General features: G+C 71.4%; 50 protein-coding genes, 1 rRNA gene and 1 pseudogene (1 of these 52 only partly in view). 37 read left to right on the top strand and 15 right to left on the bottom strand.

Features of this window, described 5'->3' with window-relative positions; translation table 11 throughout:
- Nucleotides 1-71, top strand: a 5S ribosomal RNA gene (gene rrf / locus ACLQ23_RS27485); the annotation flags it as partial.
- A 193-nt stretch (nt 72-264) separates the two neighbouring features.
- Here rrf and ACLQ23_RS27480 read toward each other — a convergent pair.
- Nucleotides 265-951 (bottom strand): hypothetical protein, encoded by a 687-nt coding sequence (locus ACLQ23_RS27480; RefSeq protein ID WP_355598074.1) that lies wholly within the window; start codon nt 949-951, stop codon nt 265-267.
- A 69-nt stretch (nt 952-1020) separates the two neighbouring features.
- Here ACLQ23_RS27480 and ACLQ23_RS27475 point away from each other — a divergent pair, with 69 nt between their 5' ends.
- Genes ACLQ23_RS27475 through ACLQ23_RS27465 form a run of 3 tightly spaced genes read left to right on the top strand, consistent with a single transcriptional unit; the run spans nt 1021 to nt 5422 of the window.
- Nucleotides 1021-3639, top strand: coding sequence for a valine--tRNA ligase (locus ACLQ23_RS27475; protein ID WP_355598072.1), 2619 nt, complete (start codon nt 1021-1023; stop codon nt 3637-3639).
- Nucleotides 3636-4970, top strand: a complete 1335-nt coding sequence (locus ACLQ23_RS27470; RefSeq protein WP_355598070.1) for a bifunctional folylpolyglutamate synthase/dihydrofolate synthase — start codon at nt 3636-3638, stop codon at nt 4968-4970. Before ACLQ23_RS27475 ends, ACLQ23_RS27470 begins: the two co-directional genes overlap by 4 nt.
- On the top strand, nt 4967-5422 hold the full coding sequence (locus ACLQ23_RS27465; RefSeq protein ID WP_355598068.1) for a DUF4233 domain-containing protein: 456 nt from the start codon (nt 4967-4969) through the stop codon (nt 5420-5422). Before ACLQ23_RS27470 ends, ACLQ23_RS27465 begins: the two co-directional genes overlap by 4 nt.
- An 87-nt stretch (nt 5423-5509) precedes the next feature.
- Here the strand turns inward: ACLQ23_RS27465 and ACLQ23_RS27460 are convergent, their stop codons facing one another.
- Nucleotides 5510-6247, bottom strand: a complete 738-nt coding sequence (locus ACLQ23_RS27460) for a VOC family protein (protein WP_425735762.1) — start codon at nt 6245-6247, stop codon at nt 5510-5512.
- A 171-nt stretch (nt 6248-6418) separates the two neighbouring features.
- Nucleotides 6419-6988, bottom strand: a pseudogene (locus ACLQ23_RS27455) (glyoxalase/bleomycin resistance/dioxygenase family protein); the annotation flags it as partial.
- 142 nt (nt 6989-7130) lie between these two features.
- On the opposite strand from ACLQ23_RS27455, the gene ndk reads away from it, so the two are divergent.
- A complete protein-coding gene (ndk, locus tag ACLQ23_RS27450) occupies nt 7131-7556 on the top strand; it encodes a nucleoside-diphosphate kinase (RefSeq protein WP_355598064.1) in 426 nt (141 codons plus the stop codon).
- Nucleotides 7557-7635: 79 nt separating this feature from the next.
- On the opposite strand, the gene sigJ is transcribed toward ndk, so the two are convergent.
- The 3 genes from sigJ to ACLQ23_RS27435 all read right to left on the bottom strand — a co-directional run bounded on the left by sigJ (nt 7636) and on the right by ACLQ23_RS27435 (nt 9372).
- Nucleotides 7636-8511 carry an RNA polymerase sigma factor SigJ gene (gene sigJ, locus ACLQ23_RS27445; protein ID WP_355598062.1) on the bottom strand — a complete coding sequence of 292 codons (876 nt, stop codon included), beginning with the start codon at nt 8509-8511 and terminating at the stop codon, nt 7636-7638.
- Nucleotides 8508-8948, bottom strand: coding sequence for a carboxymuconolactone decarboxylase family protein (locus ACLQ23_RS27440; protein WP_355598060.1), 441 nt, complete (start codon nt 8946-8948; stop codon nt 8508-8510). The genes sigJ and ACLQ23_RS27440 overlap by 4 nt, the downstream gene beginning before the upstream one ends.
- 244 nt (nt 8949-9192) lie before the next feature.
- Nucleotides 9193-9372 carry a hypothetical protein gene (locus tag ACLQ23_RS27435; protein WP_425735759.1) on the bottom strand — a complete coding sequence of 60 codons (180 nt, stop codon included), beginning with the start codon at nt 9370-9372 and terminating at the stop codon, nt 9193-9195.
- A gap of 320 nt (nt 9373-9692) precedes the next feature.
- Here ACLQ23_RS27435 and ileS point away from each other — a divergent pair, with 320 nt between their 5' ends.
- Together ileS and ACLQ23_RS27425 are read left to right on the top strand one after the other, a co-directional pair.
- Nucleotides 9693-12839: an isoleucine--tRNA ligase gene (gene ileS, locus ACLQ23_RS27430; RefSeq protein WP_355631516.1), complete on the top strand. Its 3147-nt coding sequence runs from the start codon at nt 9693-9695 to the stop codon at nt 12837-12839.
- Between the two features lie 155 nt (nt 12840-12994).
- Nucleotides 12995-13684, top strand: coding sequence for a lysophospholipid acyltransferase family protein (locus ACLQ23_RS27425; RefSeq protein WP_355598054.1), 690 nt, complete (start codon nt 12995-12997; stop codon nt 13682-13684).
- A gap of 162 nt (nt 13685-13846) precedes the next feature.
- Here ACLQ23_RS27425 and ACLQ23_RS27420 read toward each other — a convergent pair whose 3' ends face one another.
- On the bottom strand, nt 13847-15169 hold the full coding sequence (locus ACLQ23_RS27420) for a hypothetical protein (RefSeq protein WP_355631519.1): 1323 nt from the start codon (nt 15167-15169) through the stop codon (nt 13847-13849).
- A 172-nt stretch (nt 15170-15341) separates the two neighbouring features.
- Between ACLQ23_RS27420 and ACLQ23_RS27415 the strand changes: the two genes are divergently transcribed.
- The 8 genes from ACLQ23_RS27415 (at nt 15342) to ACLQ23_RS27380 (ending at nt 24918) form a co-directional block, all read left to right on the top strand.
- Nucleotides 15342-17318: a TIGR03960 family B12-binding radical SAM protein gene (locus ACLQ23_RS27415; RefSeq protein ID WP_355598050.1), complete on the top strand. Its 1977-nt coding sequence runs from the start codon at nt 15342-15344 to the stop codon at nt 17316-17318.
- Nucleotides 17319-17490: 172 nt separating this feature from the next.
- Nucleotides 17491-18210 carry a TIGR03936 family radical SAM-associated protein gene (locus tag ACLQ23_RS27410; RefSeq protein WP_355598078.1) on the top strand — a complete coding sequence of 240 codons (720 nt, stop codon included), beginning with the start codon at nt 17491-17493 and terminating at the stop codon, nt 18208-18210.
- 131 nt (nt 18211-18341) lie between these two features.
- Nucleotides 18342-21512, top strand: coding sequence for an Rne/Rng family ribonuclease (locus tag ACLQ23_RS27405; RefSeq protein ID WP_355631522.1), 3171 nt, complete (start codon nt 18342-18344; stop codon nt 21510-21512).
- A 107-nt stretch (nt 21513-21619) separates the two neighbouring features.
- Nucleotides 21620-22099: a hypothetical protein gene (locus ACLQ23_RS27400; protein ID WP_425881349.1), complete on the top strand. Its 480-nt coding sequence runs from the start codon at nt 21620-21622 to the stop codon at nt 22097-22099.
- A 166-nt stretch (nt 22100-22265) separates the two neighbouring features.
- A complete protein-coding gene (gene rplU / locus ACLQ23_RS27395) occupies nt 22266-22580 on the top strand; it encodes a 50S ribosomal protein L21 (RefSeq protein ID WP_007464063.1) in 315 nt (104 codons plus the stop codon).
- An 11-nt stretch (nt 22581-22591) separates the two neighbouring features.
- Nucleotides 22592-22846 (top strand): 50S ribosomal protein L27, encoded by a 255-nt coding sequence (rpmA, locus tag ACLQ23_RS27390; protein ID WP_043966727.1) that lies wholly within the window; start codon nt 22592-22594, stop codon nt 22844-22846.
- 91 nt (nt 22847-22937) lie between these two features.
- Nucleotides 22938-24401, top strand: a complete 1464-nt coding sequence (gene obgE, locus ACLQ23_RS27385; RefSeq protein WP_355598044.1) for a GTPase ObgE — start codon at nt 22938-22940, stop codon at nt 24399-24401.
- A gap of 70 nt (nt 24402-24471) precedes the next feature.
- Nucleotides 24472-24918: a GNAT family N-acetyltransferase gene (locus ACLQ23_RS27380; protein WP_355598042.1), complete on the top strand. Its 447-nt coding sequence runs from the start codon at nt 24472-24474 to the stop codon at nt 24916-24918.
- 162 nt (nt 24919-25080) lie between these two features.
- On the opposite strand, the gene ACLQ23_RS27375 is transcribed toward ACLQ23_RS27380, so the two are convergent.
- Complete coding sequence (locus ACLQ23_RS27375; RefSeq protein WP_355598040.1) at nt 25081-25572, bottom strand: DUF4383 domain-containing protein; 492 nt, start codon at nt 25570-25572, stop codon at nt 25081-25083.
- A 227-nt stretch (nt 25573-25799) separates the two neighbouring features.
- Between ACLQ23_RS27375 and ACLQ23_RS27370 the strand changes: the two genes are divergently transcribed.
- The 3 genes from ACLQ23_RS27370 to ACLQ23_RS27360 are packed head-to-tail and all read left to right on the top strand — an operon-like array spanning nt 25800 to nt 27800.
- Nucleotides 25800-26654, top strand: coding sequence for a hypothetical protein (locus tag ACLQ23_RS27370; RefSeq protein WP_355598038.1), 855 nt, complete (start codon nt 25800-25802; stop codon nt 26652-26654).
- Between the two features lie 31 nt (nt 26655-26685).
- Complete coding sequence (locus ACLQ23_RS27365; protein ID WP_355598036.1) at nt 26686-27153, top strand: phage holin family protein; 468 nt, start codon at nt 26686-26688, stop codon at nt 27151-27153.
- Nucleotides 27150-27800 (top strand): DUF3618 domain-containing protein, encoded by a 651-nt coding sequence (locus tag ACLQ23_RS27360; protein ID WP_355598034.1) that lies wholly within the window; start codon nt 27150-27152, stop codon nt 27798-27800. Before ACLQ23_RS27365 ends, ACLQ23_RS27360 begins: the two co-directional genes overlap by 4 nt.
- A gap of 223 nt (nt 27801-28023) precedes the next feature.
- Here the strand turns inward: ACLQ23_RS27360 and ACLQ23_RS27355 are convergent, their stop codons facing one another.
- The gene (locus tag ACLQ23_RS27355; RefSeq protein WP_355598032.1) at nt 28024-29034 is read right to left on the bottom strand and encodes a glycosyltransferase; all 1011 of its coding nucleotides are present in this window, start codon (nt 29032-29034) and stop codon (nt 28024-28026) included.
- A 154-nt stretch (nt 29035-29188) separates the two neighbouring features.
- Here ACLQ23_RS27355 and ACLQ23_RS27350 point away from each other — a divergent pair, with 154 nt between their 5' ends.
- Both ACLQ23_RS27350 and ACLQ23_RS27345 read left to right on the top strand, forming a co-directional pair.
- Entirely contained in the window at nt 29189-29827 is a 639-nt protein-coding gene (locus ACLQ23_RS27350) for a cyclase (protein WP_355598030.1), read from the top strand.
- On the top strand, nt 29824-30993 hold the full coding sequence (locus ACLQ23_RS27345) for a zinc-dependent alcohol dehydrogenase (protein WP_355598028.1): 1170 nt from the start codon (nt 29824-29826) through the stop codon (nt 30991-30993). The genes ACLQ23_RS27350 and ACLQ23_RS27345 overlap by 4 nt, the downstream gene beginning before the upstream one ends.
- Before the next feature lie 51 nt (nt 30994-31044).
- Here the strand turns inward: ACLQ23_RS27345 and ACLQ23_RS27340 are convergent, their stop codons facing one another.
- Nucleotides 31045-32292 carry a cytochrome P450 gene (locus ACLQ23_RS27340; protein WP_355598026.1) on the bottom strand — a complete coding sequence of 416 codons (1248 nt, stop codon included), beginning with the start codon at nt 32290-32292 and terminating at the stop codon, nt 31045-31047.
- A gap of 196 nt (nt 32293-32488) precedes the next feature.
- On the opposite strand from ACLQ23_RS27340, the gene ACLQ23_RS27335 reads away from it, so the two are divergent.
- Nucleotides 32489-32902, top strand: a complete 414-nt coding sequence (locus ACLQ23_RS27335) for a hypothetical protein (RefSeq protein ID WP_355598024.1) — start codon at nt 32489-32491, stop codon at nt 32900-32902.
- 39 nt (nt 32903-32941) lie between these two features.
- On the opposite strand, the gene ACLQ23_RS27330 is transcribed toward ACLQ23_RS27335, so the two are convergent.
- A complete protein-coding gene (locus ACLQ23_RS27330) occupies nt 32942-33160 on the bottom strand; it encodes a DUF397 domain-containing protein (protein WP_053656052.1) in 219 nt (72 codons plus the stop codon).
- A gap of 69 nt (nt 33161-33229) precedes the next feature.
- Between ACLQ23_RS27330 and pepN the strand changes: the two genes are divergently transcribed.
- On the top strand, nt 33230-35911 hold the full coding sequence (gene pepN / locus ACLQ23_RS27325) for an aminopeptidase N (RefSeq protein WP_355598022.1): 2682 nt from the start codon (nt 33230-33232) through the stop codon (nt 35909-35911).
- Nucleotides 35912-35997: 86 nt separating this feature from the next.
- Here pepN and ACLQ23_RS27320 read toward each other — a convergent pair whose 3' ends face one another.
- Complete coding sequence (locus ACLQ23_RS27320) at nt 35998-37212, bottom strand: FAD-dependent monooxygenase (protein ID WP_355598020.1); 1215 nt, start codon at nt 37210-37212, stop codon at nt 35998-36000.
- Between the two features lie 161 nt (nt 37213-37373).
- Nucleotides 37374-38033 (bottom strand): PadR family transcriptional regulator, encoded by a 660-nt coding sequence (locus tag ACLQ23_RS27315; protein ID WP_355598018.1) that lies wholly within the window; start codon nt 38031-38033, stop codon nt 37374-37376.
- Between the two features lie 141 nt (nt 38034-38174).
- On the opposite strand from ACLQ23_RS27315, the gene nadD reads away from it, so the two are divergent.
- The 8 genes from nadD to ACLQ23_RS27275 all read left to right on the top strand — a co-directional run bounded on the left by nadD (nt 38175) and on the right by ACLQ23_RS27275 (nt 46104).
- Nucleotides 38175-38771: a nicotinate-nucleotide adenylyltransferase gene (gene nadD / locus ACLQ23_RS27310; RefSeq protein WP_053656060.1), complete on the top strand. Its 597-nt coding sequence runs from the start codon at nt 38175-38177 to the stop codon at nt 38769-38771.
- A gap of 110 nt (nt 38772-38881) precedes the next feature.
- On the top strand, nt 38882-39289 hold the full coding sequence (rsfS, locus tag ACLQ23_RS27305; protein ID WP_053656062.1) for a ribosome silencing factor: 408 nt from the start codon (nt 38882-38884) through the stop codon (nt 39287-39289).
- The gene (locus ACLQ23_RS27300) at nt 39286-39945 is read left to right on the top strand and encodes a histidine phosphatase family protein (protein WP_355598016.1); all 660 of its coding nucleotides are present in this window, start codon (nt 39286-39288) and stop codon (nt 39943-39945) included. The genes rsfS and ACLQ23_RS27300 overlap by 4 nt, the downstream gene beginning before the upstream one ends.
- A gap of 48 nt (nt 39946-39993) precedes the next feature.
- The gene (locus ACLQ23_RS27295) at nt 39994-40842 is read left to right on the top strand and encodes a DegV family protein (protein WP_355598014.1); all 849 of its coding nucleotides are present in this window, start codon (nt 39994-39996) and stop codon (nt 40840-40842) included.
- 161 nt (nt 40843-41003) lie between these two features.
- Nucleotides 41004-42011: a helix-hairpin-helix domain-containing protein gene (locus ACLQ23_RS27290; RefSeq protein ID WP_355598012.1), complete on the top strand. Its 1008-nt coding sequence runs from the start codon at nt 41004-41006 to the stop codon at nt 42009-42011.
- Nucleotides 42008-44389, top strand: coding sequence for a ComEC/Rec2 family competence protein (locus ACLQ23_RS27285; RefSeq protein ID WP_425881348.1), 2382 nt, complete (start codon nt 42008-42010; stop codon nt 44387-44389). The genes ACLQ23_RS27290 and ACLQ23_RS27285 overlap by 4 nt, the downstream gene beginning before the upstream one ends.
- 321 nt (nt 44390-44710) lie before the next feature.
- Nucleotides 44711-45691, top strand: coding sequence for a DNA polymerase III subunit delta (holA, locus tag ACLQ23_RS27280; protein ID WP_355631055.1), 981 nt, complete (start codon nt 44711-44713; stop codon nt 45689-45691).
- Entirely contained in the window at nt 45688-46104 is a 417-nt protein-coding gene (locus ACLQ23_RS27275) for a hypothetical protein (protein WP_355598008.1), read from the top strand. The genes holA and ACLQ23_RS27275 overlap by 4 nt, the downstream gene beginning before the upstream one ends.
- A 127-nt stretch (nt 46105-46231) precedes the next feature.
- Here the strand turns inward: ACLQ23_RS27275 and rpsT are convergent, their stop codons facing one another.
- Nucleotides 46232-46498 carry a 30S ribosomal protein S20 gene (gene rpsT / locus ACLQ23_RS27270; RefSeq protein WP_252417947.1) on the bottom strand — a complete coding sequence of 89 codons (267 nt, stop codon included), beginning with the start codon at nt 46496-46498 and terminating at the stop codon, nt 46232-46234.
- A 175-nt stretch (nt 46499-46673) separates the two neighbouring features.
- Complete coding sequence (locus tag ACLQ23_RS27265) at nt 46674-47651, bottom strand: phosphotransferase family protein (protein WP_355631049.1); 978 nt, start codon at nt 47649-47651, stop codon at nt 46674-46676.
- A gap of 61 nt (nt 47652-47712) precedes the next feature.
- Here ACLQ23_RS27265 and ACLQ23_RS27260 point away from each other — a divergent pair, with 61 nt between their 5' ends.
- The 7 genes from ACLQ23_RS27260 to ACLQ23_RS27230 form a co-directional block, all read left to right on the top strand.
- A complete protein-coding gene (locus tag ACLQ23_RS27260) occupies nt 47713-48249 on the top strand; it encodes a DUF4240 domain-containing protein (protein WP_355598003.1) in 537 nt (178 codons plus the stop codon).
- 116 nt (nt 48250-48365) lie between these two features.
- Entirely contained in the window at nt 48366-50243 is a 1878-nt protein-coding gene (gene lepA / locus ACLQ23_RS27255; RefSeq protein ID WP_355598002.1) for a translation elongation factor 4, read from the top strand.
- 418 nt (nt 50244-50661) lie between these two features.
- Nucleotides 50662-50946 carry a GlsB/YeaQ/YmgE family stress response membrane protein gene (locus tag ACLQ23_RS27250; protein WP_355598000.1) on the top strand — a complete coding sequence of 95 codons (285 nt, stop codon included), beginning with the start codon at nt 50662-50664 and terminating at the stop codon, nt 50944-50946.
- 628 nt (nt 50947-51574) lie between these two features.
- Nucleotides 51575-51859, top strand: coding sequence for a GlsB/YeaQ/YmgE family stress response membrane protein (locus ACLQ23_RS27245; protein WP_355595984.1), 285 nt, complete (start codon nt 51575-51577; stop codon nt 51857-51859).
- Nucleotides 51860-52079: 220 nt separating this feature from the next.
- On the top strand, nt 52080-53366 hold the full coding sequence (locus ACLQ23_RS27240; protein WP_355595986.1) for a sugar ABC transporter substrate-binding protein: 1287 nt from the start codon (nt 52080-52082) through the stop codon (nt 53364-53366).
- Nucleotides 53363-54349, top strand: coding sequence for a carbohydrate ABC transporter permease (locus tag ACLQ23_RS27235; protein ID WP_355595988.1), 987 nt, complete (start codon nt 53363-53365; stop codon nt 54347-54349). The genes ACLQ23_RS27240 and ACLQ23_RS27235 overlap by 4 nt, the downstream gene beginning before the upstream one ends.
- Nucleotides 54346-54869: the 5' portion of a carbohydrate ABC transporter permease gene (locus ACLQ23_RS27230; protein WP_425881347.1), read on the top strand. Its footprint extends 307 nt past the window's final position; the window shows 524 of its 831 coding nt (coding positions 1-524); the start codon lies at nt 54346-54348; its stop codon lies off the right edge, out of view. Before ACLQ23_RS27235 ends, ACLQ23_RS27230 begins: the two co-directional genes overlap by 4 nt.

Raw genomic sequence — 54869 nt, 5'->3', positions numbered from 1 at the left:
CGGAAGCTAAGCCCTCCAGCGCCGATGGTACTGCACTCGTGAGGGTGTGGGAGAGTAGGACACCGCCGGACAATCTTCCAAATAGGGCCACCCCTTCAAGGGGTGGCCCTATTTGCGTTCACCGCCCTGCTATTGATCCACCCGCTTTCACGGAAACCGGGGCATCCGTAGCCGGCTGATGCCCTGCTTTCCAGGAAGACGAGTCGACCCGGGCGGACGTACCTCATGGGCGCAGAGGGCGACCGCCGACGGCGCGGGGGCGGATCAGTCGCGGGTCTGCATGTCGGCGCGGAGATCGCGCAGCAGAGCGCCGGCGTCGTCGACGGACCGTCCGGGGAACATGGCCATCACGACGCTGCCGTGGTCGGCCCAACCACACACCGCGAAGTCGCCACCCTCGCCCGTGGTGCTGCCGCACTTCATCACGCCGCCCAGCCCGCCCGCGGGGACCTCGCGCAGGCCGGTCACCGCACCCGTCTCGTCGGACATCAGGCCGAACAGGCTTGTGAGGTCGCGCTCCGGCTGCCACAGCAGTGTGGTGCCGCCGAAGATGAGCACCGAACGCTTGTCGTCCGCCGGGTCGCGGTAGACGGTGCCGAAGCTGCGGTCCAGCTCGATGTCCGCGGCCAGGCCGCTGCGCAGGTAGTCCGCTGTGCTCTTCGCCCGCTCGCTGTCGTCCCGCGTCAACCCCGCCACCTGATCGGGGGAACTCAACCGGGTGTCCTTCTGCTGCACCACCCGCCACCCAGCGAGGGTCAGCGCGCCCGCGCCCGCGAGGCCCACCGCCAGCGCGGCAGCCCAGGCGATCCGGCGACGCCGGGACCAGCCACCGGAACGCTCCTCGGGGGCGCCTCCGGTGTCCCGGGTGCTCAGTTGGATCGGCTCCTCGGTCAGCTCGACAGGGTCGCGACCGCCGTCGAGCGGACGCTCAGTGAGATGTGCGTCGGACATAGCCGACACCGTACGCGAATGGCAGGTGGCGCACGTCGGGTCTGTGAAAGCCCTCCGTAGACTTGTCAGGTGACCGAGAGACTGGATGCCCGACGCCCCGACGCCCCGACCCTTGCCGGCCAGTACCTGCCAGCCGAGGTAGAGCAGCGACGGTACGAGCAGTGGGTAGCCGGCGGCCACTTCCGGGCCTCAGCGACCAGCGACAAGCCGCCCTTCACGATCGTGATCCCGCCGCCGAATGTCACCGGCTCTCTGCACATGGGTCACGCCCTGGACCACACGGTCCAGGACGCTCTGGTGCGGCGTAAGCGGATGCAGGGCTTCGAGACGCTCTGGCTGCCGGGTATGGACCATGCGGGCATCGCTACCCAGAACGTCGTCGAGCGGCAGCTCGCCGCCGAGGGTCTGTCCCGCCATGACCTGGGTCGGGAGAAGTTCGTCGAGCGGGTCTGGCAGTGGAAGGCCGAGTCCGGTGGTGCGATCCTCGGCCAGATGCGCCGACTCGGTGACTCCGTCGACTGGGACCGCGAGCGCTTCACAATGGACGAGGGCCTGTCGCGGGCCGTCCAGACGATCTTCAAGAAGCTCTTCGACGACGGTCTCATCTACCGGGCGAACCGGATCATCAACTGGTGTCCGCGCTGCCTGACCGCGCTCTCCGACATCGAGGTCGAGCACACCGACGACGACGGCGAGCTGATCTCCATCCGGTACAGCGACGAGGTAGTGGTCGCCACCACCCGGGCCGAGACGATGCTCGGCGACACCGCCGTGGCCGTGCACCCCGACGACGAGCGGTACAAGCACCTGATCGGCACCGAGGTCGAGCTGCCACTGACCGGCCGTCGCATCCCGATCGTCGCGGACGCGCACGTCGACCCGTCCTTCGGCACCGGCATGGTCAAGGTGACGCCCGCCCACGACCCCAACGACTTCGAGATCGGTCAGCGCCACGACCTGCCCGCGCCCACCGTGATGGACGAGCGCGGCGTGATCACCGTGCCCGGCCCGTTCGAAGGGCTGGACCGGTTCGAGGCGCGGCCCGCGATCGTGGCTGCGCTGCGCGAGCAGGGCCGGATCGTGGCTGAGAAGCGCCCGTACGTGCACGCGGTCGGGCACTGCTCGCGGTGCAAGACGACAGTCGAGCCGCGGCTGTCGCTGCAGTGGTTCGTCAACACCGCTCCGCTGGCCCAGGCGGCCGGCGATGCGGTCCGCGACGGCCGGGTGCGTATCGAGCCGGCCGACCTGGCCAAGCGCTACTTCGCCTGGGTCGACAACATGCACGACTGGTGCATCTCCCGCCAGCTGTGGTGGGGGCACCGCATCCCTGTCTGGTACGGCCCGCAGGGCGAGATCGTGTGCGTCGGCCCCGACGAGCAGCCGCCGACCGGCGAGGGCTGGCACCAGGACGAGGACGTTCTCGACACCTGGTTCTCCAGCGGTCTGTGGCCGTTCTCCACGCTCGGCTGGCCCGAGCAGACCCCGGAGCTTGCGAAGTTCTACCCGACGAGCGTTCTGGTCACCGGCTACGACATCCTGTTCTTCTGGGTCGCCCGGATGATGATGTTCGGCCTGTACGCGATGGACGGCCGGCCGCCGTTCGACGTTGTCGCCCTGCACGGCATGGTGCGCGACCAGTTCGGCAAGAAGATGTCGAAGTCGTTCGGCAACGTGGTCGACCCGCTGGACTGGATCGACCGGTACGGCGCTGACGCCACCCGCTTCACGCTGGCCCGGGGCGGCAACCCCGGTCAGGACGTTCCGGTCAGCGAGGAGTGGTGCCAGGGCTCGCGCAACTTCTGCAACAAGCTCTGGAACGCCACCCGCTTCGCCCTGATGAACGGGGCGCACACCAACGGTGACCTGCCACCCGTCGAGCAGCTCTCCACCGTCGACAGGTGGATTCTGTCCCGACTGGCGCACGTCACCGCCGAGGTCGACGAGCAGTTCGAGGCGTACGAGTTCGCGAAGGTGTGCGATTTGCTCTACCACTTCGCCTGGGACGACGTCTGCGACTGGTACGTCGAGTTGAGCAAGCCGGTGCTCGCCGAGGGCGGCGAGCGGGCGGAGGCCAGCCGCCGGGTGCTCGGGCATGTCCTGGACCAGCTGCTGCGGCTGCTGCACCCGGTCATCCCGTTCGTCACCGAGGAGCTGTGGCTCGCGCTGACCGGCGGCGACACGGTGCAGTACGCGGCCTGGCCGGTGGCCGACCGGGCGCTCATCGACGACGCCGCCGAGGCCGAGCTGGCAAGTGTGCAGCGGGTCGTCACCGAGATCCGTCGGTTCCGCTCCGACCAGGGGCTGCGCCCGACGCAGCGGGTGGCCGCCCGGCTCGACGGGCTGACCGGGGCTGGCATCGCCGCGCACGAGCCGCTGATCCGGTCGCTGGTGCGGCTGGACCCGGCCGGCGACGACTTCCAGGCCAGCGCCACGCTGGCCATGCCCGGCGCGGTCGGTGTCGCGTTGGACACCCGGGGGACGATCGACGTGGCCGCCGAGCGTGCCCGGCTGACCAAGGACCGCGCTGCGGCCCAGAAGGAGGTCACGCAGGCGAAGGCGAAGCTCGACAACCCAGCCTTCATCGGCAAGGCCCCCGAGCCGGTCGTCGCGAAGATCCGCGACCGACTGGCCACCGCCGAGGCCGACCTGGTCCGGATCGATGCTGCCCTGGAGGCGCTTCCCTCGTGACCGACCGTACCGAATTCGCCGCCGCCGAGGCCGAGCTCGCCGCCCGCGGTTTCACCCGCATGGTCTTCGAGCTCGACCGGATCGAGTCACTGCTCGACCTGCTCGGCAGCCCGCAACGGGCGTACCCGGCGATCCACCTGACCGGCACCAACGGCAAGACCTCCACCGCGCGGATGATCGACTCGTTGCTCCGGGCGTTCGGGCTGCACACCGGCAGGTACACCAGTCCGCACCTGGAGACCGTCCGGGAGCGCATCAGCCTGGACGGCGAGCCGGTGAGCGAGGAACGGTTCGCGGCGGTTTACCAGGAGGTCAAGCCGCTGGCCGAGCTGGTCGACGCCCGCTCGGACGAACCGCTGACGTACTTCGACATGACCACCGCGTTGGCGTTCGCGACGTTCGCCGACGCGCCCGTCGACATCGCTGTGGTCGAGGTCGGGCTCGGCGGTGCCGAGGACGCCACAAACGTCATCCAGGCCGGGGTCTGCGTCATCACCCCGATCGGCCTTGACCACACCGAGTGGCTCGGCGACACGCTCCAGGACATCGCGCTGGCCAAGGCCGGCATCATCCACCCAGGCGCCACAGTTATCGCGGCGGCGCAGGAGGAGGAGGCCGCGCGTCCCCTCCTCGAACGCTGCTCCGAGGTGGGCGCCACCATCGCGCGGGAGGGCGCCGAGTTCGGCGTGCTGAGCCGCGCGGTAGCGGTCGGCGGGCAGGTGCTCACCCTCCAGGGTCTGGGCGGTGTCTACGACGACGTGTTCATCCCGCTGCACGGGGCACATCAGGCGCAGAACGCGGCGGTGGCGCTCGCCGCCGTGGAAGCGTTCCTGGGCGCCGGGGCGCGGCGTCAGCTGGACGTCGAAGCCGTACGGGAGGGCTTTGCCACGGCCAGCTCACCGGGTCGGCTGGAGCGGGTCCGCAGCGCGCCCACAGTCCTGCTGGACGGGGCGCACAACCCGCACGGCATGGCCGCGACAGTCACCGCACTGCAGGAGGAGTTCGCGTTCAGCAAGCTGGTGGCGGTGGTCGGTGTGCTCGCCGACAAGGACGCCGGCAGTCTGCTGGAGCTGCTGGAGCCGGTGGCTGACGTGGTGGTCGTGACCCGGAACAGCTCGCCCCGGGCGATGCCGACGAAGGAACTCGCCGCTCTGGCGGCCGAGGTGTTCGGCGAGGACCGGGTCGAGGTGGCCGAGGAGATGCCGGACGCGATCGAGCTGGCGGTGGCGCTCACCGAGGAGGACGTCCCCGGTGAGCTGAGCGGGGTCGGTGTGCTGATCACGGGTTCCGTGGTCACGGTGGCGGACGCCCGTCGGCTGTTGAAGCGATGACCGGCCCGGAGCGGGACCCCCGGACCGCAGAGCAGCCGCCAGCGGAGCGACCGCCGGCGGACCAGCCACTGGCGGACCAGCCAACAGCGGACCAGCCGCCCGCTGGGCAGCCGCGCCGTTCCGGGTTGCGTAACCCGGAACGGGCGGTACGCGGTCTGGGCGCCGGGACTCTCAGCCTGGAGGCGCTGGTTCTGCTGCTGGCGATCCAGCCGATCCGGGTCGTCGGCGGTGATCTCAGCGGCACCGCGATCGGCGTGGTGGTGGCCCTGGCTGTGGTCGCCGTGCTGCTCGCCGGCATGATGCGCCGCCAATGGGCCTGGCACGCCGGCACCGTGTTCCAGGGCCTGCTGATGCTCGCCGGCCTGCTGCACTGGTCGCTGCTCGCGTTGGGCATCATCTTCGCCCTGGTCTGGGCGTACGCGCTGCACGTCCGCCGGGTCATCCTCGGCTGAACGCGCTGCCCCACCGGCTCACGGCGGAGGGCCAGCGGCGTCGGGTGACACCGTATGGACCACGCAGGGCATATGGAGGGGCCGGGGTCAGGCGTCGGCGCGTTCGCGCCACTGGGTGAGGGCGATGCCGTGGCCGTCCGGGTCCCGGAATGCCGCCGCCCACACCTCCAGCTTGCTGCCCCGGCTGACCACCCGGGGGGCGTAGGTGAAACGGACGCCGGAGTCGCGCATCCGCTCGTACGCGCCCTCGATGTCGTCCACTTCGAGGTTGACGTGTACCAGTCGGCGGCTGATCGGCGCGGCCTCGGTCAGCTCACGCAGCACCAGCCGGGTCGTGCCGGAGGCGAGCACCGCGTTGCCGGTGCCCCTGTCGAACTCGGTGAAGCCGAGCCGGTCGCGGTAGAAGGTGAGCGATCGGGAAAGGTCGGTGACCAGCAGCGTGAGGCCGACGCCGCTGATCGGGCCGGCCGGGTCAGCCACGGCCGCGTCGTCGTACCCGAAGATCGCTTCGTCCAGTTCCTCGGCGGTGACGGTCTCGGGGGCCGCTGCGCCCGTGGCCGGGTCGTCCAGCGGCAGGTCCAGGGGGTCCAGCGGGTCCGCGCCGCCGGGGCCGGTGCGCTGACCGGGCGGCGGATCAAAGCGCTGCGCTGCGGGTGGATCAAGGAGCTGCGTGGCGGGCGGGTCGAGGCGTTCCTCCGCCGCTGCGGGCCGGTCGTCCTCCGGCGGGCGCGGCGCGGGCGTGGTGGCCCGTCGGGGCAGGCCGCCGGCCTGCTGCTCGACCAAGACGCCCTCCAGTACCACCCGGCCGCTCGGGCTGTGGCTCATGACCACCGGTTCGTGCTCGTCCGCCGGGACGATGTCGTCGTCGAGCAGCGGATCAGGGTCACGCGGGGCGCGGAACGGGTCGGAGTCGTGCGGATCCCGGAACGGATCGCCGCTGCGCGGGTCGCGGAACGGGTCGTCACCGCGCGGATCCCGGAACGGGTCGTCGCCGCGCGGGTCGCGGAAGTCGTCCCGGAAGTCGTCGTCCGCCGCGCGGCCCGCCCACGGCGGGGCGTCCTGCTGGATCAGCATCTCGTCCACGGCGTCGACGTCGGCGAACTCCGGCGGGAGGTCGGCGACGGCCGCCGCCATCTCGGCGTGGGTCGGCACCTCGTCCCACAGGACCTTGACGTGCCGCTGGTCGTCCAGCGCGACCCGGATCGGCAGGGCCTGACCCAGCGACGGCCACTTGGAGACCGGCACCCGCGGCTCGATGATCTTCTTGGACCGGGGCGGCAGGCCCGGCGCGTCGAGGACCAGTTGCAGCTCGCAGCGGCCGAACGCGTACTGGGTGGGTGGTTCGGAGGCGCTGTGCACGTGGCCGACACCGACCACCCAGGTGCGCCCACCGCCGCGTACGGTGGCCAGCGCGATCGCCAGCACCAGCAGGGCGACCCCGAGCGCCACGATGGCCCAGCTGGTCATGCCCAGCCCGAAGAGGACGACGAACGTGGCCACGGTGCCGAGCACCGCGCCGATCAACTTGCGTACCGGCGCGATGGGCCGGTTCCCGCCATTCGCCACAGTGGACCTCCCGGGGGTCAGGGCCAGGCTAGGCCGGATCGGCCACCGGGGGAAAGACCGGCCGCCGCGCCGGCGCCGGGACCGGGTCGCTAGGCTGACCGTACCGAGCCCGAGCGTTCTGCGCGTACAGGAGGAACCCAGCGTGTCCAGCAACAGCCCGGATGAGCGCAGCCTCGTTCTGATCAAGCCCGACGCGGTCCGCCGGGGTCTGGTCGGCGAGGTCCTCTCCCGCTTCGAGCGCAAGGGGCTGCGGATCGACGCGATGACGCACCGGACGATGGACGCGGCGCTCGCCGACGAGCACTACGCCGAGCACGTCGACAAGCCGTTCTACCCGCCGCTGAAGGACTTCATGACCAGCGGCCCGCTTGTGGCCCTGGTGCTCTCCGGCGACCAGGTCATCGACGTGGTACGAGGGCTGGTCGGCGCGACCGACGGCCGCAAGGCCGCCGCCGGCACGATCCGGGGCGACCTGTCGCTGTCCAACCGGGAGAACCTGGTGCACGCCTCCGACTCGCCGGACAGCGCCAAGCGCGAGATCGCGCTCTGGTTCCCCGAGCTGGGCTGAGCACAGCCTCTGCCGCACCTGGGCCCGTCGGCCGCGAACGGGGCTGACCCGAGCGGTCGACGCGGGCTCGCGGCGCGGATCAGTCGACCGGCGGTAGCTTCGCCGGGTTGCCCACCACGTAGATCCCGGTGATCCGGCCATCGGCAGCGGCGACCGTCAGCGTGTAGCGGTCGCCGTTCGCGCGGGTCAGCAGGGCTGCGGGTTCGCCGTTCAACTCCAGCCGCCGCACCGCCCAGATCCGGCCCGTCCCGTAGATCCCTGCGAAGAACCGGGCTATCCGGTCGGCGCCCGCGATGGGGTTGCGGGCGGCCTGCGCCCGACCGCCGCCGTCGTTCCACGCCGTGGCGTCCGCGGCGACCAGACCGGTGAGCGTCGCCAGGTCCCCGTTCCGGGCGGCGGCCAGGAACGCCTCCAACAGCCGCTCGCGCTCCGACCGGCTGGCGGTGAACCGACGCCGTTCCTGGCGTACGCGGGCGGTAGCGCGGTGGTGCAGCTGCCGGCAGTCCTCGGGAGTACGGTCCAGGATCTCGGCGATCTCCGCGTACGGCAGCTCGAAGGCGGTGTGCAGGACGTACACCGCGCGCTCCGGTGGGGTGAGCCGCTCCAGCACGTGCAGCAGGGCGGCGGACAGCGAGTCGCGCAGCTCAGCGGTGTCCAACGGCCCGAACGGGGAGGGCTCGGTCGGCACCGGCTCGGGCAGCCACGGCCCGACGTACGTCTCGCGGGTCGCCTGCCGCGCACGCAGCCGGTCCAGGGCCAGCCGCGTCACGACCCGGGACAGGTAGCGGCGGGGCTCGGCCACCGTCGAGCGGTCCACACCCAGCCAGCGCAGGTACGCCTCCTGGAGTACGTCCTCGGCGTCGTGCCGGCTGCCGAGCAGGCGGTAGGCCAGGCCGAGCAGCATCGGCCGGTGCGCCTGGAGCGCACCGGCCGCCTGCGTCGCCTCGGTCGTCACACCTGGGCCGGAAGCTCCGTGCGCATGGTGACCGCCAGTCGATTCCACACGTTGATTGTGGCAATCGCGAGGACCAGGTCGGCCAGTTCCTTCTCCGACCAGACCTTCGCGGCGGCGTCCCAGACGTCGTCCGGCACCCCGTGGTCGCCGAGGCGGGTCACCGCGTCGGTGAGGGCCAGCGCGGTGCGTTCCCGTTCGTCGAAGAACGGCGCCTCGCGCCAGGTGGCCACCGCGAACAGCCGCCGGCTCGACTCGCCGGCGCCGAGCGCGTCCCGGCTGTGCATGTCCACGCAGAAGGCGCAGCCGTTCAACATCGACGCCCGCAGCTTGACCAGCTCCAGGACCGTGTGGTCGACGTTCGACCGGACGTACTGCTCCAGGCCCAGCACGGCCCGGTATCCCTGCGGCACGACCTCGTGTGCGTTCATCCGCTGCATGACTACCTCCCTGATCGGTTGCGACACCGACATGACGGACCGAGCGGGGTGCGCCGTGACAGCTCCGGCTGTGATCCCGGTCATGCGGTCCGCAGGGGTTCAGCCGCGGTTCGCCGGGACGGTGTCGGCGCGGGGGCGGGGAATCCGAGGATCGCCGGCGCGGGCGGTGCTGGGCGGGCCGGCGGGGCGTCGCCGCGCGGGTCGGGCCGCGACACCCGGCCGGCAAGCCGACGGCCCAACTCGATCACGGGTAGATGGACTGGATCAGATACATCGAGTACGACCGTTCACCCACCAACACCATCGCCCGCGTGCCCAGACCCCGGGCGAGGACGCCGCGCGAGAGCAGGGCCGGCAGCAGCAGGGCGGCCGCGATCATGAGGTTGGCGGGCGATCTGGTGATCCACTCGCCCGTCAACCTCATGATCGACAGCGTGAGGCAGCGTGAGGCGGGTGGGCGGGGATTACTCGGGGGCGGGGTGGGGGGTGGATCGAGTATCGTTGTGCACCGTAAGGCGATGACCCGGCCATCACCGGTGAGCCTCCGGAAGAACAGCCGGGCAACCGGCCCAGTAGAACCGGACGGGTTCGGCCCGTCACAGCCGACAATGAGCGGGCGGTCGATCCTGACCGCCAAGCGGGGTGGTACCGCGGACCACCCGGGAGCGCCGTCTCAGGCGTACCCCGGAAGGTTCGTCCTCGCAGACCCACGTTGAGTGAGCTGCGCGAGGAGAGCGACCCCCGATGGCCTATCCGATGCACGACCCGACCGCCGCCGGTGTCCCGGCGAGCCCGGACCTGCCCGCGGTCGAGCGCCGGGTGCTGGAGCACTGGACGGCCGACAAGACCTTCGAGGCGTCCGTCGAGGCCCGCCCGGCCGGTGACGACGGCAAGAACGAGTACGTCTTCTACGACGGCCCGCCGTTCGCAAACGGCCTGCCGCACTACGGCCACCTGTTCACCGGGTACGTCAAGGACGTGGTGCCGCGCTACCAGACAATGCGCGGGCGGCACGTCGAGCGGCGCTTCGGCTGGGACTGTCACGGCCTGCCCGCCGAGGTGGTGGCCGAGAAGCAGCTCGGCATCACAAGCAAGGCGGAGATCCTCGACCTGGGCGTGGCCCGGTTCAACGAGGCGTGCCGCACGTCGGTGCTGGAGTTCACCCAGGACTGGGAGCGGTACATCAACCGGCAGGCCCGGTGGGTCGACTTCGCCAACGACTACAAGACCCTCGACCTGGACTACATGGAAAGCGTCATGTGGGCCTTCAGGACCCTGCACGACAAGGGCCTGATCTACGAGGGTTTCCGGGTGCTGGCGTACTGCTGGCGCTGCGAGACGCCGCTGTCGAACACCGAGACCCGGATGGACGACGTCTACCGGGACCGGCACGACCCGACGCTTACCGTGTGGTTCGAGCTGACCCCGGACGAGCGTGCCCCGGAGCTGGTCCGCGGGCCGGTCAGGCTCGGCGTCTGGACCACCACGCCGTGGACCCTGCCGTCCAACCTCGCGCTCGCCGTCGGCCCGGACATCCGGTACGCGGTGCTGGAGCGCGACGGCCAGCGGTACGTGGTCGGGGAGTCCCGGCTCGGGGCTTATGCCAAGGAGTTGGAGGGATACGAGCAGGTCGGCTGGGTGACCGGCAAGGCTCTGGTCGGCCGCCGCTACACGCCTCTGTTCGACTTCCTCGTCGAGCAGGCCGGCGACAACGCCTACCAGGTGCTCGGCGCGGAGTTCGTCACCACCGAGGACGGCACCGGGATCGTGCACCTCGCACCGGCGTTCGGTGAGGACGACCAGAACGTCTGCAACGCCGCAGGCATCCCCACAATCGTCACTGTCGACGACCACACCCGGTTCACATCGCTGGTCCCGCCGTACCAGGGTGAGCAGGTCTTCGACGTCAACAAGCCGGTGATCCGGGAGCTGAAGGAGCGGGGGGTGGTGCTCAAGCAGGACACCTACACCCACTCGTACCCGCACTGCTGGCGCTGCGACACCCCGCTCGTCTACAAGGCGGTGTCGTCGTGGTTCGTGGCCGTGACAAAGTTCAAGGACCGGATGGTCGAGCTCAACCAGGAGATCAACTGGACGCCCGGCCACATCAAGGACGGCTCGTTCGGCAAATGGCTGGCCAATGCCCGCGACTGGTCGATCAGCCGCAACCGGTTCTGGGGCTCGCCCATCCCGGTGTGGAAGTCCGACGACCCGAACTACCCGCGCCTGGACGTCTACGGCTCGCTCGCCGACATCGAGCGGGACTTCGGCGTACGCCTGACCGACCTGCACCGACCGGCGGTGGACGACCTGGTCCGCCCCAACCCGGACGACCCGACCGGCAAGTCGATGATGCGCCGGGTGCCGGAGGTGCTGGACTGCTGGTTCGAGTCCGGGTCGATGCCGTTCGCCCAGGTGCACTACCCGTTCGAGAACGCGGACTGGTTCGAGCACCACTACCCGGGTGACTTCATCGTCGAGTACATCGGGCAGACCCGCGGCTGGTTCTACACGATGCACGTGCTGGCCACCGCGCTGTTCGACAGGCCGGCGTTCCGTAACTGCCTGAGCCACGGCATCCTGCTCGGCTCGGACGGGCGCAAGATGTCCAAGAGCCTGCGCAACTACCCGGACGTCTACCACATCTTCGACGCGTACGGGTCGGACGCGATGCGCTGGATGCTGATGTCGTCACCGGTGCTGCGCGGCGGAGACATGGCGGTCACTGAGGCGGGCATCCGCGACGCCGTCCGGCAGGTGCTGCTGCCGCTGTGGAACGTGTGGTACTTCTTCTCGCTCTACGCCAACGCCGACGGGCACACCGCCCGCCGCCGCACCGACTCGACGCACCTGCTCGACAGGTACGTGCTGGCCAAGACCAACGAGCTGGTGTCGACTGTCGGCGCGCAGATGGACGCGTACGACATCTCGGGTGCGTGCGCCACCGTCCGGTCCTACCTGGACGCACTTACCAACTGGTACGTGCGCCGCTCCCGGGACCGCTTCTGGGCCGGCGACGCGGAGGCGTTCGACACGTTGTGGACGGTGCTGGAGACGCTCTGCCGGGTGGTGGCGCCGCTGGCGCCGCTGACCGCGGAGGAGATCTGGCGTGGCCTGACCGGTGAACGGTCGGTGCACCTGACCGACTGGCCCTCGGCGGAGGACTTCCCGGCCGACCACGAGCTGGTTGCCGCGATGGACGCCACCCGGGCGGTCGCCTCGGCGGCGCTGTCGCTGCGCAAGGCCAAGGGTCTGCGGGTGCGTCTGCCGCTGTCGAAGCTGACAGTGGCAACGCCCGCGGCGGAGCAGCTGCGCCCGTTCGCCGACCTGGTCACCGACGAGGTCAACGTGAAGGTCGTGGAGTTCAGCGCGGACCTGGCCGAGTACTGCCAGCAGGTGCTGACAGTGGTGCCCCGGGCTCTCGGCCCGCGCGTCGGCAAGCAGGTCCAGCAGGTGATCAAGGCGGTCAAGGCCGGCGACTGGGAGCTTGTCGACGGCGCCCCGGTGGCCGCCGGCATCACCCTGGCCGAGGGCGAGTACGAGCTGCGGCTCGTCGCGGCCGACGCCGAGCACTCCGCGCCGCTGCCCGCCGGTGAGGGCGTGGTGGTGCTCGACACCGAGGTCACCCCGGAGCTGGCCGCCGAGGGGCTGGCCCGCGACGTGGTGCGGGTGGTGCAGCAGGCCCGCCGCGACGCCGACCTGAACGTCTCGGACCGGATCGCGGTGTCGGTGTCGGCGTCGGAGGAGGTGCGCGCGGCGGTGGCCGCGTACGGCGACTTCGTGGCCCGCGAGGTGCTGGCCGACTCGGTCGACTTCGCCGAAGGGCTCGACGGCTTCACCGGTGAGGTCGGCGAGGGCGACCGGGTAACGGTGGTCGTCCGCCGGGTGTAAGGAAGGGCCCCTTCCTAACGCCTGATGTATAGGAAGGGCCCCTTCCTAACGGAATATCGTCAGGGTGCGGGCGCCTCACCACCTCCGTCGGCGGAGGTGTGGAGGCGTCCGCTACCGTGACACCGCCTGTCCGCACCTCATCTGCCGGAGGACCAGTGCCCCTGCTCTACACCATCGGCAAGCTCACCGTGGCGCCCACGCTGCGGTTGGCGTTCCGCCCGACCGTGGAGGGGCTGGAGCACGTGCCGGAGACCGGCGGCGCGGTCTTCGCCGGCAACCATCTCTCGGTGGCCGACGAGCTGTTCCTCGGCACGGTGGTGCCCCGCCACCTGGCGTTCTGGGCGAAGTCGGAGTATTTCAAGGGCACCGGTGTGAAGGGCGCGATCTCCAAGTTCGTCCTCACCGGCCTCGGTGCCATCCCGGTCGAGCGGGCCGGCGGGCGGGCGGCACTGTCCGCGTTCGACGCCGCCATCCCGGCGCTCAGGGGCGGTGACCTGGTGGTGGTCTACCCGGAGGGCACCCGCTCGCCGGACGGCAGGCTCTACCGGGGGCGGACCGGCGCGGCCCGCCTGGCCCTCTCCGCCGGAGTGCCGATCATCCCGGTCGGCATGATCGGTACGGACAAGGCGCAACCGATCGGCGCCCGGGTGCCCCGCCCCGGCACCGCCAAGATCACTGTCCGGTTCGGCAAGCCACTGGACTTCACCGGCCGCCCGGACGACCGCGCCTCGCTGCGGCAGATGACCGACGAGCTGATGAGCGAGATCCAGAAGCTCACCGGCCAGGAGTACGTGCCGCGCTACGCCCCGCCGCGCGCCCACCCGGACCCGACCCGCGACGCCTGACGATCCGCGCCCGTGGGCCTGCCACCTCTGGCGGCCCACGACGCCCAGCGGCCTGCCACCCCCTGACAGTTCCGCGACGCCCGGCGGCCTGCCACCCCTGACAGGCCCGCGACGCCTGCCGGCCTGCCACGCCCACCGGCCCGCACCGAGCAGGGCTGCGGCTCAGCCCTGCTCGGGTCGGACGATCTCACGGCGCAGTGTGTGCAGCAGGTCGGCGCTGTCGGAGACGGACAGCCGGGTGAACACCCCGGTGGCGATGCTGCCGTGGTCCACCGACGTACAGACCACTACGTCGGTGTCGGAGGACCGGCCGACCGCGCAGCGCTCGTGCCGTCCCCGTACGCCGCTCTTCACCGTCTCGGGAGCGTCAAGCGCGTACCGCTCGCTGAGCCGGGTGATCTCCGCGTCCGCGTCCGCCTCCGGGGTCAGCCGGAAGCCGGTGCCGCCGAAGACCGTGACCCGCTTGCCGTCTGACGTGGTGTAGACGCCAGCGAAGGTGTCCTCGGCCAGCCAGTGTTCCTGGCGTACCTCGTTTTCCAACTGCCGGGCGGTCTGGGTGCTGCCGTTGTCCTGACGCAGGCTGAGGTCGGCCACCCGGTCGGGCAACGCCGCGCGGGCCGGGTACTGGGCCGAGATCGGAAACCCGTAGTAGGCCGGGCAGCCGCAGCAGCAGGCAAGCGTGAGCAGCAGCAACCAGGGCCAACGTCGGCGGCGACGCCGACGCGCGTACCCCTTGGGTGGCTCCCAGCCCGGTGGTGGCGTCGGCGGCGCCGACCGGCGGCCCTTGCGCTGCTTGGGTACCGGCGGGGCCGGCTGGACCGGCGGCTGCGGGGGTTGGACCGGCGGCGCGGGCCGGACCGGGGTGGTGGGCCTGGCGGCAGGAGGCCGTGGCGGGCCGGTGGGGTGCGCGGGAGGTGGCAGGGGAGCAGCCGGCGGCGGCGACACCGGGTGCGAGCCGACCTGGGGCGCGGGCGGCTCGGGCCACTGCCGGGTCGCCGGCGGCAGTGGGTAGTCCAACGTCGGAGGCAGCGGCGGCAGTTCGGCGGACGGCAGGTGCCAGCCGCCGGTGTCCACGCCAGCCCACGGGTCGACGGGCGTCCGGTGCTCGGGCGCCTCGTCGGGTGGAGGTGGCGGCGGGGTCGGCTCGACCGACGCGCCCCAGGCGGGCCGACGCGGCAGCGGGGGAGGCACCGGCGCGGACCCGCTCCACCGGGGCGCGGGAACGTCCTCGGTCTCGGCGGCGGATCCCGGAGTCCCCGGCTGGTCGGTGGGTCCCGGCTGGTCCGGGGCCTGGGGCTGGTCGGTGGGTCGGGCCTGGTCGGTGGCCTGCGGTTCGTCGGTGGTTGCGGGCTGGTCCGAGGGCTCCGGCTGCTTCGGGGGTACGGGTGGGGAGGTCGGCTCGTCGGCGACCGCCGGGTCATGGTCCGGCTCCGCGCCCGGGGTGCTCCCGTCGGCCGGCCGTGCTCCCGGCTGGGGCTCCGGCATCGCGGCAATCTCCTCTCGCGCCGGTCCGAGGTTAGTACCGTGTCGCCACCGCCGCTCAGCGGGCATCGAGGCGGGGCGACGGCGGGGGGTCGGTACGGCAGGTAGAAGGTGAAGGTGCGTCGTGGCGGCGTCCGCGCGGTCGGCGCCGGGCGGGCGCGTACCCTTGGGCATCATGAGTGCCCCGTCCACGACGCCGCGTGCGGCCGCGACCAATTCCGTCTGGCCCCGGCTGGAGCCGCTGCTCCCTCAGGTTTCCAAGCCCATCCAGTACGTCGGCGGTGAGCTGGGCGCGGTGGTCAAGGACTGGGACGCGGCGACTGTGCGCTGGGCGCTCATGTATCCCGACGCGTACGAGGTGGGCCTGCCCAACCAGGGCGTGCAGATCCTCTACGAGGTGCTCAACGAGCTGCCCGACACCCTCGCCGAGCGGACGTACGCGGTCTGGCCGGACCTGGAGAACCTGATGCGCGCCCACGGCGTGCCGCAGTTCACCGTCGACGCGCACCGGCCGGTGCGCGACTTCGACGTGTTCGGCATCTCGTTCTCCACCGAGCTGGGCTACACGAACCTGCTCACGGCGATCGACCTGGCCGGCATCCCGATGCTTGCCGCGGACCGCACCGACGCCGACCCGGTGATCGTGGCCGGCGGGCACGCGGCGTTCAACCCGGAGCCGATCGCCGACTTCATCGACGCCGCAGTGCTCGGTGACGGCGAGGAGGCCGTCCTGGAGATCACCGCGATCGTCCGGGAGTGGAAGGCCGAGGGCTCCCCGGGTGGCCGCGACGAGCTGCTGCTGCGGCTGGCCCGTACCGAGAGCGTGTACGTGCCGCGCTTCTACGACGTGGACTACCTCCCGGACGGGCGGATCCAGCGGGTCGTGCCGAACCGGGCAGATGTGCCGTTCCGGGTGCACAAGCGCACGACGATGGACCTTGACGCGTGGCCGTACCCGAAAAAGCCCCTCGTGCCGCTGGCCGAGACGGTCCACGAGCGGTACGCGGTGGAGATCTTCCGGGGTTGCACACGGGGTTGCCGGTTCTGCCAGGCCGGCATGATCACCCGTCCGGTGAGGGAGCGCTCGATCACCACAGTGGGGCAGATGGTGCAGCAGGGGCTGGAGTTCTCCGGCTTCTCAGAGGTGGGCCTGCTGTCGCTGTCGTCGGCCGACCACTCCGAGATCGGCGACATGTGCTCCGGCCTGGCCGAGCAGTACGCCGGCACCAACGTCTCGCTGTCGCTGCCGTCGACCCGGGTGGACGCCTTCAACATCGACCTCGCCCAGGAGTTGTCCCGCAACGGTCGGCGGACGGGCCTGACGTTCGCCCCGGAGGGCGGGTCGGAGCGCATCCGCAAGGTCATCAACAAGATGGTGTCGAAGGAAGACCTGATCCGCACCGTCGTCACCGCGTACAGCAACGGCTGGCGGCAGGTGAAGCTCTACTTCATGTGCGGCCTGCCCACAGAGACCGACGAGGACGTCCTCGAGATCGCGGACATGGCCCACGAGGTGATCAGGGCGGGTCGGGCCGCCACCGGTTCCAAGGACATTCGCTGCACTGTCTCCATCGGCGGTTTCGTGCCGAAGCCGCACACCCCGTTCCAGTGGGCGTCAATGGTGCGCCCGGAGGTCATCGACCACCGGCTCAAGATCCTCAAGCAGGCGATCAACTCGGACCGTTCGCTGGGCCGGGCCATCGGCTACCGCTACCACGATGGCGAGCCGTCGCTGATCGAGGGCCTGCTGTCCCGAGGTGACCGCCGGGTCGGCTCGGTGATCCGCAAGGTGTGGGAGAACGGCGGCCGGTTCGACGGTTGGAGCGAGCACTTCTCGTACCAGCGCTGGGTGGACGCCGCTGCCGAGACGCTGCCGGCTTTCGGGGTGGATCTCGACTGGTACACCACCCGTGAGCGCGAGGAGTTGGAGGTCCTTCCGTGGGACCACCTCGACTCGGGGCTGGACAAGGACTGGCTCTGGCAGGACTGGCAGGACTCGGTTAGCGGCTTCGAGCAGGACGACTGCCGGTGGACGCCGTGCTTCGACTGCGGGGTCTGCCCGTCGATGGACACCGAGATCCAGATCGGCCCCACCGGCAAGAAGCTCCTGCCCCTGACCCCTCTGAAGGCATTGAAGGCCCCCTCCGCCTAACCTCCGACCGGCCCCGCCCCAGCCAGCGTTGATCATGAAGTTGTTGCCTGTGGCACCGCGTGTCGCCGACAATGACTTCATGATCAATGGTTACTGAGTTCCGAGGAGCGAGACGATCAGTAAGAAACCACAGCCGGAAGGCGGGCAGGCGCCGATCGTTCAGCGTGTCCGCATCCGGTACGCCAAGCGCGGGCCGCTCCGGTTCACCTCGCATCGGGACTTCGCCCGGGCCTTCGAACGCGCCCTGCGTCGAGCCGCCGTACCGATCGCCTTCTCCCAGGGCTTCACACCGCACCCGAAGATCTCCTACGCCAGCGCGGCGCCCACCGGGGTGGCCAGCGAGGCGGAGTACCTGGAGATCGGCCTCCAGGCGCCTGTCGACCCGGAGGCACTGCGCGTCGCGCTGGACGCCGCGCTCTCGCCAGGGCTGGACGTACTCGAAGCGGTGATCGCCGACGGCGGCAGCCTGCCGGACCGGATCGAGGCGTCGCACTGGCACATCGAGCTGCCCGAGGTCGAGCCCGCCGTGCTGCGAGCCGCCGTGGACGCGTTCAGTGCCGCCGACGAGGTGCTGGTCGAGCGGATGACCAAGCAGGGGCGACGGACGTTCGACGCCCGCGCGGCCGTGATATCGATCGATGTCCCGATGCCGACGCAGACGCCTTCCGGGGTGCCGGCCGTACCGTGTGCGATACTCGAACTGGTCGTGCGGCAGGTCACCCCGTCCGTACGGCCCGATGACGTCCTTTCCGGCCTCCGCGTGGTGGCCGACCTGGAGCCGCCGGTTTCGCCGAGGGTGACCCGGCTGGCTCAGGGCACGTTGACCGCGCAGGGTGCGATCGTGGATCCGTTGGATGCGGACCGCGGCGGGGCAGCCATCGTTGGGCGCTGACCGACGGTCAGTGCTCTGGCAGGCAGACTTCGGCGGTCGCGCACCACGCGCGCCCGGCGGAAACACTTTTGCGGCAACCCTGCGTGGCAGCGCTCACCCGCGCCCGGGGCAGCCAGAACTGGAGAACGTCCATGCTCGAGAACGAGCCCGAGGGCGGCGAACGGACCGGCTCACAGCCGGCCGGTGACACCGCTGACCAGAGCACCACCGACGGCGCTTCCGCCACGCCCGCCGGTTCGGCTCCACTGGAGCGGTCCGGTGCGGCCCCGCTGGAGCCAGTTGGTGCGCAGAGCGCGGAGTCGACCAGTGCGCAGAGCGCCGAGCCGAGCGCCGAGCCGGCTGGTGCGCAGAGCGCGGAGCCGACCAGCGCGCAGAGCGCCGAGCCTGCGGCTCCGGTGCGACGTACCCGGACGACCCGCCGTCGGGCCGCACCACTCACCCAGCCGGAGCAGACCGACGCGCCGGTCGAGGCGTCCACCGGCGGAGCGGGCAGCGCCGAGTCGCCGCAGGCGGAGGTCTTCGCCCCGATCTCCGGTGACCAGGACGTCGCCCCGAAGACCACCCGTCGCCGCCGCAAGGCAACCCCTGTCGAGGCGCCCGCCGAGGAACCGCTTGTCGCGGCCACCGCCGAGGAGGCGTCCGCCGAGGTGGTGCCGCCGGTCAAGGTGACGCGTACGCGCCGCAAGAAGGCCACGCCGCCCGCCGTCGTGGAGCCCGCAGCCGTCGAGGAGCCTCCGGCTGTGGAGGAACCCGTCGTCGAGGCGGAGCCCGTCGAGCCACCGGCGGAGTCGGACCTGCGCGAGGCGGAAGCCGAACTGAACGAGTCGGAGATCGAACCGGCCCGGTCCAGCGGCGCCGAAGAGAGCGCAGGTGACGTGCCGCCCGGTGTGGCCGTTGCCAACGTGGCGGACGAGCCGATCGAGCCGGCCGACGTCATCGAGCCGGAGCCGCCGCGTACCCGTCGTCGGCGGGCGGCGCTCTCCGCGCCCACCGTGCTGTTCATGGCGCCGCAGCCGGACGCCGTGCCGGTGACCCGCCCGGTGGAACCCGCCCCGGTCGCCGAGGAGCCGGCCGTGGAGGCCGAGCCGTCCCGTCGGCGGCGGCGCGGTCGTCGCGACGTCGAGCCGGTGGAGCCCGTCGAGGCGATCGAGGCAGAGGAAGAGCCGACCGAAGAGGCCGACGGGGCCGCCGAGGCGGACGAGGACGACGAGGACAGCGCCGCCGCGCGTCGCCGCCGTCGTCGTGGTCGCCGTGGCCGTGGCCGGGGCAAGGGCGGGGCTGACGACGCCGAGGACGAGGACTCCGAGGAAGCCGCGCAGGCCGACGAGGAAGAGACCGCCGAGGCCGAGGGCGACGAGGACGAGGAGTCCGAGGAGTCCGAGGGTGGGGACGGGCTGACCCGTCGCCGCCGCCGTCGCCGTCGCAGGGGCGCCGGTGACACCGAAGGTGCCGCCGACGACGGCGTACCCACCGTTGTCAAGATCCGTGAGCCGCGCCGTACCGTCGACGAGGTCCAGGGCGTGTCCGGCTCGACCCGGCTGGAGGCCAAGCGCCAGCGCCGCCGTGACGGCCGTGAGCAGCGGCGTACCCGGCCGCCGATCCTCAGCGAGTCGGAGTTCCTGGCCCGCCGGGAGGCTGTCGACCGGGTGATGGCGGTCCGGCAGCGCGGTGACCGCACCCAGATCGCCGTCCTGGAGGACGGGGTGCTTGTCGAGCACTACGTCACCCGTAACTCCTCGGGCACCATGGCCGGCAACGTCTACCTGGGCAAGGTGCAGAACGTGCTGCCCAGCATGGAGGCGGCGTTCGTCGACGTGGGTCGGGGCCGCAACGCGGTGCTGTACGCCGGCGAGGTCAACTGGGACACCTCCGGGCTGGAGGGTCGCGCCCGCTCGATCGAGCAGGCGCTGCGCTCCGGTGACTCGGTGCTGGTGCAGGTCACCAAGGACCCGATCGGGCACAAGGGCGCCCGGCTGACAAGCCACATCGCGCTCTCCGGCCGGCACCTGGTGTACGTGCCCAACGGCAACGCCTCCGGGATCAGCCGCAAGCTGCCGGACACCGAGCGCAAGCGGCTGCGCGACGTCCTCAAGAAGCTCGTGCCGGACGGCGCCGGCGTGATCGTCCGTACGGCCGCCGAGGGCGCCAGCGAGGACGAGCTTGCCCGCGACGTCAAGCGGCTCCAGGCGCAGTGGGAGGACATCCAGGCCAAGGCCGCCGAGGGCGGTGCGCCGGTGCTGCTCTACGAGGAGCCCGACCTGGTCATCCGCGTGGTCCGGGACCTGTTCAACGAGGACTTCCGTGAGCTGGTGATCGAGGGCGAGCAGTCGTACGGCATGGTCGAGTCGTACCTGTCGCACGTCTCCCCGGACCTGGTCGACCGGGTGCGCCGGCACGTCGGCACTACCGACATCTTCGCCGAGTACCGGATCGACGAGCAGATCATCAAGGGCCTGGACCGCAAGGTGTTCCTGCCTTCCGGCGGCTCGCTGGTGATCGACAAGACCGAGGCCATGACTGTGGTCGACGTCAACACCGGCAAGTACACCGGCTCCGGGGGCAACCTGGAGGAGACGGTCACCCGCAACAACCTGGAAGCGGCCGAGGAGATCGTCCGTCAGCTCCGGCTGCGGGACATCGGCGGCATCGTGGTGATCGACTTCATCGACATGGTGTTGGAGTCGAACCGTGAGCTGGTGCTGCGACGGCTCACCGAGTGCCTGGGCCGGGACCGCACCAAGCACCAGGTCACCGAGATCACCTCGCTCGGTCTGGTGCAGATGACCCGTAAGCGGATCGGTGCGGGCCTGCTGGAGGCGTTCAGCGAGACCTGCGAGTGCTGCAAGGGCCGGGGCGTCATCATCCACACCGAGCCGGTGCCGGAGAAGCCCCGTACCGGTGGGGCGGGGGAGAAGGTCAAGGCGGTCGCCTCGTCGGCCCCGGCGGCCCCGCCGGTCCCGGCCGCTCCGGCCGCCGAGCAGGGCACGGCGTCCTCCCGCCGCCGGGGGCGCAAGAGCGCCTCGGCCGAGCGGGCGGTGGTCGAGGTCGTCGACACCGACACCAGCGCCGAGTCGGACGTCGACTACCAGGACACCATGGGCTACGACCTGTCCCGCTACGAGTCGGACGCCGCTGCCGGGCCTGCGGTCGCCGACGCCCAGCAGGGCGAGTCGGCCCGGTTGGCCGCGGCGGACGACCCGGACGCGCTCACCGACGGCGACACCGACGAGGAGAGCACCGAGGGCGGTGCGGGGCGTCGTCGCTCCCGCCGGGGTGGCGCGCGTCGACGGACCCGCCCCTGACGCCTGACCAGCGACGTGTTTGACGAGGTCCCTTTCCCGGCAATCTGACGGGGGAGGGACCTCGTCGTCGTGCGGTCACCCAGGCCGCTTCCGGTCAGGAGGAGAAGATGCGCCGCCTGCTCGCCGTAGCCGTGCTGGTGACCGCGCTCGCCGCCGTATCGGGTTGTTCCGCCGACCGGCCGGCCGGCGATGACACGGCAGTTCCGACGGCGGCCGGGCCCGGGGCCACGTCCGCCGGGTCGACAGGTACGCCCTCAGCCGGCGACGCGCAGGTGTGTGCCGAGTCGCAGCAGGCCGGTACGACAGCCGTACGGGTGTACGTGGAGGAGCTGGGTGCGATGGTGGCGGCGGTGGGTGCCGGCGACAGGGCCACGGCAGAGGCTGCCCGCGTACGGGCCGAGGCGGCGCTGGCGCAGTGGCGTACCGCGCTGCGGGAACAGGCCGCCCGGGCAGCCGATCCGCAGCTCAGGACGCTGCTCAACGACATGGGCGCCGAGGTCGCCACGCTCGGCGTCGACGGTGGGTCGATCGACGAGACCGAACTCGACAGGCTCCAGCAGCGCCTCGACCAGCTCTGCGTACGCTGACCAGGGCGGGCCGGTTTGGGGTCCGGGGCTGCCATGGCGTACTCTTGCCTGCGGCGCACCTTTGGTGTGCTGAGTTCCCGTGTGCCCGCGCCGCCGTGCACTGCTACCCGGCGAGCCGCCGCGGGGACGACCGCCAGCAGCCTCAACGACAGGGAGTCCGCCTCCGATGTACGCGATCGTCAAGACCGGCGGCAAGCAGTACAAGGTCGCCGAGGGCGACGTGATCGAGGTCGAGAAGCTCACCGGTGCTCCCGGTGACGCGGTGAAGCTCACCGCGGTGCTCCTCGTCGACGGTGACGACCTGGTGACCGACGCGGCGAAGCTTGCCGAGGTCGCGGTGTCCGGCGAGATCGCCGCGCACACCAAGGGCCCGAAGATCCGGATCCACAAGTTCAAGAACAAGACCGGCTACCACAAGCGCCAGGGTCACCGCCAGCCGTTGACCCAGGTCAAGGTGACCGGCATCTCCAGCGGGAAGTAGGTCGTCCTCCAATGGCTCACAAAAAGGGTGCGTCCAGCTCGCGTAACGGTCGCGATTCCGCGGCCCAGCGACTCGGCGTGAAGCGCTTCGGTGGTCAGGTTGTCAGCGCCGGTGAGATCCTCATCCGGCAGCGTGGCACCAAGTTCCACCCCGGTGACCTGGTCGGCCGTGGCGGCGACGACACGCTGTTCGCGCTCGCCGCCGGTTCGGTCCTGTTCGGCACCAAGCGCGGTCGTAAGACCGTCAGCATCGTTCCTCAGCAGTAGCTTTCAGGCTTTGCGGGCCGCGGACCTCAGGGTCCCGGCCCGCTTCGCTTTTCCGAAGTGCGGGGTCGACCTCGCTGGAAGGATTGACGCCGTGGCGACGTTCGTTGACCGGGTCGTTCTGCATCTGCAGGCCGGTGACGGGGGGCACGGTTGTGTCTCGATCCACCGTGAGAAGTTCAAGCCGTTCGGAGGCCCGGACGGCGGCAACGGTGGGCACGGCGGCAGCGTGTCGCTGGTGGTCGACCCGCAGGTGACAACGCTTCTCGACTTCCACTTCCACCCGCACGTCAAGGCCGACAACGGCAAGGGCGGCGCGGGGTCGAACCGGGACGGGGCCAACGGTCGCAACCTGGTGCTCAAGGTGCCGAACGGCACAGTCGTGCAGACCACCGACGGCACCGTGCTTGCCGACATGGTCGGTGCGGGCACGACCTTCGAGGTGGCCCGTGGCGGGCGTGGCGGGCGGGGCAACGCCTCGCTTGCCAACGCCAAGCGCAAGGCGCCGGGCTTCGCCGAGCTGGGTGAGCCCGGCGACCAGTTGGACATCGTGCTGGAGCTCAAGAGCGTCGCCGACGTGGGCCTTGTGGGCTTCCCGTCGGCCGGCAAGTCGTCGCTGATCTCGGTGATCTCCGCCGCGAAGCCGAAGATCGCCGACTACCCGTTCACCACGCTGGTGCCGAACCTCGGCGTGGTCCGGGTGGACAACCACACCTTCACCGTCGCCGACGTGCCGGGCCTGATTCCGGGCGCGGCCACCGGCAAGGGGCTGGGCCTGGAGTTCCTGCGGCACATCGAGCGTTGCGCGGTGCTTGTGCACGTCATCGACTCGGCGACCCTGGAACCGGGCCGTGACCCGGTCGCCGACATCGACGCCATCGAGGCCGAGCTGAGCCAGTACGGCGGGCTGGCCGACCGGCCGAGGCTGGTGGCCGTCAACAAGGTCGACGTGCCCGACGGCCGGGACCTCGCCGAGATCGTGCGACCCGACCTGGAGGAGCGCGGCTACCGGGTGTTCGAGGTCTCCGCTGCCACCCGTGAAGGGCTCAAGGAACTGACGTACGCGATGGCCGACCTGGTCGACGCGGAGCGTAAGGCAGCTCCGCCGGCCGAGCCGACGCGGATCGTGATCCGGCCGATGGCCGTGGACGACGACGGCTTCACCATCACTGCCGAGACCGACGGTTCGTACACGGTTCGTGGCGTCCGGCCGGAGCGGTGGGTCAAGCAGACGAACTTCGACAACGACGAGGCCGTCGGATACCTGGCGGACCGGCTGGCCCGGCTCGGCGTCGAGGACAAGCTGGCCAAGGCGGGCGCCCAGCCCGGTGACCTGGTGCGGATCGGTGAGCGCGAGTTCGACTGGCAGCCGACGCTCTACGCCGGCGTGGACTTCGTGCCCGGCAACCGGGGCACCGACGTCCGGCTGGAGGAGAAGTCGAACCGGGCCTCGGCGGCGGAACGGCTCGCCGCGCGCAAGGCCCGCCGGGTGCGTTCGGCCGACGAGGTGGGCGCGGACGCGTCCGACGACGAGGACTTCGAGGACGACACCGAGTAGTCCGTTGCCCTCCGTGACCGGGTTGACTTCCGGAAACCTCCGCGAAATCCGGCCCGCCTAACGTCGGGTGATGCTGATCGAGTCCCGGCCCGCCACCGATCCCGAGATCGCCACACTGGTCGTCGCCCAGCAGCGTGAGCTGCGTACGGCCGACGGCGGGCTGGACGGGCAGGTCACCGTCACCCACGACGACATCCGTTACCTTGCGGTGGTGGCGAACGGCCAGGCCGTCGCCTGCGGCGGCCTCCAGTCGCTCGACGCCAGCACGGGTGAGATCAAGAGGATGTACGTCAGGCCGGCGCACCGGGGACGGGGGATCGCCCGCCAGTTGCTCGCCGCGCTTGAGGAGTTGGCGTTCCGGCAGGGGCACTCGGTGGTCCGCCTGGAGACCGGCACCTACCTGCCGGCAGCGCTCGGGTTGTACGCCTCGTGCGGATACGACCGCATCCCCGTGTACGGGGACGTGGGTAACCCGTACAGCGTCTGTTTCGCCAAGCGGCTGCCGGTCGCGGCCTGACGAGGACGGGGTTCACGCCCCGGTCTCGGCGTGCGCCACGGTGACCGGCTTCGACTCGGCCGAGCCGCGCCGCACGAGGTACGCGGTGAGCAGCACGTAGCCGCCCATCATCGACGTGCTGATACCCGCGACGGTGTGCCCGCGAAACCCCGAAGGGGCAGGTCAGGGTCGGTCGAAGGGGGTGTCCAGCCGCCCGCCCGTGCCGACCTGGTTGGACAGCAACAGCCCGAGCGCGATCATGCCGAAGCCGAGCGCGAGGTGCAGCCAGTTGTCGGCGTTGTTGACAGGCAGGAAGTTCGCGCCGCCCGCCTCGTCGAGCCCTTCGACCACAAGCCCGTACAGCCAGAGGGCGAGGTAGATGGCGCCGCCACCGGCCAGGAAGAGCCGGGCGCCGGCGATGCTGCGGGCCATCACGAGGCCCACCAGCCCGAACAGCAGGTGCACAGCGTTGTGCAGGATCGAGACCTGGAACAGCCCGAGCAGCCGGGCGTCCGAGTGGTGCCCGGCGAAGCGCAGCTGCCCGTAGTCGGTGGTGATGCCGGGGATGAAGCCGAGGACGCCGATCAGCAGGAAGAGCGCGGCCGCGACAAGCGCGGCCTGCTGTACCCGGGGCCGTGGCGCGGCAGGTCGACCACCTCGCGCGTCTCGTGCCATCCCTGCCCCCTCCGTGGATCCGCCGGCCCGCCAATGTCGCTGTCCGTGTCGGCGACGTTACGCAGCCCGACGATCCTCCATTTTGAAGTCGACAGGGGCCTCTCCGCAGAGAAATGCGCGAAGAGGTATGGAAGCGGATTCGCAGGGTAGGTCAATTGTCGGCGGCCACGGCGCCACGGCCGCATCCCCCAGCACACCGCGACGACTTTCCGAGCGGAAGGGAAATCATGACTTACGATCTTTCACCCACCACTTCGACGTACCCGCAGGAGTCCAGCAACGGCGGAGGCGTGCGCGAGCAGGCCCGCCAGGTCGGGTCCGAGGCGGCGCACGCCGGTGGCGCGGTCGCCCAGACCGCCAAGGAGCAGGGCACCGAGGTCGGCCGCGAGGCGGCCCGGCAGGCCCGCAACCTCTACGGCGAGGCGCGTACCCAGCTCGCCAGCCAGACCGGTGAGCAGCAGCGGCGCGCCGCTGGCGGGCTGCGCTCGATCGCCGACGAGATGCGCTCCATGGCCGAGCAGGGTGGCCAGACCGGACCGGTGAGCGAGCTTGCCCGACAGGCCGCCGACCGGGTGCACGGCGTGGCCGGCTGGCTCGAGGAGCGCGAGCCCGGCGACCTGATCAACGAGGTACGCGACTACGCGCGGCGCAGCCCGGGCACCTTCCTGGTCGGCGCTGCCGTCCTCGGTGTGCTGGCCGGCCGCCTGACCCGTGGCATCTCGGCGGGTAACGACGACAACGGCAACGGATCGGCCTCCTACCGGGGCGCCGGGGCGTACGACCCGGAGCAGACCGCTGTGATTCCGACGCCGTCGCCGGTACCTCGCCCCGCCCCGAACGCCGCCCCGCCGGGTGGCTACCTCGACCCGACCCCGGGCACGTACAGCGAGCCGACCTCCGGTGGTTACACCGACCCCGCGCCTGGCGGCTACACCGACCCGACGCCGGGCGGCTACACCGACCCCGCCCCGGGTCGGGCCGGCAGCTACTCGGAGCCGTCCAGCACCGGGCAGCCGCTGCCGCCGGTGACCGAGACCGACCCGCTGCCGGGCGTGCCGTCCAGCGGTAGCCCTCGCCCGTGACCCACCGAGATCTCCGAAGGGAGGCGACGGCATGACCATGCCGACGCAGGGGTCCGGACTGGACTCCGGTTACCACCCCGACGCGGGTGCCCCGCACACCGCGGCCGAGGTGAAGGGCAGCTCGCTCGGTGACCTGATGCGTCAGGTCACCACCGACCTGTCGACTCTCATGCGCCAGGAGGTCGAGCTGGCCAAGGCCGAGATCCGCCAGGAGGGCAAGAAGGCCGGCAAGGCCGCCGGGCTCTTCGGCGGCGCGGGCTTCGGCGGCTACATGGTGGCGCTCTTCGTGTCCATCGCCGTGTGGCAGTTCCTGGACAACGTCATGGACTCCGGACTGGCCGCGCTGATCGTGGCCGTGATCTGGGCCGTGGTCGCCGCGGTCCTGTACTCCAAGGCCAAGCAGAACGCCCAGCACGTACGCGGGCTCAAGCAGACCAACGACAGCGTGCAGCGGATCCCCGACGCGCTCAAACCCCACCCGGAGGGAGTCACCCGATGAGCACCGATCCTGATCAGATCCGCCGGGAGATCGAAGCCACCCGCAACAGCCTCAGCTCCGATGTGGACGCGCTGGCGTACAAGGTCAGCCCCGGCCGCATCGTCGACGACCGTAAGCAGCGGGCCCGCTCCGCGCTGCAGAATGTGAGGGACAAGGTCATGGGAACCGCATCCGACCTCGGCCACGGCACCGGCCACGCCGCGCACTCGGTGGGCGACCGCGCCTCGTCGGCGGCTTCCAGCGTCAGCGACGCCGCGCACTCGGCGGCCTCGACCGTCAGTGACGCCGCGCACAGCGCGCCCCGGGTGATCCGGCAGAAGTCCCAGGGCAACCCGCTGGCCGCCGGCCTCATCGCGTTCGGCGTCGGCTGGCTGGCCTCCTCGCTGATCCCGGCCTCCCGTCGGGAGCAGCAGGCCGCGACGCAGGTCAAGGAGAAGGTCAGCGAGCACAGCGGAGCGGTTAAGGAGAAGCTGGGCGAGGTGGCCAGCGACCTCAAGAACGAACTGCGCGAGCCCGCCCAGCACGCCGCGGACTCGGTGCGGTCCACCGCCCAGGACGCCGTGCACACGGTCAAGGACGACGGCAGGACCGCCGCGCACGACGTCAGGGACCACGCCCAGCAGGCCCGCCAGCAGGTCAGCCCCTGACCCCACCCACACCATCGCAATCCCGAAAAGCTCGCGGCACCTCCGGTGACCGCGAGCTTTTCGCGCCCCCCACGCGTGCCGCGCGCTCCCCGCGTACCCCCGCGATCTTGCAGTTTCGGTCTGGCTTTTGCGCGCTTGAGGTTTGTTTGTCCGGGCAGGAAGTGCAAGATCGCGGGGTGGGAGGGTGGGAGCGCGGGAGGGTGGGAGGGTGGGGAGGCGCTGGTTAGCGGGGGTGTTTTTGCAGGGCTCGGACGGGGTGTGCGGCGTGCCGGATGCGGGTGCCGGCGTACGAAACGCCGCCGAGCAGGAGTCGTTGGCCTACCGCCAGCCAGCCGCACACCCCGCGCTCCAGCAGCCAGATCGGCGCCGCCAGCGCCGTGCCCGCCGGGAAGACCGCGCCGCCACCGGCACGCCGACGACCCACCTCGGCCAGGGCGACGACGCCGGCTGCCGCGCCGAGCAGCAGCCCCGGCCTACGAGCCGCGACCGCCGCGGCCAGCGCCGGCACGACCGCGAGCGCGGTAAGCAGGCGGGCCGGCTGGGCCAGGTCGTCGTACGCCTGGCGGACCCGCTGGCCGCGGAAGTGCGCGGCGTCCGGCGGCAGCCTGCGTACGTACAGCCAGGCCGGCGCGGCCTCCGTTCCGCCGTACGCGCGCACCGTGCGGATCAGCTCCAGGTTCTCGAAGAGCACGTCGGGGTCGTACCCGCCCATGCCGAGGAAGGTGCTGCGGCGCACCGCCAGGGTGCCCGGGTAGTCCGCGCCGAGCGCCCGGTTGAGCAGCGTCCGGCCGGTGTCCCACCAGGCGTGCCAGGGCAGCGGGTCGAAGTAGTTCTGCGGCCGTACCAGGTCGACCCGGTCGAGCATTCGGTGTACCGCGAGCAGCCCGGCCTCGTCGTACCGGATGTCGTCGTCGGCGATCACCACGTGCTCTTGGCGAGCCGCGGCGACGCCGGTGAGGACCCCGAGCACCTTGCCGTTCGCCCCGCGTAGGGCGGGATCGGGTGGGAGGTGCCGGACCAGTCCGCGCCACGCCGCGGCGTGGCGGGCGAAGAGGGCAGGTGCCGAGCCGTCGACCACGAGCACCTCGACCCGCTCGGCCAGCCAGCGCAGGTAGCCCGTCAGCTCGGCCAGGCCGGTGTCGGAGTGCCAGCGCAGCGGCAGAACGTACGCCATCGGTAGCCGGACCGCCGACGTGCCGACGCCCCGACGGCGCTCGCTGGCGTCGATGGACAACGGGTGCCTCCTGGTCGGGGTCGTGGTTCGTGCCTGCCGCAGCACTCCCCGCTCAGCGGGCGATCAAACCGGCGTGTCGTTTCGACCGGTCGGCTCGGGGTAGCGCTGCCCGGGAAGGCTGTCCATCCCCGGACGTCCGGGTGGAGGAGACGACATGACCAACAACGGAACGAGGTGGGCGCTGCTCGGTGTCACAGCGGTGACCGCCGCCGGTGTCGGTAGGGCGGTCGCCCGCCGCCGGCGTCGGCACCAGCCCGACCGGCAGGACGGCTGGTACGTCGTGCGCCGCGCGGTGACGGTGGACCGGCCCCGGGACGCGGTGATCGGGTTCTGGACCGACAGGGAACGGCTGGACCGCGCGCTGGCCGAGTGGGCCACCCTGGAGCAGCTCGACGAGCGGCGCTGGCGGTGCGTGGCCCGCGACCGGAACGGCGGCGACACCGAGTGGCGGGCGGAGATCACCGTCGACGGGCCGGGCGCGCTGCGCTGGCAGGTCGAGGACGGGCCGGTGCCGCAGCACGGACGGGTCGAGCTGGCCGAGGCACCGCAGGGCCGGGGCACTGAGATCCGGGCCGAGCTGCGTTACCGCTCCGGGCCGCTGCGGCGGATGTTCGGCCTGGCCAGCGGCCACGAGCCGGACCTGGCGTTGCGCGACACCCTGCGCCGGGTGAAGGCGCTCGTCGAGTGCGGCCAGGTGATCGACACCCGGCGCGACCCGTCCGGCCGGACTGCCGTCCAGGAGAAGGCGACCGACCGGATGCGGGAGAAGCTGATGACGGGAGGACGGGCATGAGGGCGCTCTGCTGGGAAGGCGTCGGCAAGCTTGCCGTCCGGGACGTGCCGGAGCCGAAGATCCGCGCCGATGGGGACATCATCGTCCGGGTCCGGGCCAGCAGCGTCTGCGGCTCCGACCTGCACCTGATCAACGGATACCTGCCGGCGATGCGGGAGGGTGACATCCTCGGCCACGAGTTCATGGGCGAGGTGGTGGAGGTCGGGCCGGGCGTACGGCAGCACAAGGTCGGCGACCGGGTGGTGGTCGGGTCGGTGGTGGCCTGCGGTGGCTGCTGGTACTGCCGGACCGAGCAGTACTCGCTGTGCGACAACTCCAATCCGCAGCCGGTGTTCACGGAGAAGCTGTGGGGGCACTCGCCGGCAGGCATCCTGGGCTACTCGCACGCGGCTGGTGGTTACGCCGGCTCGCACGCCGAGTACATCCGGGTGCCGTTCGGTGACGTCGGCGCGTTCGCGGTGCCCGACGGAGTGCCGGACGACTCGGTGGTGTTCGCCTCCGACGCGATGCCCACCGGGTGGATGGCAGCGGACTTCTGCGGGCTCACCGGCGGTGAGGTGGTAGCCGTCTGGGGTGCCGGTGGCGTCGGTCAGATGGCGGCCCGGTCGGCGCAACTCCTCGGTGCCGAGCGGGTCATCATGATCGACCGCTTTCCGGACCGGCTTGCCACGGCCGCCGACCGGGTCGGTGTGGAGACGATCAACTACGCCGAGACCGACGTGCTGGAGGCGCTGCGCGAGCTGACCGGTGGACGTGGGCCGGACGCCTGCATCGAGGCCGTCGGCATGGAGTCGCACGATGTCGGGCCGACCTACGCGTACGACCGGGTGAAGCAGTCGGCCCGGTTGCAGACCGACCGGCCGACCTCCGTACGCCAGGCGATCATGGCCTGCCGCAAGGGCGGCACGGTGAGCATCGTCGGCGTCTACGCCGGGCTGATCGACAAGTTCCCGCTCGGCGCGGCGATGAACAAGGCGCTGGTGTTGCGGATGGGGCAGATGCACGCGCAGCGCTACATCCCCATGTTGCTCGACCGGTTGGCCGCCGGCGAGATCGACCCCGGCTACCTGGCCACCCACCCGATCCCCCTTGAGGAGGGTGCCCGGGGTTACGAGATGTTCGAGAAGAAAGAGGACGGGTGCCTCCGGAGCGTCCTGCACCCCTGACCCCTGCCGTACCATCGCCCCGCCGGTCTGGTTCCTGGCCGGCGGGGCAGGTCAGGTGGCCCGACGGATGGCGGTGAGGGTCATGCCGCTCGGTGGCAGGGCCGGCATCTGGCTCAGATCCAGCCGCAGATCCTGCGGCGGCACGTCGTAGGTCATGGCGCTCGTCAGGTTGGTGACCGCCCGCTTCATCAGGTCGATGGTGATCCACTCGCCAGCGCAGCGGTGCCCGGCGAAGAAGTCCCCGCCGCCCTGTGGGATCAGCTCGAACGGGTCCACCCGGCGGCCGGCGAACCGTTCCGGGCGGAACAGCTCCGGCTCCGGCCAGAGCGTCGGGTGGTGATTGGTGCCGTAGAGGTCGAGGAGCACCCGCCGCCCCCGGGGAAAGTGGTGGCCCTCCCAGTCGAAGGAGCGCCGGACCCGGGCGGCGGACGAGGGAAAGAACGGGTAGTAGCGGCGTATCTCCTGGACGAACTGCTCGGTGGCCTCGTCGCTGTCGCGGACCCGCTGCCGCCAGGCAGGGTGGTCGTGCAGGGCGAGGGCCGCGAAGGCGACGTACCGGTCCACGGCGACCACTGGGCGCAGCACGTTGAGCAGCTCGACAGCGGCGATCCGGCGGGGAAGCAGCGACCCCTGCGCGTCGCGGTGCTCGGCGATCACCTGTAGCGCGCTGCCGGGCGGCGCCGGATGGGTGCCCACCCGGGCCCGCTCGATGAGGTCGCCGATCCAGCGTTCGGCCCGGCGGCGGGCGAGCAGGCCCCGCCAGTGCCGAGGGCCGACCATCGCCGGGCCTTCGATCATGGCGTGCAGCTCGACGGTCCGGCGGTCGACCTGCGAGGTGACAAGCGGCACCCCGGCCCAGGCGCAGACCACCTGGGTCAGCAGGCGACCCGTCTCGTCGTAGAGCCGCACCGGCCCGGCGGCCTCCCAGGCGGCGATCCGGGTCCGCCACTCGTCGTCGAAGAGCTGCCCGAGCCTCCGGATGTTGTCCGGCGTCATGATCGACATGAACATCGCCTTGCGGTCGGCGTGCTCCGGGCCGTCCAGCCCCTGCACCCCGCCTCGGCCGGTGAGCGTGCGCTGCACCCGCAGCGGCATCGCGTTGCGCCGCTGGAAGCGCTCGGGGTCGTAGAACAGCGCCGCCGCCGACCTGCCGCGCAGGCAGATGGTCGGCGTCAGCAGAATCCGGGTCTGGAAGGCATCGCTGCCGTACCTGTCGCAGCGCTCACCGATGAACCGGTACCCGGCGCGGAGGAACGCGAGGGTGCTGTCCGGGCTGCGGTCGACCGGCAGGGTCGCCATCGGTGTCTCCTCACGCGCAGGTGGCGGCCGTCGACCACCGGCCGCCTTCGCGTTGTGACTACCCCGGTCGCCGCCGCTGAATCACGCCGACCGGGCCCCGCTGGCCCCTCCCAGGAACGGCGGAACCTGGTTGGCTTGCTGGTGAGGCCGCCGCCTGCCGGCGGGCCTCGAAGGCCACGGCCACGGGGAGGGCGCGATGCGGGAGAACAGATCGCCACACTGGCGGCAGCGACGGGCGGCCGGGAAATCGGGCGGGGGCCGCGACGACCGGCCGCTGATCGGGCCGCCCAGGCGGCCCACCCGACCGCACCGGTTCTTCACGGTGCACCTGGGCTTCACCGCGCCGGGCACGGCCGACGCCCGCGAGGTGGCAGTGTCGTACGCCGAGGCGCTGAGCCTGCTCCGCCCGGAGTTGGCACTCGGCGCGGCGGCCCTGTCACCGGCCGACGCCTGGCACCGGGCCGAACGACTGTTCTGCGGGGCGGTCGGCCCGGACGGGGAGCGCTGCGTCGACGTGGCCGACCATCCCGGCTTCCACCACGCGCCGGGTCCCGGCGGCCTCGGTTGGGGCGACGGAGACGGAGACGGCGACGGAGACCACGATGGCTGACGACGGGCGGCGACACCGCCCTTCGGCGCCCGGTCGCAGTCAGTCCAGGTCGAACTCGCCGTCCTGCGCGCCGGCCACGAACGCGTCCCACTCGGCCTGCGTGAAGACGAGCACCGGTCCCTCCGGCTCGGCGGAATTGCGCATCCCGATCAGGTCGTCGACGAAGGCGACCTCGACCGCGCTGTCGGAGGTGTCCCCCTCGGCCCGCTGCCAGACCGCCCGGGAGAGGTCGAAATCGCCCTTGGGGTGCTCCGCCATGGTTCTTTCCTCCAGTGCCGAGGGCCGTGTGGGGACCGATTGCCGATCCCCATCGGGCAGGATAAGCGGATGCCGAGCCTGACCCGTGTAGAGGCGACCGCGCGTGGCGCGACGATTACCGTCGAGTCCTATCAGGTGGACATCGACCTGACCGGTGGCGGTGACCTGTTCCGCTCCCGCGTCGAGATCCGGTTCCGGGCGACCCCCGGCGCCGCGACCTTCGCCGAGATCAAACCCCACACCCTGCTGGGTGTACGCCTCAACGACCGCGACCTGGACCCGGGCGTGCTTGCCGACAACCGGCTGCCGCTCAGCGACCTGGAGGCGGACAACACGCTTGTCGTCGAGGCGGAGATGGCCTACTCCAACACCGGGGAGGGGATGCACCGCTTCGTCGACCCGGCCGACGGCGAGACCTACCTCTACGCCGTGACGTTCCTCGACAACGTGCAACGCATCTTCGCCGCGTTCGACCAGCCTGACCTGAAGGCGTCGTTCGTGCTCGCTGTGACCGCCCCGCCGGAATGGACAGTCGTCGGCAACGCCGAGCTGACCGCCAACCCGGCCCCCGGGCGCTGGGAGTTCGCCCCGACGGCACCGCTGGCCACGTACTTCTTCTCGCTGATCGCCGGGCCGTACCACGTGCGGCAGGCCGAGCACGACGGCGTACCGCTGGGCATCTACTGTCGCCGGTCGCTGGCCGAGCACCTGGACGCCGACGCCGAGGAGATCTTCACAGTCACCCGGCAGTGCCTGGACCGGTTCCACGAGCTGTTCACCGAGCGCTACCCGTTCGGCAAGTACGACCAGGCGTTCGTGCCCGAGTTCAACGCCGGCGCGATGGAGAACCCGGGCATCGTCACCTTCCGCGACGACTACGTGTTCCGCTCGGCGGTCACCGACACACAGCGCGAGCTGCGGGCCACCACCATCGCCCACGAGATGGCGCACATGTGGTTCGGTGACCTGGTCACCATGCGCTGGTGGGACGACCTGTGGCTCAACGAGTCCTTCGCCGAATACCTGGGCACCCGGGTCACCGCCGAGGCGACGCGCTTCGACCAGGCGTGGACGACGTTCGCCATGCGCCGCAAGGCCTGGGGGTACGCCGCCGACCAGCGCCCCTCCACCCACCCGGTCGCCCCGGAGGAGGTGGCCGACGCCGAGGAGGGCCTACTCAACTTCGACGGCATCTCGTACGCCAAGGGTGCCAGCGTGCTGCGGCAGTTGGTCGCGTGGCTCGGTGACGAGGCGTTCCTCGCTGGCCTGAACGCGCACTTCGCCGCACACCGCTTCGGCAACGCCACCCTCGCCGACCTGCTGGCCAGCCTCTCCACCGCGAGCGCGAGGAGTGAGCTTGCGAGCCCCGCAGTCGCGAGTAACGACGGCGCCGCGAGCGCGAGGAGTGAGCTTGCGAGCCCCGCAGTCGCGAGCAACGACGGCGCCGCGAGCGCGAGGAGTGAGCTTGCGAGCCCCGCAGTCGCGAGTAACGACGGCACCGCCGCCAGCGGCCGGGACCTGTTCGACTGGGCGCAGCGGTGGCTGCGCAGCCCGCAGGTAAACACGCTGCGCGCCGAGGTGGCCGTCGATGCCGACGGCCGCTACAGCGAGGTGGCCGTCGTGCAGACCGCGCCCGAGTCGGCAGCGGTGCTGCGCCCGCACCGGATCGGGGTGGGCCGTTACTCGATGGACGGCACTGTGGAGCGTGACGAGGTCGATCTCGACCCCGCTGTCGACGGTGGCCGTACCGTGCTCGGCGCGCTGACCGGGGCACCGGCGGCCCGGCTGCTGCTGCTCAACGACGGCGACCTCACCTTCGCCAAGGTGCGCCTCGATCCGGCCTCGGCCGACGCCGTTCCGCTGGTGCTGCCCGGTCTCGCCGACCCTCTCACCCGGGCGGTGCTCTGGGGCGAGGCGTTGGACGCGGCGACCGACGGGGAACGGCCGGTCACCGGCCTTGTCGACCTGATGGTCGCCGCGCTGCCCGCCGAGATCGAGGTGATCATCGCGGAGGACGTGCTGACGCTCAGCAGGTCGCTTGTCGACCGCTACCTCGACCCGCTGGCCCGGTCGGCGGCGCTGGCCCGGATCGCCGGGGCGTGCCGGCAACTGCTCGACGGCGCACCGGCGGGGGAGTCCCTCCAACTCGCTGCCGCGCGAGCATGGGTCGCCGCCACCACCGACGTCGATCTGCTCACCGGCTGGCTCGCCGGTCGCGACGTGCCGGCCGGGCTGAAAGTCGACGCCGAGCTGCGCTGGTCGGTGCTGTGCCGCCTCGTCGTGCTGGGCGCGGCCGGTGCAGCGGAGATCGCCGCAGAGGTGGCCGCCGATCCCAGCTCCGCGGGTGCCGAGCGGGCCGCCCTCTGCCGGGCCGCCCTGCCGGAGCCGGCCGCGAAGCAGGCCGCCTGGGAGGTCATCGTGCGGGGCACCGAGCTGTCCAACCGGCTGCTGGAGGCGACCGCCGAGGGGTTCTGGCAGCCCGAGCAGGCCGAGCTGACCGCCGCGTACGTCGAGCGGTACTTCGCCGAGATGCCGGCCGCCGCCCGTGGACGTACCCCGTGGACGGCCGATCGGGTGGCGAAGCTGGCGTTCCCGCGCTACGCCGTGGCGCAGCCGACCCGGGAGGCCGCCGCGGCGCTGCTGGCCCGCGACGACCTGACCCCGGGTCTGCGTCGGGTGGTCACCGACGCAGACGACGACCTGCGCCGCGCGCTTGTCGCCCGCACGGCGGTGGCCGCGGCGGCGGCCTGAGCCGAGCCGGCGCGGGCGGCGAATCGGGACTGCCCGTGTCGCTCCGGGCGCGGGGTGGCCGGTGGGTCACCCCGCGCACCGGAACGTCAGCGCAACGCCGGGTCGGCAGTGACCGGGGCGTCCCAGTCGATGACGTAGCGCTGCTCGTGGGCGACTGTCTTCTCCGGGTCCATCGCGGTGCGCACGAGCAGCGGCATCAGCAGCGGCATGAGCGTGCGGGCGACCGGCCCTGGCGCTTTGGCGTGGTTGATGCGGGCCGCGCGGGCGGCGACCTTCTCGACCCGGGCGCGGCGCAGTCGCACGAACGCGGCAAGGGCCGACTCCACGTCCGGCAGGTCGCGCAGGCAGCGGGCGAGTTGCACGCCGCTCTCGATGGCAAGCGACGCTCCCTGCCCGGAGCTGTTCGACGGCGCGTGCGCCGCGTCGCCGACCAGCACCATCCGCCCCCGATACCAGTGCGGCACCTGCGGCATTATCTGCAACGCCCCGACCACCTGGAGTTCGTCGGCGTCGCTGGTCGCCGTCAGCTGCCGGCCGGGGTCGTCGTCGCCGTAGCTTTCGCGCAGGGTGTCCAGCCACTGCGCCGCCGGTACCGCGCGGGCCTCGACGAGGCTCAGTGGCCGCTGGTACGGCAGGTTGGCACCCCACCGGGTGCCGCCGCCGGGCTCCGGCCAGTACAGGTAGTAGCCGCGCCTGCCGAACGCGAACGTCATGGTGCCGGGCTCGGCGTCCACCTCGTGCCGCGCGACCGCCTCGAAGCCGAGCAGGCCGGTGAAGCGGGGGCCGGGAGCGGCCGGGTCGATGAGGCTCCGGACCGTGGACCGGATGCCGTCGGCGCCGACGAGGATGTCGGCGGTGGCGGTGCTGCCGTCCTCGAAGCGGGCTGTCACACCGCTGTCGGTCTGGTCGGCGTGGACCAGCCGCCTGCCGTACGCGAACGGAACGCCCTCGGAGACCGCCCGGTCGTGCAGGACGCGGTACAGCGCGGCCCGGTGGACCACGCGCAGTGGCGGCGCCCCGGCCAGTGTGGGCAGGTCGACGCGTCGACGGCCGACGGCCATCACGGTGCGCTCGATCGGGGTGGCGATCGCCGTCACCGCCTCGCCCGCGCCGACCGCACGCAGCGCCGCCACGCCGTTTGGCGCGAGCGCGAGGGTGCCGCCGATTCCGCCGGCCCCGCTGGCAGTCTCCGGGTACGCCTCGTACACGGTGGCGGTGATGCCGGCGCGGCGTAACGCGAGTGCCGTCACCGGCCCGGCGATGCCGCCGCCGATGACGATCGCGGTTCGTACCGTGGTCATGTTCTCTCCCTGTGGTTCGTCGGTGCGTGCGCGTGCGAACCGACCTGGGAGGGACCCGGTTATCCTCGTGGTTGCCGCATTCGGGCCGGGTGTCCTGCACAGGTGTCGGTTCGAGGTAGGGCTCCGGCGGGGTGTTGGCGCACCCCGCCGGAGCCGTTTTTTCAGTCGGTGGTGTCGGGGTCCTGGCTGGTCCTCTCTGCCAGCTCGGTCAGCTCGGCCGGCATCTCGCCGGTCTCGTGGAAGGTCCGCCAGACGTCCAGGCCCGGGTAGGTGCCCGAGGTCAGCTCGCCCAGTAGCCCGCGCAGCCAGGCCGCCTCCGCGGCCCGCATGGAGATGTCGTATTCCGACTCGATCAAGAACAGTCGCGGGATCTCCCGCAGGTGGGTGTCGAGCGTGTCGCGGTCCCGGCGGATCGCGCCCTCCAGCAGGTCGAGTCGCCGGCGCAGCAGGTCCGTGGCCTCGTCGGGGTGCAGGGCGGCGAGCACGGAGAGGCCGGCGCGGAAGCGGGGGTGCTCCGGCTCCGGCGTGGAGACCAGTTCGCGGGCCCAGTCGACAAGCTCAGCGCGCCCCGCCTCGGTGATCCGATAGACGGTGCGTTCCGGACGTCGGCTGTCGCGGACGCTCTCCACGGCCGCGATCAGCTGGTGTTTGTCCAGGTTGCGGACCACTGTGTAGAACGATCCCCACTTGAACTGCATGTCCTGGTCCTTGCCCCAGGCGCGCAGTGTGGTGGCGATCTCGTACGGGTGCATGGGCCGCTGGGCAAGTGCGGACAGCACGGCAAGCGCGAGCAGGTTGCCGACCTTGCGCCGCTTCGGCATGACGGGCCTCCCGCTCTCGCCCTCGATTACTTGTCTACGAGTATATGCACGCGAGTAGCGGCGCCGCGACCCTCGACGTCGCTGCCGACCGCACCTCCGGGCCAGGGTGGCCAGCCATCAGACTCCGCCTACGATCATCGGGTGGAGGAAGACATCCGGCGGATCGGGATCATGGGTGGCACCTTCGACCCGATCCACCACGGGCACCTCGTGGCGGCCAGCGAGGTCGCGGACCGGTTCGGCCTGGACGAGGTGGTATTCGTCCCCACCGGGCAGCCGTGGCAGAAGGCCGACGAGATGGTCAGCCCGGCCGAGGACCGCTACCTCATGACCGTCATCGCCACGGCCTCGAACCCTCGCTTCCAGGTCAGTCGGGTCGACATCGACCGCAACGGGCCGACCTACACCGTCGACACCCTGCGCGACCTCCAGGCCGAGTACGGCCCCAAGGTGCAGTTGTTCTTCATCACCGGTGCGGACGCCCTGCAACGCATCCTGTCCTGGAAGGACCTGGACGAGATATTCGAGCTGGCCCATTTCGTGGGGGTGACCCGGCCCGGCTTCCCGCTGACCGACAAGCACCTACCTGCGGACACTGTCAGCCTGATCCAGGTGCCCGCGATGTCCATCTCGTCGACCGACTGCCGCGCCCGGGTCGCCCGGGGTGAGCCGGTCTGGTACCTCGTGCCCGACGGTGTGGTGCAGTACATCGCCAAGCGCCGCCTCTACCAGCGCTGATTCTGCCCAGTATGGGTGCCTTCATGCCCTTAACCGACCAGAACTGACGGGTCGGGGCGTCCCCGGGTGTGAGACGCTTGGAGGATCGCACGGTTGATCGAAGGAGAACGGTGACAGTTTCCGAACGCGCTCACGAGCTGGCTATCGCCGCCGCCCAGGCCGCCGCCGACAAGAAGGCGCAGGACATCGCGATCATCGACGTCGGCGACCAGCTCGCCATCACCGACGCGTTCCTGCTCGCCGCCGCCCCCAACGAGCGTCAGGTGCTTGCCATCGTCGACGCCATCGAGGAGCGCCTGCTGGAGCTGCCGGAGAAGGCCAAGCCGGTGCGGCGCGAGGGTGAGCGTGGCGGCCGGTGGGTGCTGCTCGACTACGTCGACATCGTGGTGCACGTCCAGCACACCGAGGAGCGCGAGTTCTACGGGCTCGACCGCCTCTGGAAGGACTGCCCCACCATCCCGTTCGTCGACCGCGACCTGGTCGAGGCCGACGCCAGCGGGTCCGCCGCAGCCGAATGACCCGACTGATCGTCTGGCGGCACGGCAACACCGACTGGAACGCCGCCAACCGCGTCCAGGGGCAGACCGACGTACCCCTCAATGATCGGGGTCGCGACCAGGCCCGGACCGCCGCGCCGCTGCTCGCGGCGCTGCGGCCCGACGCCATCGTGTCCAGCGACCTGAGCCGCGCCGCGGACACCGCCGCGGCGCTGGCCGCGCTGACGGGGCTGCCGGTCCGCACCGACGCCCGGCTGCGCGAGCGCCACTTCGGCAAGTGGCAGGGCCTGCACCTCACCGAGGTCGCCGAGCAGTTCCCCGAGGAGTACGCGCGCTGGCGGGCCGGTGACCCCGCCCCGGGCGCGGATCTGGAGCCCCTTCACGACCTCGGCGAGCGGGTCAGCGCCGCACTGCGGGAGGCGGCCGACGCCGCGACCGGCGGCACCGTGGTGGTCGCCACCCACGGTGGCGCCTCCCGGCAGGGCATCGGTCACCTGCTCGGTTGGGACAGGGGGGTGCTGCGCACGATCGGCTCCCTGGCCAACTGCCACTGGAGCGAGCTGCGGCACGACGACCGCGCGCCGGCTGTCGGGCGCGCCCATGACGTCAGTGGCTGGCAGTTGCGGGCGCACAACGTCGGCCTGGTCACCGCCCCGGTGGTCGTCGACGCGATCTAGGCGCTTCCGCCTCGTCGTTCGCCGTCCCGATCGGCTACGGTGCCGGGCATGCCCGTCGCGGTCGTCACCGACTCCACCGCCTACCTCTCGCCCGAGCTGGTGCAGCGCCACCACCTGACCGTCGTCCCGTTGACCGTCGTGCTCAACGGTGCGGAGGGGCTGGAGGGGGTGGACACCCAGCCGGCCGACGCCACCCGGGCGCTCAGTGGCCGGCGGGTCTCGGCGACCACCTCCCGGCCAGCGCCCGAGCAGTTCGCCCGGACGTACCGCCAACTGCTCGACGCCGGGGCCGACGGGGTCGTCTCCGTGCACATCTCCGCAGGCCTTTCCGGCACCGTCGAGGCCGCCCAACTGGCCGCCGCCGACTTCGGCGGCCGGGTCGAGGTCGTCGACAGTCGCTCCACCGGCATGGGGCTCGGCTTCCCGGCCATCGCGGCAGCCACCGCCGCCGAGGCCGGTGCCGACCTCAACGGTGTACGCGACGCCGCGCTCGCCGCCGTCGCCCGTACGACCGTCTGGTTCTACGTCGACACGTTGGAGTTCCTCCGCCGGGGCGGCCGGATCAACGCGGCCGAAGCGCTGTTCGGCACCGCTCTGTCGGTCAAACCGATCATGCACATGCCGGACGGGGCGATAGTCCTGCGCGAGAAGGTCCGCACCGCCAGTCGAGGAGTGGCCCGGCTCGTGGACCTGGCCGTCGAGGCGGCCGGGGACGACGACGTGGACCTCGGTGTGCACCACCTGGCCGCGCCGCAGCGAGCCGAGGCGTTGCTCGCCGCGCTCACCGAGCGGCTCGGCGACCGGCTGCACGACACGTACGTCTCCGAGGCGGGTGCTGTCGTCGCCGCGCACGCCGGCCCGGGGCTGGCCTGCGTCGTCGTACACCGCCGCAGCTGAGGTGCTCTCTTCGCCGCTCCGCCGCTTCGCCGCTCCTCGGGCGACCGTCCGGCCCATAGCAGATCGAGGCATGATCAGGGCGTTGTCCACAGTGGCGTTCGTTGTCCACAGGGTGGATGCGGCGTGACCTGTAGCACCGCCCGCCGCCCTAGCGTCACCTCGTGTCGCACGACGAGGAGACAGAGGTACGCGAGCGCCTGCGCCGGCTGACCGACCCGCTGACGGGCGGGTTGCCTCCGGCGAGCGGGCTGCCGCTAGTGGGCGGGCTGTCTCCGGCGGGCGCTCTCCCGCTGGCGGGTGCGCTGCCTTTGGCGGGTCCGGCGGGCGCGTTGCCGTCGGTCGGTGCGCCGCCGCCATGGGGCGAGGTGCCGCCCGCGGGTGCCTCGCCTGGTGCGCTGTTGGCGCAGGGCGAGTCACCCCCGAGTGGCGTACCCCCGATCGGGGTGTCGTGGAGCGACCCACCGGTTGGTGTGGTGCCGCCCCGGGCCGGGGTGCCGCACGTGGAGCCGGCGACGGACGGCCCTGCGGCCCAGCCCGCGTCGTCGCTGCCCGGTCCGGGAGCGTTCGATCCGGGACGGCGCGGTGTGCGGGCGCTTGCGGTCGTCGCCGCGCTCGTGGTGCTCGCCGCCGCAGGCTGGGCCTGGCGTTCCCGGCCGCACGCGGAGGCGGTCACCCCGCCGGGCGGCGAGGTCGCCACGGTCAGCCCGGCGGGTGACGCAAGCGCGTCCGGTGCCGGCGAGCTGGTGGTGGCGGTCGCGGGCAAGGTCCGCAAGCCCGGCCTGGTGCGGCTGCCGGCCGGTTCGCGGGTGGCCGACGCGGTGCAGGCGGCCGGTGGCCCGCTGCCCGGTGTCGACGTGGCGCTGCTCAACCCCGCCCGCAAGGTCACCGACGGCGAGCTGATCGTGGTCGGGGTGACGCCACCGCCGGTGCCGGCCGGCGCGGTCGGCCCGGAAGCCGGTGGGGTGCCGCCCGCCGGCGGTCCGCTGAACCTCAACACCGCCACGCTGGCCCAGCTCGACTCGCTGCCCGGTGTGGGGCCGGTGCTCGCCCAGCGGATCCTCGCCTACCGGGACCAGCATGGCGGCTTCAAGGGCGTCGGCGATCTGCGCCAGGTCGACGGGATCGGCGACGCGCGATACGAGCAGCTCAAGGACCTGGTGACGGTGTGAGCGGCCAGCCCGTCGTCGGCGACCCGACCCCGCCGGACCTCCGGCTGGCCGGCCTGGCTGTCGCCGCCTGGCTCACCGCGCTCGCCGGTCTGCACGTCGGTGCCCGCCCGCTGCTGCTGGTGGCCGGCGTGGTGGCGGTGTTGACGGCGTTGAGCACCCTGCACCTGCTCGGCCGCTTCGGGCGGCCCCGGGCAGTGACCCGCCGGTACGGCTGGATCGCCGTCGCGGTCGGCCTCGGCGTGCTCTGCGGTGCGGCGGCGACCAGCGCCCAACTGGCCGTCCGGGACTCGCCGCCGATCCGGGCCCTGTCCGAGGCGCGCGCGCCGGTCACCGCCGACCTCGTCGTCCGGGACGACCCGCGCTCGATCCGGTCCGCCGGGCGTCCCGGCATGCTGCTGGTGCCGGCCCGGCTGGTCCGGCTCACCGGTCCGGACGGCGAAAGGATCCACGCATCGGTGCGACTGCTGGTCCTTGCCACCGACCCGGCGTGGCGAGGGCTGCTGCCCGGCCAGCGCGTGACAGCCGAAGGGCGACTCGGCGTACCGCGCGGTGGCGACCTCACCGCAGCGGTGCTGAGCACCACCGGGCCGCCCGAGCGGCAGGGCACGCCATCCTGGGCGCAGCGTGCCGCCGGTACGCTGCGGGCCGGCCTGCAACGCGCCTGCGCGCCCCTGCCCGACGACCCCGGTGGGCTGTTGCCGGGCCTGGTGGTGGGCGACACCAGCCGCCTGCCACCCGCCGTCGAGGAGGACTTCCAAGCCACCGGCATGACGCACCTCAATGCCGTCTCCGGGAGCAACGTGGCAATCGTCGTGGGAGCGGTGCTGCTGCTGGCCCGCTGGGCACGCGCCGGCCCGTGGCTCGCCGCAGGGCTCTGCGGGGTGGCGCTCGTGGGCTTCGTCATCCTGGTGCGCCCGTCGCCGAGTGTCGTACGGGCCGCCACGATGGGAGCGATCGGGCTCGCCGCGCTGGCCGCCGGTCGCCCCCGGGCCGCGCTGCCCGCGTTGGCCGCCGCGATCACGGTGCTGGTGCTTGTCGACCCCGAGTTGGCAGGCGACGCCGGGTTCGCGCTGTCCGTTCTGGCCACCGGTGGCCTGCTGCTCCTCGCCCCGCGCTGGCGGGACGGGCTGCGCCGCAGGGGCGTCCCGGGTGGGCTGGCCGAGGCGTTGGCGGTGCCGGCGGCGGCCCAGGTCGCCTGCGGGCCGGTCGTCGCCGCGATCTCCAGCACTGTCAGCCTGGTGGCGGTGCCGGCCAACCTGCTGGCGGTGCCGGCCATCGCACCGGCGACGGTGCTGGGCGTGGCGGCGGCCGTGCTGTCACCGGTCTGGCCGTCCGGTGCCGAGTTCCTCGCGTGGCTGGCGAGCTGGCCGGCCTGGTGGCTTGTCGTCATCGCCCGCCACGGTGCCCGCCTGCCGGCCGGCACGCTGCCCTGGCCGGGTGGGGCGGCCGGTGCCCTGCTACTGGCCGCCCTGACCGTTGCGCTGCTGATCGCCGTACGCCGGCCGCTGGTACGCCGGCTGGTGGCGGTCGTCGCCGTCGCCGCGCTTGTCGGCGCGCTCCCGGTCCGGCTGTTGGCCACGGGCTGGCCGCCGCCCGGGTGGGTGGTGGTGGCCTGCGCGGTGGGTCAGGGCGACGCCCTGGTGCTGCCTGTCGCCTCCGGCCGGGCGGTGGTGGTCGACGCCGGGCCGGAGCCCGGGCCGGTGGACGCCTGTCTGCGGCGGCTCGGCGTCCGGGAGGTGTCGTTGCTGGTGGTGAGCCACTTTCACGCCGATCACGTGGGCGGGGTGGCAGGGGTGTTCCGGGGCCGGCGGGTGGCCGCCGTCCTGACTCCATCGTCGGCGGATCCACCGGGCGGCCGGGACGCGGTGCACGCTGCGGCGACCGGCGGGCGGGCGGCGCTGCTGAGTACCACCGCCGGGGCGCGGCATCCGATCGGCGGGGTCGACCTGCTGGTGCTCGGCCCGCCCTATCCAATGGCCGGCACGAGATCCGACCCGAACAACAACTCGTTGATATTGCGCGCCACAGTCGCCGGAGTACGCATCCTGCTGCCCGGCGACGCCGAGACCGAGGAACAGCACGCGGTACTGACGCGGGTGACGCCGGAGCATCTGCGGGCAGATGTGTTGAAGGTTGCCCACCACGGCTCGGCGTATCAGGACGAGGGCTTCCTGGACGCGGTCCGCCCGGCCGTCGCGTTGGTGCCGGTCGGGGTCGGCAACACGTACGGGCACCCGAACCCCGGTCTGTTGGCCCGGTTGAGCAGAGGCGGCGCACGGGTGCTGCGGACCGACACCGACGGCGACCTGGCGGTGGTGCGTACCGGCGGGGGTGTGGCGGTGGTCCGCCGAGGAGTGCCGCCGGGGCGGCCACCGTAGGCCGCCGGGTGAGGGCGTCGCCGGGCGGTCGTCGCCGGGCGGGGCGTCGCCGGGCGGGGCGTCGCCGGGCGGGCGTCGCCGGGCGGGCATCGGCGGGTGATCGCCGTCGGGACCGACGAGCGGGGCGCGAGAGCGCAACAGCCAATGTCCCGGGCTCCGCCGAGGCGCGGCGCGTGGAAATTGCAGCACCGACAAGGAAACGGCGGGTGAATTGCGGATTAGGCGGTAAATAGAGATGAATGTCTGGATTTGCGCTAAGTGCGGGCTGCACCGACCGGGCGGCGAATGAGCAGGCACGATCCCGCCGTGGGGCGTGCGAATATGGGCGACGTGACCCCGGCCAGCCTCGCCCCCATTCTGCTCGTCCTCGGCGACGAGGAGCTGCTCGCCACGCGCGCGGTGACCGAAGCCGTCGAACGGGCCCGCGGTGTCGACGCCCAGGTGGACGTCCGCGAGTACCAGGCAGCCGTGCTCACCGTCGGCGAGATCGCCGAGATGCTCAGCCCGTCGCTGTTCGGCGGGCGGCGGCTGCTCATCCTGCGCTCCGGCCAGGACGCCCGGAAGGATCTGGTCGCAGCGCTGCTGGCGTACGCGAAGAATCCCGACCCGGAGGTCCAGCTGCTGGTGCTGCACCTGGGTGGCGCCAAGGGCAAGGCGTTCGCCGATGGGCTGCGGTCGGCCGGTGCCACCGTGGTCCCCGCTGCCAAGCTCAAGGGGCACCGTGAGCGGGTGGCCTTCGTCCGTGACGAGATCCGCCGGGCCGGCGGCAAGTGCACCGACGACGCCGCCGAGGCGCTGATCGCGGCGGTCGGCAACGACCTGCGTGAGCTGGCCGCCGCCTGCTCCCAGCTCATCGCCGACACCGACGGGCGGATCAGCGCCGACACGGTCTCCCGCTACTACCGGGGTCGGGTCGAGGTGACAGGCTTCACGGTGGCGGACGCCACGATGGTCGGCGACGTGCCCGGGGCGCTGGAGGCGCTGCGGTGGGCCCTGCATGTCGGCGTCGACCCGGTGCCCATCGCGGACGCGCTGGCCGACGGGGTGCGTACTGTGGCCCGCGTCGCGTCAGCCGGGCGGGGTAGCCCGTACCAGCTGGCAAGCAGCCTGGGCATGCCAGCCTGGAAGATCGAGCGGGCGCAGCGGCAGGGGCGGGGCTGGACCCCGGAGGGGTTGGTCCGGGCCATGCAGGTCGCCGCCGAGTGCAACGCGGCCGTCAAGGGTGGCTCGGACGACAGGGCGTACGCCCTGGAGCGCGCGGTCTTCTCGGTCGCGGCGGCCCGGCAGGGCAGCAGCCGGTGACGGGGCCGAACCGTACGGCGTGGGCCACCATCCCGGCCGACGAGGAGCGTTACCGGCCGCTCTATGCCCGGCTCCTCGGTCTGCGGTTCGTCAACCCCGGCGGGGTGCTCTGCTTCCTCTTCTTCGAGGGCACCATCGCCCTTGCGGTGCTGCTGGCTCTCGCGGAGCTGGTCACCTGGTGGGCGGTGCTGGTGCTGCCGCTTGTGGTGGCGGCGATGGTCAAGCTCAACGACATGGTGGCCGCGACAGTCGTCCGTTCCGCAGCGCTCGTGCCCGAGCAGGAGCGGGACCGTTTCCGCAGGCAGATGGAGCCTGTCGTCGGCAGGGCCCGGGTCGAGTGGATCTCGCACAGCGTGCCTGGAGCAGTCGTGGTGGATGCCGCGCCCGCGCCCCCGCCGTCCCAACCTCAGTAGATCTTGGAGAGAAACGGCCCCTCCAGGGGCGCTTCCTCACCAAGATCTCGAAGTCCGGTGGAACGCTGGATATGCGGAAGCCCCGGACCGGAGTCCGGGGCTTTCCGAATTCAGTCTGACAGGAGCGTCAGGCGGAGAGCGCACCCACGCGCTTGGCGATCGCGGACTTGCGGTTCGCGGCCTGGTTGGAGTGGATCACGCCCTTGCTGACGGCCTTGTCCAGCTTGCGCGAGGCCTCCTGCATGAGAGCGGTGGCCTTCTCGACGTCACCGGCCTCAGCAGCCTCGTTGAACTTCCGGACGGCGGTCTTCAGCGACGACTTGACCGACTTGTTGCGCAGCCGGGCCTTCTCGTTCTGCCGGTTGCGCTTGATCTGGGACTTGATGTTCGCCACGCGACAGCCTCGTCTTGATAGCTCGGGTTGGTCAGCTTAAGTGCGCGGGATGACGAACATGCGTCAACGCTGCGCGAAGAGCCAGGTTACCAGGTCGCCCGGGACGAGCCAAAACGGCTCGACCACCGAGCGGCCGACCCCGGCTCGCCGGGGACCACAATACGCCCTGGCCGCGTCACGCCCAGCCCTGACGTCGGGCAAGCCAGTCGAGCGCCTGCCCGCCGCTGCGTCGCCGGTGTGCGGTGAGGTGCGGGGGCACCGTCGCCGGGGCCGCGTCCGCCCCGGTGAGGTAGTAGCCGGCAAGCGCAGCCAGGGTGGCGTCGAGCGCGTCCGGGGGCGCATCGGCGGTGGTCGGGTGCGCGGCGAAGAGCCGGTCGGCGTCCAGCCCGTCGGCGTACGCGCTGAGCAGCAGCCCGGCCACGTCGAACCAGGCCGGCCCGGAACACGCCCAGGTCCAGTCGCAGAACCAGGCCCGGCCTTCCCCGTCGACGAGGACGTTGTCTCCCCGCAGGTCGCCGTGGATCAGCCCGGTCGCCCCGGCGGCGTACCGGGGAAGGTGGGACTCCAGCTCCACGAGGTCGGGCAGCCGGCCCCGTGCGGCAACGGGCAGCGCCGGTGCGGGCTCCCGGCCGGCGGCGACCTCCTCCCACCACAGGATGTCCGAGCGGGCCAGGTCGGCGAGGTGCGGCAGGCCGAGCGCCGTCAGCGCGGCCGGCGGATCGGCCAGCGCAACGGCGACCTCGGCGTACCCGGCGAGCGTGGCCTCCATCTCGGCAGGCGTCCAGGGTCGGCGAGGGTTGTGCCCGTCGACCGCGTCGGTGCAGAGCACGAACCAGCCGGCGTCGTACAGCGTCCACCGGAGGCGGGGCGCCGGCAGGCCGACCGGCAGCCGGTCGAGGATCGCGGCCTCCCGGGCGTACGAGTCGACAAGGTGCGCTTGCCCCACGCTTGCCGCCGCCTTGACGAAGACCCTGCCCCCGTCGGCGGTGTCGAGCACGGCGGCGAAGCCCCCGCTGAAACCGGCGGAGGCGACCCGGGCGGCGAGCACCGCCGCGCCGAGACGGCCCGCGATCGCGTACCGCAGCGCCGCAGGCAGCGCCGACCACGACGGGCGCGGCACGCCCGCGTGGGGCGGAGGCGGCGGGGAGGACACCCCACCATGCTGCCCCGGGGTACGTGCGCGACGCGCGGCGACACTGCCAGACTGCCAAACCATGAGGACCGAGGACTTCTGGCAGCTGATCGACGAGGCCCGCGCCGGTGGCGGGGGAGAGCCCGGCCCGGTCGCCGCGCGAGCCGTCGCCCTGCTCGCCAAGCGCGACCCGGAGGACATCATCGGGTACGCGCGCCACCAGACGAGGGTGCTTGCCGCCTCGCACAAGGCGGACCTGTGGGGTGCGGCGTACCTGATCAACGGTGGTGCCTCGGCGGAGGGCTTCGAGCACTTCCGGGGCTGGCTGATGACCCAGGGGCGGGCGGTCTTCGCCCGCGCGGTCACCGACCCGGACTCGCTGGCGGAGCTGCCGCAGGTGCGGGCCGCCTCGCTCAGCGGCGAGGAATTCTCCGCCGAGCAGATGCTGTCGGTGCCCTGGGACGCGTACCGCAAGGCCACGGCGACCGAACTTCCCGCGGACCGCGACCCGGTGCGTACCCCGGATCTCAACGACTTCTGGGACTTCGACGACGAGGAGGAGGCCCGCCGCAGGCTGCCCCGGCTGGCCGCGCTCTTCGTCGAGCCGCCTCTGGAGTGAGGGGTTCTCGGAGCGATCCATCGCCCGCACAGCGGGCGTACCCCGGCGGCGTGGGAACATAGAGGGGGTCGGCGGCGCGCCGGCCTGTTCACGTCAGCCGACCAGAACGGACCGCTGTGCCACCGAAGCTCGATCCCGGCGCGAACGCTCCTGGTGCCACCGACCCTGGTCGCATCCGGAACTTCGGCATCATCGCCCACATCGACCACGGGAAGTCGACACTGGCCGACCGGATGTTGCAGCTCACCGGTGTGGTCGACCCCCGGCAGATGCGCGCCCAGTACCTGGACCGGATGGACATCGAGCGCGAGCGCGGCATCACCATCAAGAGCCAGGCCGTCCGGATGCCGTGGACCATCCGTGAGGGCGAGCGCGCCGGCGAGCAGGCCGTGCTCAACATGATCGACACCCCGGGGCACGTCGACTTCACCTACGAGGTGTCCCGGTCGCTGGCCGCCTGCGAGGGGGCCGTGCTGCTTGTCGACGCCGCGCAGGGCATCGAGGCGCAGACCCTTGCCAACCTCTACCTGGCGCTCGAGAACGACCTGCGCATCATCCCGGTGCTCAACAAGATCGACCTGCCGGCCGCCCAGCCGGAGAAGTACGCCGAGGAGCTTGCCCACCTGATCGGCGGCGACCCCGCCGACTGCATCCGGGTCTCCGGCAAGACCGGCGAGGGCGTGCCGTACCTGCTCGACGAGATCGTCCGGCAGTTCATCCCGCCGGTCGGCGAGGCCGAGGCGCCCGCCCGGGCCATGATCTTCGACTCGGTGTACGACGTCTACCGTGGCGTGGTCACCTACGTTCGGGTCATCGACGGCCGGATCAGCGCCCGGGACCGGATCAAGATGATGTCCACCGGCGCGGTGCACGAGTTGCTGGAGATCGGCGTCATCTCACCCGAGATGGTCAAGGCCGAGGCGCTCGGCGTCGGCGAGGTCGGCTACCTGATCACCGGTGTGAAGGACGTCCGGCAGTCCCGGGTCGGTGACACTGTCACCATCAACAGCCGGCCGGCCGCCGAGCCGTTGGGTGGCTACAAGGACCCGAAGCCGATGGTCTACTCCGGTCTCTATCCGATCGACGGCTCCGACTACCCCAACCTGCGTGAAGCACTGGACAAGCTCAAGCTCAACGACGCCGCGCTGGACTACGAGCCGGAGACCTCCGGCGCGCTCGGCTTCGGTTTCCGCTGCGGCTTCCTCGGCCTGCTCCACCTGGAGATCATCCGGGAGCGGCTGGAGCGTGAGTACAACCTCGACCTGATCTCCACCGCGCCCAACGTGGTCTACCGGGCCATCCAGGACGACGGCGAGGAGATCGTCGTCACCAACCCCAGCGAGTACCCCACGGGCAAGATCGCCGAGGTGTACGAGCCGGTGGTCCGGGCCACAGTGCTGACCCCTAACGACTACGTGGGCGCGGTGATGGAACTCTGCCAGGGCCGGCGCGGCAGCCTGCTCGGCATGGACTACCTCTCCGCCGACCGGGTGGAACTGCGCTACACGCTGCCCCTCGCCGAGATCATCTACGACTTCTTCGACCAGTTGAAGAGCCGGACCAAGGGCTACGCCTCGCTCGACTACGAGCCCTCCGGCGAGCAGGCGTCCGACCTGGTCAAGGTCGACATCCTCCTGCACGGTGAGCCGGTGGACGCGTTCAGCGCCATCGTGCACAAGGACAAGGCGTACAACTACGGCGTCACCATCGCCGCCAAGCTGCGTACCCTGATCCCGCGCCAGCAGTTCGAGGTGCCCATCCAGGCGGCCATCGGCAGTCGGGTCATCGCCCGGGAGACCATCCGCGCGATCCGCAAGGACGTGCTCGCCAAGTGCTACGGCGGTGACATCAGCCGCAAGCGCAAGCTGCTGGAGAAGCAGAAGGAAGGCAAGAAGCGGATGAAGATGGTCGGCCGGGTCGAGGTGCCGCAGGAGGCCTTCATCGCCGCGCTGTCCTCCGACTCCGGCGACGGCAAGGCCGCCGGCAAGAAGTAACCCCGGCCTCCGCCCGAGCGGGGGCTGAACGGCGGGTTCCGGGCGCAGGGCTCTTGTTCAACAGGCGCCGTGCGTCCGGCGTGGCTCTCGGGTGCCCGGCGCCGGCTCGGCGGCCACCAGATCCCGCGCGGTGGGCTGCGTCCGGGCCGGCAGCGTGGCTCGGATGTCGACCCGGGTGCCGGGTGGGCCCGGGCTGGCGGAGAATTTTTTCGGGCCGCCGGTAGGCGGTCGGTGACCGGTCGCAGGGCTGGTGAGCTGCGTGGACGCGCTCCCAGCCCAACCGACGCACGCCTGCTGCATTGACGTCTGCCACTTGTTTCCCGGTGAGTCGGTTTGGCTTTTCCACGGGTCGGGAACTTAGCGGTCACGACAGGAAGCACACATTGTGTGTCAGACGTTCCTTTGAAGGAGGGCGACCGTGGAGCTCACCGTGTGGGGCATCATCACCGCCATCGTTGTTGGTCTCATCGTCGGCGCGCTGGGCCGCCTGGTCGTTCCGGGCCGGCAGAACATGCCGATCTGGCTGCACCTGCTGATCGGTATCGGCGCGGCCCTGCTGGGTACGGTGCTGGCGCGGGCGATCGGCATCGCGACCGAGACCGCTGGTGTGGACTGGGGCGAGCTGCTGGTGCAGGTCGTCGTTGCGGCCATCGCCGTCGCGCTGGTCGCCGGTGTGGGTGGTCGCCGCCGCGTGACCCGGTAACACCAGCACCACCCCGTACCGCCGCAACCTTCGATGGGCGCCCGACCAACAGGTCGGGCGCCCATCGGCGTTCGTCGCAACAAAAGTGAGCGCCCGCCGCGGGCGGGCGCTCACCGCGGGCCCGCGCCCGCTCTGGGCGGGCGCCCCTCGCGGGCCGGCGCCCGCTGTGGCCCCGCCGCGGGCCCAGCGCCCCGCCGCCCACCGCCGTTTTCGGGTTGATCGACTCGGGTTCCTTGATATCGGGGTGTCCGGGTCGCGGTGATACCCCGGTTTCAGTGAAGCCGAGTCGATCACGTCCAGTTGTGTCGGTTGCCGGGGTCGTAGCGGCCGTTATGTCCGTCCCGACGGCGGCGTCCTCGGACCGGTCGTTGATCCAGCGTCCCAGCGTCCCAGCGTCCCAGCGTGCCGTCGAGGTCGGCGAGGTTGACGAGGTCGACGGGTCACGGTCATGACCTCGGCCAATGCGTCGCGGCGGCCGATCATGTCGGCGAACGCCGCCCATGTCTACCAATTCGTGATCGTCTCGGTATCGAAGTCGGTTTGGGATTTCGGGCGGTCGGGAACTTAGCGGTCACGACAGGAAGCACACACACATTGTGTGTCGGACATTCTTAGAAGGAGGGCGACCGTGGAGCTCACCGTGTGGGGCATCATCACCGCCATCGTTGTTGGTCTCATCGTCGGAGCGCTCGGCCGTCTGGTCGTCCCGGGCCGGCAGAACATGCCGATCTGGCTGCACCTGCTGATCGGCATCGGCGCGGCCCTGCTGGGTACGGTGCTGGCGCGGGCGATGGGTATCGCGACCGAGACCGCCGGTGTGGACTGGACCGAACTGCTGGTGCAGGTCGTCGTGGCTGCCATCGCCGTCGCGCTTGTCGCCGGCGTGGGTCGCCGCCGCAGCGTCACCCGGTAACAACCTCGCATCAGCCGTACTACGAAAGAACGCCCGGCCCGCGGCCGGGCGTTCTTTCGTGGTGGAGTGCCCGAGTTCGACCCGGTGCCACGGCCCTGCCCGTCGATGTGCTGCGGTACCGTCGCCACGCTTCGCCGGTCTGCCCACTGTCGTAAAGGAATTCTTCGTACTAAGGTGCGGCGGAGAAGGTTAGTTCCAGGCGGCGCGAGGGAGAAGTGGCGTGAACAGGTGGAAACGGCTGGCCCCGGTCACCGCCGTGGTGGCCTCGGTCGCGATGGTGCTGACCGGCTGCGGAGGCTCCGGCGAAGAGGCGGCCGACGACAGCAAGCTCACGGTATGGATGATGGGCGAGGGCGGCGACGCGCAGAACGCCTTCCTCGACTCGGTCGAGGCGGAGTTCCGGCAGAAGCACCCCGACACCGACGTGGTGGTGCAGTACATCCCCTGGCTCGAAGCGCCCAAGAAGTTCCAGGCGGCGCTCGCCGGCGGTGAAGGACCGGACATCACCGAGTTGGGCAACACCGAGACCCAGGGCTGGGCTGCCCAGGAGGCGCTCGCCGACGTCAGCGGCCGGATGGGCGGCTGGGCAGAGGGCAAGGACCTGCTGCCCGACCTCGTGAAGAACGCGCAGCTCGACGGCAAGCAGTACGGCGTGCCCTGGTACGCGGGCGTCCGGGCGGTCTACTACCGCACCGACTGGTTCGCCGAGGCGGGCGTGCAGCCGCCGAAGACCTGGGACGACCTGGTCAGCGTGGCCAAGGCCGTGCAGGCGAAGAAGAAGGGCACGTACGGCATCGCCCTGCCGGGCAACTCCGAGCTGCCCTTCTACTCCTTCCTCTGGGGTGCCGGTGGCGAGATCGCCAGCAACCAGGGCGGCGCCTGGAAGTCCGGTTACACCACTCCCGAGGCGCAGCGGGCTGTCAAGTTCTGGACCGACCTGGTGACTGTGCACAAGGTTGCCCCACCGGCCGCGGCCGGCTGGAACGAGATCGACGCGCGTACCCAGTTCGCCACCGGCAAGGCCGCGATGGCCTTCGCCGGCAGCTGGCAGCAGGCCGCCATCAAGAAGGACAACCCCGAGATCGAGAAGGTCTGGGGTACGTTCCCGATCCCCGGCCCGGACGGCAAGGCCGCGCCCGCGTTCGCCGGTGGCTCGGACGTGGCGATCTGGAAGGACAGCGAGCGTCAGGACCTGGCCTGGGACTACCTGACCGTGCTGCTCAACAAGAAGAACGCGCAGAGCTTCGCGAGCAGCCTCGGCTTCTTCCCCGTCTACCAGGATCTGGTCGCCGGTGACACGTACGCCAACGACAAGGTGATGGCCGCGTTCGCCACCACCATGCAGAACACCAAGCTCACGCCGCTCACCCCGAAATGGGTGGAGGTCAGCCGGACCAAGACGGTGACCCAGGCGATGAACAGCTCGGTCATGAAGGGCCAGAAGACGGTCGAGAAGGCCACCGCCGACGCGGCCGCCGAGATGGAAGGCATCCTCAACAGCAAGTGAGCGTCCTGACGAAGACCTCGCAGACGTCCGCCGCGCGGGAGACCCCCGCGCGGCGGCGTCGTCCTGTGGACCGCCTGCCCTACCTGCTGCTCCTGCCCGCCCTGGTGATCATCGGGGTGTTGCTGCTCTGGCCGCTCGGCCAGGTGGTGACGATGTCCTTCTACCGGCTCAACAGCGTGCGGCAGTTGCGCGGCGACCGGGAGTGGCCCTGGGTGGGTCTCGGCAACTACACCGAGATCCTCACCGATCCGTTCTTCCTGACGGTGCTGCGCAACACCGTCCTGTTCGCGGCGGCCAACGTGTTCCTCACGATGGTCCTCGGCACCCTTGTCGGCCTCCTGCTCAACCGGCTGGGCCGCAAGATGGCCACCTTCGTCGCCAGTTGCGTGATGCTCGCCTGGGCCACCCCGGCGCTGACCGGCACGATCGTCTGGAAGTGGATTTTCGACGACACGAGTGGCCTGGTCACCTGGCTGTTCAACGCACTGCCGGACGGGCTCTCCAACGCCCTGTTCGGCCGCAGCGACTGGACCGGCTACGGCTGGTTCAACTCGCCGCTGCTGTTCTTCGCCATCCTCACCCTCGTGGTGGTCTGGCACTCGTTCCCGTTCATCGCGGTGAGCGTGCTCGCCGGCCTGAAGAGCGTGCCGAGTGAGCTGCACGAGGCGGCCCGGGTGGACGGCGCGAGCCCGTGGCGGGTCTTCTGGAAGATCACGTTCCCGTTGCTGCGCCCGGTCTTCGGGATCCTGATCGTGCTCTCCACCATCTGGGACTTCAAGGTCTTCACCCAGCAGTTCGTGTTGGCCGGCGGCACCCAGGACCGGCCGACGTTCATGCTCTCCATCTACTCGTACGCCGAGGCGTTCTCGCCGCCGCCGAAGTACGGCCTCGGCGCGGCCATCGCGGTGATCCTCACGCTGATCCTGCTCGTCGTCACCGGCTTCTACGTACGGATGGTGCTCAGGCAGGAGGACGAGTCGTGAAGAAGATCGCCCTGAACGGCGCCGGGTTGCTTGTCGCGCTCTTCGCGGCCTTCCCGGTCTACTGGATGATCTCCACATCGCTCAAGCCGAGCAGCGAGATCTTCTCGTCCACCCCGCAGCCGGTGCCGGCTCATCCGACGCTTGCGCACTACCGGGAGATCCTCACCGGCAACCTCATCCCCGGCGTGAGCTTCCTCGACTTCTTCCTCAACAGCGCGCTTGTGGCCGTCGCGACCGTGGTGCTCAGCGGTCTGGTCGCCCTGCTCGCCGCGATGGCGGTGGCCCGCTTCCGGTTCAAGCTGCGGACCAGCTTCCTGATCATGCTGCTGGTGGTGCAGATGATCCCGCTGGAGGCGCTCGTCATCCCGCTCTTCCTGATGATTCAGCGGCTCGGGCTCTACAACACGCTGCCCAGCCTGATCCTCACGTACCTGGGCTTCTCACTGCCGTTCGCGGTCTGGATGCTGCGCGGGTTCGTGGCGGCGGTGCCCAAGGAGTTGGAGGAGGCGGCGGCCATCGA

Source organism: Micromonospora sp. DT41, assembly GCF_049841715.1.
In the GTDB taxonomy this organism is placed as follows: domain Bacteria; phylum Actinomycetota; class Actinomycetes; order Mycobacteriales; family Micromonosporaceae; genus Micromonospora; species Micromonospora profundi.
Note: the sequence above shows the minus strand (reverse complement) of the source record. Positions and strands in the feature narration are given on the sequence as shown.

Bases quoted from the DNA above. Each gene is read 5' to 3' on its own strand.
- ACLQ23_RS27480 (WP_355598074.1), bottom strand. From the start codon at position 951: ATGTCCGACGCACATCTCACTGAGCGTCCGCTCGACGGCGGTCGCGAC.
- ACLQ23_RS27465 (WP_355598068.1), top strand. From the start codon at position 4,967: ATGACCGGCCCGGAGCGGGACCCCCGGACCGCAGAGCAGCCGCCAGCG.
- ACLQ23_RS27460 (WP_425735762.1), bottom strand. From the start codon at position 6,247: ATGAGCCACAGCCCGAGCGGCCGGGTGGTACTGGAGGGCGTCTTGGTC.
- ACLQ23_RS27440 (WP_355598060.1), bottom strand. From the start codon at position 8,948: ATGCAGCGGATGAACGCACACGAGGTCGTGCCGCAGGGATACCGGGCC.
- ACLQ23_RS27435 (WP_425735759.1), bottom strand. From the start codon at position 9,372: ATGAGGTTGACGGGCGAGTGGATCACCAGATCGCCCGCCAACCTCATG.
- ileS (WP_355631516.1), top strand. From the start codon at position 9,693: ATGGCCTATCCGATGCACGACCCGACCGCCGCCGGTGTCCCGGCGAGC.
- ACLQ23_RS27420 (WP_355631519.1), bottom strand. From the start codon at position 15,169: ATGCCGGAGCCCCAGCCGGGAGCACGGCCGGCCGACGGGAGCACCCCG.
- ACLQ23_RS27415 (WP_355598050.1), top strand. From the start codon at position 15,342: ATGAGTGCCCCGTCCACGACGCCGCGTGCGGCCGCGACCAATTCCGTC.
- ACLQ23_RS27405 (WP_355631522.1), top strand. From the start codon at position 18,342: ATGCTCGAGAACGAGCCCGAGGGCGGCGAACGGACCGGCTCACAGCCG.
- ACLQ23_RS27400 (WP_425881349.1), top strand. From the start codon at position 21,620: ATGCGCCGCCTGCTCGCCGTAGCCGTGCTGGTGACCGCGCTCGCCGCC.
- rplU (WP_007464063.1), top strand. From the start codon at position 22,266: ATGTACGCGATCGTCAAGACCGGCGGCAAGCAGTACAAGGTCGCCGAG.
- rpmA (WP_043966727.1), top strand. From the start codon at position 22,592: ATGGCTCACAAAAAGGGTGCGTCCAGCTCGCGTAACGGTCGCGATTCC.
- ACLQ23_RS27380 (WP_355598042.1), top strand. From the start codon at position 24,472: ATGCTGATCGAGTCCCGGCCCGCCACCGATCCCGAGATCGCCACACTG.
- ACLQ23_RS27375 (WP_355598040.1), bottom strand. From the start codon at position 25,572: ATGGCACGAGACGCGCGAGGTGGTCGACCTGCCGCGCCACGGCCCCGG.
- ACLQ23_RS27370 (WP_355598038.1), top strand. From the start codon at position 25,800: ATGACTTACGATCTTTCACCCACCACTTCGACGTACCCGCAGGAGTCC.
- ACLQ23_RS27365 (WP_355598036.1), top strand. From the start codon at position 26,686: ATGACCATGCCGACGCAGGGGTCCGGACTGGACTCCGGTTACCACCCC.
- ACLQ23_RS27360 (WP_355598034.1), top strand. From the start codon at position 27,150: ATGAGCACCGATCCTGATCAGATCCGCCGGGAGATCGAAGCCACCCGC.
- ACLQ23_RS27350 (WP_355598030.1), top strand. From the start codon at position 29,189: ATGACCAACAACGGAACGAGGTGGGCGCTGCTCGGTGTCACAGCGGTG.
- ACLQ23_RS27345 (WP_355598028.1), top strand. From the start codon at position 29,824: ATGAGGGCGCTCTGCTGGGAAGGCGTCGGCAAGCTTGCCGTCCGGGAC.
- ACLQ23_RS27340 (WP_355598026.1), bottom strand. From the start codon at position 32,292: ATGGCGACCCTGCCGGTCGACCGCAGCCCGGACAGCACCCTCGCGTTC.
- ACLQ23_RS27335 (WP_355598024.1), top strand. From the start codon at position 32,489: ATGCGGGAGAACAGATCGCCACACTGGCGGCAGCGACGGGCGGCCGGG.
- ACLQ23_RS27330 (WP_053656052.1), bottom strand. From the start codon at position 33,160: ATGGCGGAGCACCCCAAGGGCGATTTCGACCTCTCCCGGGCGGTCTGG.
- pepN (WP_355598022.1), top strand. From the start codon at position 33,230: ATGCCGAGCCTGACCCGTGTAGAGGCGACCGCGCGTGGCGCGACGATT.
- ACLQ23_RS27320 (WP_355598020.1), bottom strand. From the start codon at position 37,212: ATGACCACGGTACGAACCGCGATCGTCATCGGCGGCGGCATCGCCGGG.
- ACLQ23_RS27315 (WP_355598018.1), bottom strand. From the start codon at position 38,033: ATGCCGAAGCGGCGCAAGGTCGGCAACCTGCTCGCGCTTGCCGTGCTG.
- ACLQ23_RS27300 (WP_355598016.1), top strand. From the start codon at position 39,286: ATGACCCGACTGATCGTCTGGCGGCACGGCAACACCGACTGGAACGCC.
- ACLQ23_RS27295 (WP_355598014.1), top strand. From the start codon at position 39,994: ATGCCCGTCGCGGTCGTCACCGACTCCACCGCCTACCTCTCGCCCGAG.
- holA (WP_355631055.1), top strand. From the start codon at position 44,711: ATGGGCGACGTGACCCCGGCCAGCCTCGCCCCCATTCTGCTCGTCCTC.
- ACLQ23_RS27260 (WP_355598003.1), top strand. From the start codon at position 47,713: ATGAGGACCGAGGACTTCTGGCAGCTGATCGACGAGGCCCGCGCCGGT.